Raw genomic sequence first — 56,792 nt, 5'->3', positions numbered from 1 at the left:
GCGTGAAGCAGCCATGTTGGTGGAGGAATGAGGGCGTGGCCGTGCCGCAGGCTGCCCGTGACGTCAATGTGCACGAGAAGGTGCTGAAGGCGGCGACCCAATGCGAAGCATCGTCTCGATGGCGAACGGCGGGCGGCCAGTCTTTGCCCTCGGGCTGAGTGGCTCGACGATCTGCACCAACGCGCGCCAGGGCGCCACCCGATCCATCTCGTCGAGGATTCGCGCTTGCGCGTCTTCTTCGTCGACATATTCAAGCCCTGACCGAGCTGCGTCCGGCGCCTCACGCGTTTGGAACTCATGGCTCCAGATCACGCAAGGCCCGGGCTTGTTTGCAGACCATCCTAGTCCCCCTGCGACAATGGACGCCTGCAACTCTTCGACAGAAGGCCCCGACATGCAATTCGCTTCCCGTCTCGACAATGTTGAAACCTCCGCCATCCGCGAACTCTTCAAGCTGCTCGGCACGCCCGGCATCATCAGCTTTGCAGGCGGCTTTCCGGACAGCGCGATGTTCGATGTCGAAGGGCTGAGGGAAGCCAGCTCCAGGGCCCTGGCCGAAGAGGCCGGCGGTGCATTGCAATATGGCGCGACCGAAGGCTACGAGCCGTTGCGCACGCAACTCAGCGCCTTCATGAAGACCAAGGGCGTTGAAGTCGACCCGAGCGGTCTCATCGTCACCACCGGCAGCCAGCAGGCGCTAGATCTGCTCGGCAAGACGCTCATTTCCCCCGGCGACAAGGTCATCGTCGAAGGCCCGACTTTCCTGGCAACCATCCAGTGCTTTCGCCTCTATGGCGCGCAGTTGATCAGCGCGCCCATCGACGCCAACGGCGTGCGCACCGATGAACTCGAAAAGCTGATCGCCGAGCACAAGCCGAAGTTCGTCTACCTCATCCCGACTTTCGGCAATCCAAGCGGCGCGATGCTGAGCCTGGAGCGGCGCAAGAAGGTGCTGGAAATGGCGGTGAAGCACCAGACGCTGATCGTCGAGGACGACCCCTACGGCGATCTCTATTTCGACAAGGCACCACCGCCTTCGATCATGTCGCTGACCCGCGACGTGCCCGGCAGCCGTGAGCTGGTGGTGCACTGCGGCAGTCTCAGCAAGGTACTGAGCCCGGGTCTGCGCATTGGCTGGATGATTGGCCCGGCCGAACTCCTGGCAAAGGCCACGATGTGCAAGCAGTTCAGCGATGCGCACACCAGCACGTTCGCGCAGGCGACGGCGGCGCAGTATCTGAAAAGCGGCCGGATGCCGGCGACGCTCGCTAATGTGCGCAAGGTGTACGCCGAGCGTGCACAGGCCATGGGGGCGGCGCTGCAGAAGGAGCTCGGCGATGCGATCAGCTTCACGCAGCCCGGTGGCGGATTGTTCTTCTGGGCGCGCCTGACCGGCGCCAATGGCAAGGTCGCCGACGCCAATGTGCTCGCCAAGCGCGCCATCGAGAAGCTCGTGGCCTTCGTGCCGGGCGCTCCCTTCTTTGCGGAAAAGCCCGACCTCGCAACGCTGCGGCTGAGCTTTGCCACCGCGAACGTCGAGAAGATTCAGGAAGGCGTCGCGCGGCTTGGGGCGGCGCTCTGATAGCGGGCGCGCCGTCCTGGCCTACTGCGCCTTGATGCGCCTACTGGGCTTTAGGTAGCGCGTCGATCGAGAGCAGAACGCTTCGCGTGATGCTCTGCCGCTTCGGAAGGTCGGCGAGCCTCTTCGGAGTGTCCATGTTCATGGCGAAGAACACGGGGCCGGTCGGCCATTCGACCCAGCCGACCCACCAGCCGAGCTTGCCGGTCCACCCGGTCTTGCCCCGTAGGATCCAGTCCGGCCCCGCTTCATTGACGAGCACGTCCTTCACGAGCCTCTGGTGCTCGACCTTGAAGGGCAGCTGGTTTCGGTAAAGCCGCTGCAGGAAATCGATCTGCTCGAAGGATGAAATGGCGAGATCGCCTTCGACCCAGAACGGCTTGTCGCCAGTGGCAACCGCATTGCCGTAGCCGATCTTTCGCATGTAGGCAACCTCGCGTTCTTCGCCAAGTTCCTTGGCGAAGCGCTCGAAGACCCAGACCGTCGAGTTTCTGATCGCGGAGCGCAGGTTCTGGTCCTGGTTCCAGGCAGGCTGCGATCGCTTTACGCCGTCCCAGGGGATGACCTGGAATTCATCGTTCAGCAGGCCGGCGTCGAGCGCGAACAGGCTGTGCGGAATCTTGAAGGTCGACGCCGGCGAGTAGCGCCGCTCGGCGCGCGCCGGGTTGTAGACCAGGGCCTGCGGGGACTTGCCGCGGGCGTCGAGCACGACGATGCTGCCTTGAACATTCGCCTCGGCGAAGAAGCGGGACCATTCGGTCTTTTCCTGAAACTGCGGGGCGGCCAATGCGAATGGCGCAAACCCTGCAGTGAGGGCGGAGAGGGCGGAGAGCACGATGTTTCTGCGATTCATGGCGGCAAGTCTAAAGAGCAAGTGCGCGCCCGAATCTGCAAAGACCCCCATCAGTGAAAAGGATGAAGCCCCGAATCGCTTCGAGCGCAGAATGTCCCGCGCGCGATTTCCCTTCAACAAACTGGAGATGATCATGGCATTCGACGGTTCGGCCATTGCGGCGTTGCTGGATGGCTCTGTATCGAAAGGCGCTCTGCATGGCATTGCGGCGGTGGTGGTCGACCGCAACGGTCAGCTGTTCCATCACGCGGCCGGCGAGGCCACCGAGCACACCTTGTTCCGCAATGCGTCCATGACCAAGGCGGTTGCCACCACCGCCGCGCTGCAGCTTGTGGAGCAGGGGCGGCTGAGCCTCGACGCCGCGGTCGAATCGATCCTGCCGGAGTTCGGGGAGTTGGCCGTTCTGGACGGCTTCGACGGCGACAAGCCGCGCCTGCGCCCGCCCGCCACCAAAGCCACTGTGCGTCAGCTCATGACGCACTCGGCCGGGCTCGGGTACTTCTTCCTCAATGAAAAGCTGGTCCAGTACCACTCGCTGACGGGAGAGCCGAACGCGCTGTCGGGGCTCAAGCGCAGCCTCTCGGTGCCAATGGTCAACGACCCGGGCACTGCGTGGGAATACGGCGTCAACAGCGACTGGCTCGGGCTCATCGTGGAAAAGCTTTCGGGTCAGAGCCTCGGCAGCTATTTGCAGCAGCACGTCTATGGGCCGCTGGGAATGACTGATTCGACCTTCGAGCCCAGCACCGAGCAGCGGGCTCGATTGCTCCGCGTGATGCAGCGCCAGCCGGACGGCAAGCTCGTGCCGTCACCCTATGACTTGCCGCCCACCTCGGAGTGGGACGCCGCCGGCCACGGCTCTTACGGATCGGTACAGGACTATGGCCGCTTCGTGCAGGCCTGGCTGAACGACGGCGCCGGCATTCTCAAGCCAGCGACCGTGGAGTTGGCGCTGCAAAACCACCTTGGCGACATCCAACTGCCCGCACTGATCAAGTCGGCGATGCCGGATTTGTCGAACGATGTTCCTTCACTTCCGGTTCCGCAGTCCTGGGGGTTGGGCTTCCATCTCACGCTGGCCGACCTGCCGGGCATGCGCAGCAAAGGAACCGGAGACTGGGCGGGCGTCTTCAATTCGTACTACTGGATCGACCGCTCGAAAGGGATCGGCGGCGTGCTGATGACCCAGGTGCTTCCCTTCTTCGACATGCCGGTCGTCGAGACGCTCATCGCTTTCGAGATGGCGGTCTATCAGCAAGTGGGTGCAGCCGTGCCGGCAGCCTGAGCGAAGGCGCAGCCAGTCAGGCGCGAATGTCTGAACCCAGAGCGCGATCGAAATCCGCGATCAGTTCGTCCGCGGATTCCAGCCCGACGGAGACGCGCACGAGCCCATCGGCAATGCCCATCTCGGCGCGCACCTTGGCTCCGGCTTCCCAGTAGATCGTCGGCGCAACCGGAATCACCAGCGTGCGGTTGTCGCCCAGTCCGGTCGCCTTGATCGGAAGCCTGAGCCGGTCAAGCGCCGCGAGCATGTCGATGCCTTCGCGCAATTCGAATGCGAGCAGCCAAGAGCCCGCTTTGAAGTGCCGCAGTGCCAGCGCGTGCTTCGGATGGCTTTCCAGCATCGGATAGTGCACAGCGCCGACCGCCGGGTGGGTCTGCAGAAAGCGGGCGAGCGACAACGCGGTCGCGCTGGTCTGTGCCACGCGCAGCGCGAGGGTTTCGGCGCCGAGGCTGATGCGGTGGGCTTGCTCGGGCGACAGCGATGCCCCCATGTCGCGCAGCCCCTTCTTGCGAAGCTGCTGCAATCCCTGCTGACGCGCATCGAGATTGCGATAGCTCGCCGAGATGTTGGGGTACGCCGACCAGTCGAAAAGCCCCGTGTCGGTCACCGCTCCGCCCAGTGCGGCGCCATGTCCGCCGATGGTCTTGGTCAGAGAATTCACGACGAGCCCCGCGCCAACTGTCTTTGGCAGGAAGAGGGCAGGCGATGTGATCGTGTTGTCGACGACGTAGAGCAGCCCACGTTCGCGGCACAGCGCGCCGATCGCTTCGATGTCCGGAATCTGCGTGCCGGGATTGGCAACGGTTTCGACAAAGACCAGCCGCGTTTCCGGCCGCAGCGCGGCGCGCACGTTGTCCACCGAGCCCGCATCGACCTTGGTGACACCGACGCCCAGGTCGCCCAGCGTGCCGAAAAGGCTGTTGGTGTTGCCGAACACGAAATGGCTCGAGACCATGTGATCGCCGGCCCGCAGCAGCGTGAGAAAGACCGCACTGATGGCAGCCATGCCGGTGGAAAAACAGACGGTGCCGATGCCTTGTTCGAGCAACGTGATCTTGGCTTCGAGCGCCGCCGTGGTCGGCGTGCCCTGGCGTGCATAGCTGTAGCTGCCCTTGAGCGTGCCCTGGAACACGCCGATGAGGTCTTCCACCCGGTCGAAGCCGAACTGCACCGCCGTATGAATCGGCTTGTGAATGCTGCCGTGCTCGGTGCCAAAGCGCCGATCGGCATGCAAGATGTCCGAGGCTGCCGGCGGATTCTTGTCGCTGGCTTCGGTGGGGTGGGTCATGGTGTCACCTCAGTAGTTCGAGCAGACGGTCGAGACCGCCCTCGTTGATCGCGACCATGGCTTGTTCGCGCACCTTCGGCTTGGCGTGATAGGCCACCGAGAGACCGGCTTCGCCCATCATCGGCAAGTCGTTGGCGCCGTCGCCGACCGCAATCGTTTCGCCGGGGGAAATGCCGAGCAGCGACGCCACTTCCAGCAAGGTCCGCCGCTTCTCGGCTCCGTCGCAGATGTCGCCCCACGATTGCTGCACGACCTGCCCGGTGAGCCGGCCTTCGGCTTCGTCCAGCAGGTTCGAGCGCGCGAAGTCGATGTCCAGTCGATCCTTCACCCGATTGGCAAAGAACGTGAAGCCGCCAGAGACCAGCAGCACCTTCATGCCAGCCGCCTTGCAGGCCGAGACGAGCTTCTCCGCGCCGGGGTTCAGTCGCAGCCGCTCGTCATAGACCCTCTGCAACGCGTCGACGGGCACGCCCTTCAGCAGTGCCACGCGGCGGCGCAGGCTTTCCTTGAAGTCCTTGATCTCGCCACGCATGGTGGCCTCGGTGATCGCGGCCACCTCAGCCTTCTTGCCCACCGCATCGGCAATCTCGTCGATGCACTCGATGTTGATCAGCGTCGAATCCATGTCGAACGCGATCAGCTTGAAATCGGCGAGCGCCAGCGGCGGCGTGAAGCGCTGGACGACGAGCCCGGGCGAATGTTCTTTGGCGTTCATGCCGTTGCGGCTTCCTGTATTTTGGGTTGGCCCAGGCTGCGAAGCACGTCGCGCACCATCTGCGCGCGGTCCTTGGGCTCCTTCAACTCGCGTTCGATGCGCAGCTTTTCGTTGCCCGCGAGCTTGATGTGCTTGTTCTTCTGGATCAGGTTGATGATGTTCATCGAATCGATCGGCGGGTCCTTCTTGAAGGTGATGTTGATCACACCAGGCGCCGCATCGACCTTCGTCACGCCGTAGGGTCGCGCGAGCACGCGCAGTCGGTGCACGTCGATCAATGTCTGTGCCTGCGGCGGCAGCTTGCCGAAGCGATCGACGATTTCTTCCAGAAGCGTGTCGATCTGGTCTGGCGTCTTGGCCGTCGCGAGCTTCTTGTAGAACGACAGGCGCAGATGCACGTCACCACAGTAGTCGTCGGGCAGAAGGGCGGGTGCGTGCAGGTTGATCTCGGTCGTCACGCTGAGCGGCGACAGCAGATCGGGCTCCTTGCCGGCCTTGAGCGAGCGAACGGCCTCGGACAGCATCTCGTTGTAGAGCTGGAAGCCGATCTCCATCATGTTGCCGCTCTGGTTTTCGCCGAGAACTTCGCCGGCGCCGCGAATCTCCAGGTCGTGCATCGCAAGATAGAAGCCCGATCCCAGTTCTTCCATCTGCTGGATGGCGTCGAGCCGCTGCGCCGCTTGCTTGGTCAGACCATCGATGTCCGGCACCATCAGATAGGCATAGGCCTGATGGTGGCTGCGGCCAACGCGGCCACGCAATTGGTGCAACTGCGCCAGGCCGAATTTGTCGGCGCGGCTCATCACGATGGTGTTGGCGCTCGGCACGTCGATGCCGGTCTCGATGATGGTCGAGCACAGCAGCAGGTTGTAGCGCTGGGCCACGAAGTCGCGCATCACGCGCTCGAGTTCGCGCTCGGGCATCTGGCCATGGGCCACGGCGATGCGCGCTTCCGGCAGGATTTCTTCCAGCTTCTGGCGGCGGTTCTGGATCGTCTCGACCTCGTTGTGCAGAAAGTAGACCTGTCCGCCGCGCTTGAGTTCGCGCAGCACGGCTTCGCGGATCACGCCCGTGCCCTCATTGCGCACGAAGGTCTTGATCGCGAGTCGCCGCTGCGGCGCGGTGGCGATGACGCTCAGGTCGCGCAGGCCTTCGAGCGCCATGCCCAGCGTGCGCGGGATCGGCGTGGCGGTGAGCGTCAGCACGTCGACTTCCGCGCGCAGTGCCTTCATCGCTTCCTTGTGGCGCACCCCGAAGCGATGCTCCTCGTCGATGATCAGCAGGCCCAGGTTCTTGAACTTGACCGATTGCGAAAGCAGCTTGTGCGTGCCGACCACGATGTCGATGCTGCCATCGGCGAGGCCCTTGGATGCGGCGGTGATTTCCTTGGCCGAGCGGAAGCGGCTCATCTCGGCGACCTTGACTGGCCATTTCGCGAAACGGTCGACCAGTGTCTGATAGTGCTGTTCAGCCAGGAGCGTGGTGGGCGCGAGGAAGGCGACCTGCTTGCCGCCAGTCATCGCGATGAATGCGGCGCGCAACGCCACTTCGGTCTTGCCGAACCCCACGTCGCCGCAAACCAGGCGGTCCATCGGCTGCGGCGAAATCATGTCCTGGATGACCGCGTGAATGGCGGCCTTCTGGTCGGCCGTCTCGTCGAATCCGAAATCGTTGGCGAAGACCTCATAGTCGGCCGCGGAGAAGCGGAATGCGTGGCCTTCACGCGCGGCACGGCGCGCGTAGATGTTCAACAACTCGGCAGCCGAATCGCGCACTTGCTCCGCCGCCTTGCGCTTGGCCTTTTCCCACTGGCCGGAGCCGAGCTTGTGCAGGGGCGCCTCGTCGGCGCTGACGCCGGTATACCGGCTGATGAGATGCAGTTGGGACACTGGGACGTAGAGCGTGGCCTTGTCGGCATATTCCAGATGCAGCATTTCCTGCATCAGGGGCTTGCCGTCAGGTCCCGTGCCCTGGCCGAGATCCATGTTGATCAGCCCGCGATAGCGCCCGATGCCGTGAGCGGAATGGACCACTGGATCGCCGATGGCGAGCTCGCTCAGGTCCTTGATCAGAGCCTCGACATCGCTGACTTGCTCCTGTTTGCGGTTGCGGCGGCGCGTAGTCGGCGCGGCGGCGAAGAGTTCGGTTTCGGTGACGAGGTCGATGCCTTGTTCACGCCATGCAAAACCGGAGACCAGCGCGGCGGTGGCGATGCCGATCTTCTCGTCCGGCGACGCCTCGAATTCGGCGAGCGAATCGAAGGCCGGCGGACCGACGCCACTGGCGCGCAGGAAGTCGAGCAGGCTTTCGCGCCGGCCGTCGCTTTCGGCGATGAAAAGCACGCGGTGCGGCGTGACGCGGATGTGTTCCTTGAGCTTGACAAGCGGGTCGTCCGCGCCGCGAACCACGGCAAAGGCCGGAAGCACGTCGAATTCGGCGTAAGGCGCTTCGGTCGCCACATCGCCGCGGATGGCGAGTTGTGCGTAGGGCTTGGCGCGCTGGTAGAACTGCTCGGCATTCAGGAAAAGTGCTTCGGGCGGCAACGCCGGCCGTTCGGGATCACCACGCACCAGTCGGTAGCGCTCGCCGGTGTCCTGCCAGAAATGCTGGAAAGCGGGTTCGAGGTCACCGTGCAGCACGACGGTGGCTTCGCTGCCGAGGTAATCGAAGACGGTCGCGGTTTCTTCGAAGAAAAGTGGCAGGTAGTACTCGATGCCCGCCGTCGCGACGCCATTGCCCATGTCCTTGTAGATGCGGCTGCGGGTGGGGTCGCCTTCGAGAAGTTCGCGCCAGCGGCTGCGAAAGCGCGTGCGCGCATCGTCGTCCATCGGGAACTCGCGGCCCGGCAACAGGCGCACTTCGGGTACCGGATAGAGGCTGCGCTGCGTGTCCGGGTCGAAGGTGCGGATCGAATCGATCTCGTCATCGAACAGGTCGACACGGAAGGGCACTGGGGAGCCCATGGGAAACAGATCGATCAGCCCGCCGCGCACTGCGTATTCACCGGGACTCACGACTTGCGTGACGTGGCTGTAGCCAGCCAGTGTGAGTTGGGCCTTGAGCTTCGCCTCTTCAAGCTTCTGACCGCTCTTGAACTGGAAGGTGTAGCCCGCGAGGAACCCGGGCGGCGCGAGCCGGTAGAGCGCCGTGGTCGCCGGGACGAGCACCACGTCGGCCTCTTTCTGGCTGATGCGCCAGAGGGTTGCCAGACGCTCGCTGATCAGATCCTGGTGCGGCGAGAAGGCGTCGTAGGGGAGCGTCTCCCAGTCCGGAAAGAGCGCACAGCGCAGGTCGGGCGCAAAGAATGCGATCTCATCGATGAGGCGCTGTGCATCGGTCGCGTCCGCGGTGATCACGGCGGTTGCACGGCCGGCAGACTTTTCGCGTTGAGCCAATTGCGCCAGCAACAGTGCATCGGCCGACAGCGGTGGGCGCGGCAGCGTGAAACGCTTGCCGGCCGTGAGTTGAGGGAGGTCCATGAAGTGCCTGGAGAGCCTGGGAAGCCTGAAAATGCCCGGGGAATGCAGAACACCCCGCGCCGGGCGGCGAGGGGTGTGAAAGCGGATTCTAGAATGGCTGCTCTTTTGTCGCAGGCCAATGTCGCACCCATGTCAGCTTCCAGATTTTTCGTTCTGATCCCTTGCGCGGGGTCCGGAATTCGCGCCGGTGGACAGGGGCCGAAGCAGTATCAGCGCATCGCTGGCCGCCCGATGGTGGAGCACACGCTGGAGGTCTTCCGGTCTCTCAAGGGTCTGTTCGAGGGCATCGCGCTGGCGGTGGTGCCGGAAGACGCTGACGTGGGGATCGTTCTTCCTCGCTTCCCGGCGGCAGGTGAACACCTGCTGCGAGTCGGAGGCGCCACGCGCGCGGCCACGGTCCGCAATGGCCTGCGAGCACTGCGCCAGGCTGGGGCCGGGCCTCACGATTGGGTGTTGGTTCATGACGCAGCGCGCTGTCTGGTGACGCCGACGCAGATCGAAGCTCTGATCGCTGCTTGCGAACACGACGCCGTCGGCGGTTTGCTGGCGCATCGCCTGGCGGACACGCTCAAGGTCGCCTCGCCAGAAGGGCGCGTCGCCAGCACGGCAACCCGCGCCGACAAATGGCTTGCCCAGACGCCGCAGATGTTTCGCATCGGCATGCTGCTCGATGCGCTGGAGCGCGCCGGTGATGCAGTGACGGACGAGGCCAGTGCCATCGAGTCGGTCGGCCTCGCGCCACTGCTGGTTCCAGGAAGCGGCCAGAACTTCAAGCTCACGTTCCCGGAGGACTTTGCGCTCGCCGAAGCGATCCTGCGCAGCCGGCGGACGACGCACCATGATTGATTTCAACTTCCGCATCGGCGAGGGCTGGGATGTTCACCAGCTGGTCGCCGGCCGCAAGCTGGTGCTCGGCGGCGTCGAAGTGCCGCACATCACCGGCCTGCTGGGTCATTCGGACGCCGATGTGCTGCTGCATGCGATCACGGATGCATTGCTGGGTGCGGCGGGCCTCGGCGACATCGGGCGGCATTTTCCGGACACCGATCCGCAGTTTCTCGGCGCGGACTCGGCTGTCTTGCTGGCCGAGGCCGCACAACGGGTGCGTGCCGCGGGCTGGCAGATCGGCAATGTCGACAGCACCGTCATCGCGCAAGCGCCGAAGCTCGCGCCTCACATCCCGGCGATGTGCAAGCGCATCGCCGCGACGCTTGCCGTCGACATCGACCAAGTCAACGTGAAAGCAAAGACCGCCGAAAAACTCGGGCCAGTGGGCGAGGGCCTCGCCATGGAAGCGCGCGCCATCGTGCTGATTTACCGCTGAACGCCGAATTCCCTTTTTGCCTGGCCTTGTGCCTCCTTGTCCTTCGATGCTGAAGGATCAGGTTTGGCCGATGCCGCACGCGGCATGCGAATGTGCGCAGCCAGTCCGCGTCCTGGCGTGCTCGTGAGTGCAAAGGTGCCGCCCATGCGCTCGATGTTCTTCGTGACGATGGACAAACCCAGCCCGGCGCCGGCCGCGGAAGTTCGCGCCACGTCACCCCGGAAAAACGGCTTGCTCAGCTGCGAAAGCAGGGCAGGTGCGACGCCCGCGCCGTGGTCGCGCACCTTGATCAGCACCGCATCGTTGTGCGCCTGCGCCTGGATCGTGATATCGGCCACGCCCGTCGATGGCGTCTTGCCGTAGCGCCGTGCGTTCTCGACGAGGTTGGAGATCACGCGCTGCAACTCGACTTCGTCAGCCATCACCCGCAGATCGGACGCCACGTCGACCGTGATCTTGATGTCCTCATGATCCTGAACGGCATAGGTGCAGGCGTCGATCACGTCACGCAGCAGCACGGGCTTGAAGTCCACATGGTCCGGGCGCGCGTAGTCGAGGAACTTGTCGATGATCGCGTCGAGCTGCGCAATGTCGGCGGCCATGTGATCGCGCGCGTCCTCATCGGCCACGCTCATTTCGGTTTCGAGCCGCAATCGCGCCAGCGGAGTTCGCAGGTCGTGCGAAATGCCGGCGAGCATCACGGCGCGATCCTGCTCGATCTTGGCGAGCTGGTCGGCCATGCGGTTGAAGCCGACGTTCACCGCCCGGATTTCGTTGGTCCGGGCGCGCTCGTCCAGGCGGTGCGCCTCGTATTCGCCTTCGCGCACCTGCATCGTTGCCTGCGACAACTGCTTGAGCGGCCGGTTGATCAGCCGGGTGATCAGCGCCGCGCCCGCCAGCGACAGCGCCATGGTGGTCGCGAGCCAGATGAGCCAGGTTCGGCGATCGAGCCGGCTGAAGCGGGTGGGGTCGACCAGCAGCCAATAGGTATCGCTTTCGATGGTGAAGCCGATCCAGAGGCCGGGCTCGTCGTTGACGCGGCTCGCCACCGTCGTTCCCTCGCCGAGGCGGGCGATCAGCTCCTCGGTGACCCGCTGGTCCAGCGCGCCGCTGGTGTAGGGCAGGAAGCGATCGCCGGGTTCGCGCGGCAGGATGCGCACGCCTTCCTGGTCGGCCAGCGTCTTGATGAGCGAAACGCGGGTGATGGCGTCCGAATACACCAGCGCCGCGCGAGTGAGGTTCACGAGCGAGGCAATCTGGTGCGCGGTCTGGATGGCGCGCGGCTCGTATTCGAGCGCGCGAAAAGTCTGCAGCCAAGCGACCGTGCAGCCGACCAGCAGCAGCACGAGCAAGAAGAAGGTCCGCCAGAAAAGACTCAGCCCGAGCTGCAGCCGGGTCCGGCGCCGACGATGGCCGAGGGCGTCCAGCGGGCTCGGCAGCGTGCCCTGGGAGCTGTCCTCTGCGAGCGGGCTCGGCTGGGTGGTCTGGGGGCCGATCGTGGCGGCCACGGATCTCGACGCTTTCAGGTCGTGCCGTCCGGCACGAACACGTAGCCAACGCCCCAGACAGTCTGGATGTAGCGTGGCGCTGCGGCATCCGACTCGACCAGTTTGCGCAGGCGCGAGATCTGGACGTCGAGGCTGCGGTCGAAGGGCTCGAACTCGCGGCCGCGCGCCAGCTGCGCCAGCTTTTCGCGAGAAAGCGGCTGTCTGGGATGACGCACGAGCGCCTTCAACATCGCAAACTCGCCAGTGGTCAAGGACAACTCTTCACCATCCTTCTTGAGCGTGCGCGAGCCGAGGTCAAAGCTGAACGGCCCGAAGTTCACCGTTTCGTTGTCGGTCGATGGCGCGCCTGGTGCTTCGAGCGGCGGACGGCGGCGGAGCACCGCGTGCACGCGGGCCAGCAACTCGCGTGGATTGAAGGGCTTGCCGAGGTAGTCGTCGGCGCCAACCTCGAGGCCGACGATACGGTCCACGTCCTCACCCTTGGCCGTGAGCATGATGATGGGGGTGCGGTCGTTGGCTGCGCGCAGTCGTCGGCAGACCGAAAGGCCGTCCTCACCGGGCATCATGAGGTCGAGGACGATCAGGTCGACCGTGTCTCGCAGCAGGATGCGATTGAGAGCCTTGCCGTCTTCGGCCACGATCACCTCGAAACCTTCCTGAGTGAGGTAGCGGCGGAGTAGGTCGCGGATGCGTGCGTCGTCGTCGACGATCACGATCTTGTCTGTGCGTGCTGGAGCTTGATTCATTTTTACAACGCCAAATTTGTAACAGCACCAATTTTGAGGGTGTTGCGGAGTCGTTGAGCCGGTTTCCCGAAAGGTTTGACACTAAGTTACAAAACTTGCGGCCGCTAGCCTTCCGGACGTTCCCGCATTGCGCAGCGATGGCAAAGTGGGCTTGGAAGTCTCGCAATCCTTATGAAAACCAATAAATTCGCGGTACCTGTCTTGCTCACGACCTTCTGCCTCACCGGCTGGGCGGGGAGCTTCAGCTTCATGAACGTCAACGACCAGCGGCGGAGCGACGGCTCCGACGCGCAACGGCCCAGTATCGGTGTCAAGCGCAGCGAGATGGCTGGCGGCCGCCGCCTGACAGCTGCAGAGTTGGCGCAGCTGAGGCAGCAGGTGCGCCAGCAATGGTCTCCGGCTCCGCGGCAGGATATTGCCAGGTCGGCAGAAACCCAGACTGCTGACCGAATCGACCGTATGGACCGTATCGCACCGGTACCCGCTACCAAGGGCATCACGCTGGATTCGCCAGGACGGCCGCGTCGCTGAGTGGCGCCCCGTGCGGGCGCCGCCTACTTTCCACCACCTGACTTGAGGTTTCCTGAATTGATCAACATCAAACGACTCGCGGTATGCGCCGTCCTGATGAGTGCCACCGCTGCATGGTCCCAGAACGTGACGCTGCCATCACCGCAGAATGTGCTGCAACTGTCGGCCGACTCGTCGGTCGAGGTGCAGCAGGACCAACTCAGCATGACGCTTTCGACCACGCGCGACGGCTCCGACGCCGCCAGCGTCCAGAGCCAGCTGAAGACGGCCCTCGATGCAGCGCTCACCGAAGTGCGCAAGAACGCCCAGGCGGGCCAACTCGACGTTCACACCGGCAGTTTCAGCCTCTTTCCCCGACGCAGCCGCGACGGCAAGCTGACGGGCTGGCAAGGCACCGCCGAACTGGTTCTCGAAGGCCGGGACTTCCCGCGCATCGCCCAGACGGCGGCGAAGATCTCTACGCTGACCGTCAGCAACGTCGGCTTCAGCCTGAGCCGTGAGCAGCAGGCCAAGTCGCAAACTGAAGCACAGGCGCTTGCAATCGACAACTTCAAGCAACGCGCCGACGAACTCGCCAAGCGCTTCGGCTTCAGTGGCTATACGCTTCGCGAGGTGTCGGTCAACGCCCACATGGGCGGCCCGATCCGCCCGCGCATGATGGCAATGGATGCAGGCGCAAAGATGGCTTCGGCCGACGCGCCGGTGCCGATCGAAGCCGGCACCACGACCGTCATCGTCAACGTCTCGGGCTCTGTGCAGCTCAAGTAAGACCGCCTGCTGCAGGCTGGGGCTGGACGTCGCCTACTGCGCGGTCCAGCCGCCGTCGACCTGCCAGGCGACGCCCCGCACCTGATCGGCCGCCGGCGAGCACAGGAACACCGCGAGCCCGCCTAACTGATCGACTGTGGTGAATTGCAGCGACGGCTGCTTTTCACCCAGCAGGTCGTTCTGCGCCTGGGCGACTGAAATACCTTCGCGCGCCGAGCGGTCATCGATCTGCTTTTGCACCAGCGGCGTCAAGACCCATCCCGGACAGATCGCATTGCAGGTGACGCCGGTGGTGGCCGTTTCGAGTGCCACCGATTTCGTGAATCCGACAATGCCGTGCTTGGCTGCCACGTAGGCCGACTTCTGCGCCGACGCGACAAGGCCATGCGCCGATGCGATATTGATGACACGGCCCCAGTTGGCCTCCCGCATTGCCGGTACGGCCAGCCGGGTCGTGTGGAAGGCACTGGAAAGATTGATGGCGATGATGGCGTCCCACCTTTCCGGCGGAAAGTCCTCGACCTTGGCAACGTGCTGGATTCCGGCGTTGTTGACCAGGACGTCGATGCGGCCGAAGTGGGCGGCAGCGAACTTCATCATGTCCTCGATCTGCGCTGGCTTGCTCATGTCCGCGCCGTGGTATTCCACCTTGACGCCCATAGCGGCGATCTCGGCCCGCGGGCCATCCGCGTCGCCGAAACCATTGAGCACGATGTTCGCGCCTTGCTGCGCAAGCGCCTTCGCAATAGCAAGGCCGATGCCACTGGTGGACCCCGTGACAAGCGCGGTTTTGCCTTTGAGCATGATGACGATCTCCGAATGAATTAGGATGCAACGAGACCATTATCTTCACCGCGAATTCGCTTCTTCCATGACCGCGCTCGCTTCTCATCACGTCCTCCGTGAGGCTTGCTGGCAGGCACCGCGGGCAATCCTTCTGCATTCGACAAAGTGAAGCGCGAACAGACCAATTTGCACGTCCCGCCCGCTTCGGATTCGCAGGTGGTCGACTATCCGCTGTCGGCGGCAACCGCCGAGCGCGCGCCGGTGATGGAGAACATGCTCGCGCGGGCGCGGGCTTTCGCCGAGCCCCTGATCGCGGACGAAACGCTGGACACTGGCGAGAACACGCTCTCCCATGCCGATGCGGTTGCGGCCATCGTCTCGTCGATGGGCGGGTCGGAGGCCATGCAGGCCGCCAGCTATCTTGTCTATTCTTGCCAGCACCTCAATCGGCCGCAGGAAGTCATCGCCAAGGTTTTCGGCGACAACTTCGCGGCGCTGGCCGTGGAGACAACGAAACTCGTGCACGTGCAGAAGCAGGCGCGCTCGGCCACTGCCAGCGTTCATGCGGCGGATGGCGTCGGCGCCCAGACCGAGAACGTGCGCAAGATGCTCCTTGCGTTCTCGCGCGATCTGCGCGTGGTGATGCTCCGTCTCGCGTCGCGACTGCAGACGCTGCGCTACGCCGCCGCGAGCAAGCGCCCGCCGCCCGAGAACGTGGCGCGCGAATCGCTGCAAGTGTTCGCGCCGCTGGCCAATCGCCTGGGTATCTGGCAGGTCAAATGGGAAATCGAGGACCTCTCGTTCCGTTTCCTCGAGCCGGAGACCTACAAGCTCATAGCACGACTGCTCGACGAAAAGCGCGTCGAGCGCGAAGGCTATGTCGAGCAATTGAGGACACGTCTCGAAAGAGACCTGGCTGCCGAAGGAGTCAGGGCCAAGGTGCAGGGGCGGCCGAAAAACATCTACAGCATCGTCAAGAAGATGCGCGGCAAGTCGCTCGACTTCGCACAGGTCTTCGACATCATGGCGCTGCGCGTGGTTGTCGCGGACGTCAAGGATTGCTATGCGGCACTGGCGTGGGTGCATTCTCATTTCCAGCCGATCGACGAGGAGTTCGACGACTACATCGCGCGCCCGAAGCCGAACGGCTATCAGTCGCTGCATACGGTCGTTCGCGAAGTCGTCGATGGGCATGCGGGCAAGCCGATCGAGATCCAGATCCGCACGGAGGAAATGCACGACCACGCGGAGCACGGCGTGGCCGCGCACTGGGCCTACAAGGAAGCGGGGCACAAGGGATATGCGGGCGTCTGGGCGAGCGGCGAATACGACGCCAAGATCGCAGTGCTCAGGCAACTGCTCGCGTGGGAGCGGGACCTGTCCGGCGGCCAGCAAGGGCAGGGCCTTTTCGACGACCGCATCTATGTGCTGACACCCGATGCGGCAATCGTCGAACTGCCGCAGGGTTCGACGGCGGTCGACTTTGCCTACACCGTTCATACGAGCCTTGGGCATCGCTGTCGCGGTGCGCGCGTCGACGGCGCAATGGTGCCGCTCAACACGCCGCTACAAAACGGGCAGACCGTCGAAATCATTGCAGCCAAGGAAGGTGGCCCATCGCGAGACTGGCTCAACGCCGAGTTGGGCTATCTGGCGAGTCATCGTGCGCGCGCGAAGGTGAGGGCATGGTTCAACGCACAGATCACCCACGAGACCGTCGCGCGTGGCCGGGAAGCCGTCGAACGGCTCCTTCAGCGCGAAGGAAAGACCGCGCTGAAGCTCGACGACCTTGCGTCGCAACTGGGTTTCAAGTCCGCTGACAACCTCTTCGAAGTGGTGGGAAAGGACGAGTTCTCGCTGCGCAACATCGAGGTGCTGCTGCGGCCGCCCGAGCCAGCGCCCGGGCCGGACGATGGGGTCATCATCAAGAAGGCGCGCGGCAGCGACCAGGCAGGGCGCGGCGGCGTGCTGGTCGTCGGCGTTTCGTCGTTGATGACGCAACTCGCCAAGTGCTGCAAGCCTGCGCCGCCCGATGCGATTCGCGGCTTCGTGACCAAGGGCCATGGCGTGAGCATCCATCGCGCCAACTGCAGCAACTTCCGCTCGATGGCCAGTCAGAACGCCGAGCGCGTCATCGATGTCGAATGGGGCGTGCAGAAAGGCGATGCCGGCTCCGTCTATGCAGTGGACGTGGCCGTCGAAGCGGCCGACCGGCAGGGCCTTCTGCGCGACATCTCCGACGTCTTCGCGCGCGAGAAGATGAACGTCATCGGCGTGCAGACGCAGTCGGTGAAGGGCACCGCGTGGATGACGTTCACCATCGAAATCAGCGATGCCGCACGCCTCACTCAGGTGTTGGGTGTGGTGTCGGGAGTGACAGGTGTGCGTTCTGCACGACGCCGTTAAAAAGTGCTCTCGGAGCCTGCTACAATTCGGCCTCTCGAATACAACCTAGGCGCGTAGCTCAGCTGGTTAGAGCACCACCTTGACATGGTGGGGGTCGTTGGTTCGAGTCCAATCGCGCCTACCAATTTTTGGTCACAGCATCTGATTAACCACCAGATGCGCAGCTGATCAAAGTCTTCTTCCTCTCTCCTCTTCCCTCTGTTTTTCGGCATAGCTCAGCCATCGTTCTATGGCGTTCGGGCGACTGGCGACTGACGCGGCAGTTGTGTTACCTTGACTGCATTCACCTCAATGCACCAGGTTTAGGAACCGATGAATACTGCCGCCGAGATCGATCCTTCGCAGGAAGAACTCCGAATCGCGGCGCTGGTGCGCCAGGCGCCGCTCGAATTCGCTCGCGTGGTCTACGGCCTCAACGATCGCGCCAACGGGCGCGCTGGAACCATGGCCGCTGAAGACGTCGCCCGAACTGTCCGCCACGGGACGCCCGTCACACGGGAACGCGCCGAGCAGCGGGCCCGCGGCTACCTGCCACTCGCAGGCCAGGAACACTGCCCTCGCTGCTGGGTGTTCAACGGCACGAAGAACCCACTGCAATATCGCGAAGCGACCGACACCCGTCCCGAGACTGGAATTTGCAAGACATGTGGCGCCGAATACGCGACATCGGTGGACTGAAGCTTCTTCCTCTTTGGCTTCTCCCGCTCCTTCTTCTCCGGTCAGGGTAAACCTTGGCGCAGTGCAATATGAGCGCTCCCTAGAATTGTTCGCGCACCAATTGTTGCGAAACCGAAGGAGTTCCTAGTGCAGAGCAAGAAGTCCGGTGTGAAGCCGGTCCAGCGGGTGATCAAGAAGTATCCGAACCGAAGGCTCTACGACACGGAAACCTCCAGCTACATCACCCTTGCGGAGGTGAAGCAGCTCGTCATGAACAAGGCATTGTTCGTGGTGCGCGACGCCAAGACGGGCGACGACCTCACGCGGAGCATCCTCTTGCAGGTCATCCTCGAGGAAGAGGCGGGCGGGGCGCCCATGTTCACCGAGCAGGTTCTCGCCAGCATCATCCGGTTCTATGGCCAGGCGATGCAAAGCTACATGGGGCCGTATCTCGAAAAGAATATTCAGGCGATGGCAGAGGTGCAGGCCCAGCTTGCCGAAAAGTCCGAAGGGCTGACGCCGGAGATGTGGTCGAGATTCATGGCCTTGCAGTCTCCGGTGCTTCAAGGACTGATGGGGAATTACGTCGAGCAGTCCAAGAATGTTTTCCTGCAGATGCAGGAGCAGATGCAGAAGAACACTGAACAGGTCCTGGGCGCCTTTGGCATCAAGCGTCCCTGAAAGAGGCAGGACGGTCGATAGCTGGGACAATACGGGGATATGAGCGAAGTTGCCTCCCCCGAACGAATTGCCGCGCCAACTGCGCCGAAAGTTGGTTTCGTGAGCCTTGGTTGCCCAAAGGCCCTTACCGACTCCGAATTGATCCTTACCCAACTGAGTGCCGAGGGCTACCAGACTTCGAAGACCTTCGAAGGTGCCGACCTGGTGATCGTCAACACTTGCGGCTTCATTGACGACGCCGTCAAGGAGAGCCTCGACACGATCGGTGAAGCTCTGGCCGAGAACGGTCGCGTGATCGTCACTGGTTGCCTGGGCGCAAAAACTGGTGACGGGGGCGGCAACCTCGTACGCCAGATGCACCCGAGCGTGCTGGCAGTCACCGGTCCGCATGCGACGCAGGAAGTGATGGATGCGGTGCATGCGAACCTGCCCAAGCCGCACGATCCGTTCATCGATCTGGTGCCGCAGGCGTTCGGGGTTGCCGGGCTGAAGCTCACGCCGCGCCATTACGCGTATCTGAAGATCAGCGAGGGATGCAATCACCGCTGCACGTTCTGCATCATTCCTTCGATGCGAGGAGACCTCGTATCGCGGCCGGTCGGCGACGTGCTTTCCGAAGCCAAGGCTTTGTTCGAGGGTGGCGTCAAGGAACTGCTCGTGATCAGCCAGGACACGTCTGCCTATGGCGTAGACGTGAAGTACCGCACCGGATTCTGGGACGGAAAGCCGGTCAAGACGCGAATGCTCGAGCTTGTTCGGACGCTGGGTGAAATCGCAGCGCCCTATGGGGCGTGGGTGCGCCTGCACTATGTTTATCCTTATCCGAGCGTCGACGAGATCATTCCATTGATGGCCAGCGGACAAGTGTTGCCCTACCTCGATGTGCCGTTGCAGCACAGCCATCCCGACGTTCTGCGCCGCATGAAGCGGCCAGCAAGCGGCGAAAAGAATCTGGAACGCATCGCGCGCTGGCGGGAGGTCTGTCCCGAATTGGTGATTCGGAGCACCTTCATTGCCGGGTTCCCCGGTGAGACGGAGGAAGAGTTCGAGCACTTGCTCGATTTCATCCGCGAGGCGGAGATCGACCGCGCAGGCTGTTTCGCCTATAGCCCTGTGGCGGGCGCCGCTGCGAACGACATTGCAGGGATGCTGCCGGAGGGAGAGCGCGAAGCACGGCGTGCGCGCTTCATGGAAGTCGCGGAGGCCGTGTCGATTGCCAAGCTGCGCAAGCGAATCGGCGCCACGATGCAGGTGTTGGTGGATTCGGCACCCGGGTTGGGACGCAAGGGCGGCGTCGGTCGCAGCTACGCCGATGCGCCCGAGATCGATGGCATCGTGCGGCTGCTGCCGCCGGAAAAGATCAGCAAGACATTGAAGGTCGGTGAGTTCACTCGCGCACGCGTCGTCGGCGCTGAGGGACACGACCTGATTGCGCTGCCCATTTGATGTTGGTGATGTTGGGCAGCCCCAACGAAAAAGCCACCGGAGACCGGTGGCTTGAATCGAAAAACCCGGAAAGGGTGAACTTAAACTTGGTGCCCAGAAGAGGACTCGAACCTCCACGATGTTACTCGCTAGTACCTGAAACTAGTGCGTCTACCAATTCCGCCATCTGGGCCCACATACCTGCAAAAGCAGTTATGTTTTGAATTTCAGGAAAGAAGGAGATCATATCAAAAATATTGGCCATCCCAGCGGCTTGCTGGATGAAGTTGAAGGCACAGTCCAAGGACATCGCGATGGTCACGGCTTCGTGCAACGCGATGACGGTGAGGCCGACATCTATCTGCCCCCGAACGAAATGCGTGCCGTGTTGCACAAGGACCGCGTCAAGGCGCGCGTCGTGCGGCAGGACAGGCGCGGTCGCCCCGAGGGCCGCGTGGTCGAGATCATCGAACGCTCCGGGCAGCCCATCATCGGCCGCTTGCTTCATGAGGGCGGAGTCTGGCTCGTGGCGCCGGAAGACAAGCGCTACGGACAGGATGTTCTGATTCCCAAGGGCGCAACAGGCACGGCAAAGGTCGGGCAGGTCGTCGTCGTTCAGTTGACAGAGCCGCCCGCGCTGTTCGGGCAGCCTGTGGGGCGCGTGAAGGAAGTGCTCGGCGAGATTGACGACCCGGGCATGGAGATCGAGATTGCCGTGCGCAAATACGGCGTGCCTCACGAGTTCTCGGAGGCTTGTCTTGCGGAAGCGAAAGCCTTGCCCGACAAGGTCCGCCCAACCGACAAGAAGGGGCGCATCGACCTGACGGACATTCCGTTGGTCACGATCGACGGCGAAGACGCGAGAGACTTCGACGACGCGGTGTATTGCGAACCGGCGAAGGTCGGCCGAGGCAAGGGTTGGCGTCTGCTGGTTGCCATTGCGGACGTGAGCGCCTATGTGCAGACAGGCTCTGCGATCGACATCGATGCATACGACCGAGCGACGAGCGTGTACTTTCCGCGCCGTGTCATTCCGATGCTGCCCGAGAAACTGTCGAACGGGCTGTGCTCACTGAACCCCGAAGTCGAACGGCTGTGCATGGTCTGCGACATGTTGGTTGCGGCCGATGGTGAAATCTACGCATACCAGTTCTATCCCGCGGTCATGTTCAGTCATGCGCGGTTCACGTACACCGAAGTGGCGGCGATTCTCGGCAACACGCGCGGACCGGAAGCTCAGAAGCGCAAGGACCGAGTCAAGGATCTGCTGAATCTGCACGACGCGTACCGTGCTCTGCTCTCGCAACGTTCAAAGCGCGGTGCTGTCGACTTCGAAACCACCGAGACGCAGATCATTTGCGACGACGCTGGCCGCATCGAGAAGATCGTGCCGCGCACGCGCAACGAAGCGCACCGCCTGATCGAGGAGGCGATGCTCGCGGCCAACGTCTGCAGCGCCGACTTCATCGCAGAGGGCAAGCACCCCGGTCTCTACCGTGTGCACGAAGGCCCGACGCCCGAGAAGAAGGAGATCTTGCGCGGCTATCTCAAGGCCATGGGCGTGGGGCTTTCCATCACGGACGATCCGAAGCCGGGCGAGTTCCAGGCGATTGCCAATGCAACTAAGGAGCGCCCCGACGCGCAGCAGATCCACACGATGCTGCTGCGTTCGATGCAGCAGGCGATCTACACGCCGATCAACAGCGGGCACTTCGGGCTGGCCTATGAGGCCTATACGCATTTCACGAGCCCGATTCGCCGCTATCCGGATTTGCTGGTGCATCGCGTCATCAAGGCGATCCTTGGAAAAACCAAGTACCAGTTGCCGATGTTGCCGACACCCGGCGAGGCACATGCCAAGCTCGCCAAACGGCTGGCTTCGCGCGTGAAGTCGCCCACTGCGAAGCCGCAGAAGGCCACCGTGGCACCGAGCAAGGAGGTGCAAGCCTGGGAAGCCGCCGGCCTGCATTGCAGTGCCAACGAGCGCCGGGCCGACGAAGCCAGCCGCGATGTCGAGGCCTGGCTGAAATGCAAGTACATGCGCGAGCATCTCGGGGAGGAATACGGCGGCGTCGTCACGGCGGCCACGACGTTCGGCATCTTCGTCACGCTCGATGCGATGTACGTTGAAGGGCTGGTGCACATCACGGAACTCGGAGGCGAGTACTTCAAGTTCGATGAGCAGCGACAAGAATTGCGGGGCGAACGCACGGGGATCCGCTATGCCATCGGAACCCGCGTCCGCGTGCAGGTGAGCCGGGTCGACCTGGACGGCCGCAAGATTGACTTCAGGCTGGTGCGCGAAGGCGAGGAATTGGGCACTCGCGCCATGAAGGACAAGGGCGTCGCGCCGAGCGGCGTGCCTGTCAAGGCATCGGCCAAGCGAAGTGCGCGCAAGAAACCCGAAGCATTTGCGGAGCGCGATGACCGAGCGGTCGAGCGAGCGCCACAATCGGCGATGCAGGCTTTCAAGACAGCCGTCAAGAAGGCGACCAACAAGATGAAGGGGCGCAAGGCGCGCCGCTGACCCAAGGAGTCATGAATGAGCATGGAGAACAAGAGCCGCATCGCAATCGTCACCGGTGCCGGAACCGGCATCGGCCGCTCTGCCGCGCTGGCATTGCTCGCGGACGGCTGGAGCGTTGCGTTGGCGGGTCGCCGTCTTGAACCGTTGCAGCAGGTGGCGAACGAGTCGGGCGCTGGGGCGCGAGCTTTCGCGGTGTCGACCGATGTGGGCAATCCCGAATCGGTGCAGGCGCTGTTCGCCGGGACGGTCAAACAGTTTGGACGCGTGGATCTGCTTTTCAACAATGCCGGCGTCGGCAATCCGCCAGGGCCATTCGAGGATTGGACACCTGAACAATGGCGGGGTGTGGTCGACATCAACCTGAGCGGCATGTTCTATTGCATCCAGCAGGCGTTTCGGACGATGAGATCGCAGACGCCGAAGGGCGGGCGAATCATCAACAACGGGTCGATTTCTGCGACCGCCCCCCGGCCGAATTCAATCGCCTATACGGCGACGAAGCACGCGGTCGAAGGGTTGACCAAGACGGCATCGCTCGATGGCCGCAAGTACGACATCGCAGTCGGTCAGATCGACGTCGGCAACGCCCTGACTGAACTGGCGGCCCGTATGACGAAGGGTGTTCCGCAGGCGAATGGCGAAGTCGCGATCGAGCCCGTGATGGATGTGTCCATCGTGGGTCAGTCGGTGCTTTACATGGCAAACCTGCCGCTGGAAGCAAACGTGCTTTTCCACACGGTAATGGCGACCAAGATGCCCTTTGTCGGGCGCGGCTGAAAGTCAGATCAACGGGCGCCGGCAGGGACGCTGCCGGAGGCGAGAGCCCCCGCTGTGAGCGGAATGTCGGCTGGCCAGCGATCGGCCAGATCGCCGTGGTGCCAGACGGCTTCCAGGGCTGCGGCAAACGCGGATCGGCCGGCCGCCAGCGCAGCGCCGGTCATCCCTGCAAGTACGTCGCCGGTCCCGGCGGTCGCCAGCCGCGCGTTGCCGCTGGGATTGATCACCGGCACTTCATCGGGCGCGGCGATCACAGTACCTGAGCCCTTGAGCACAACAGTGGCGCCGAATTGCGCTGCAAGCCGAGTGGCGGCTGCGATACGGTTGTTCTGGATGTCGGCGGTGGCCGCTCCGAGCAAGCGAGCCGCTTCGAGTGGATGCGGTGTGAGGATCGTCGGCCGTCTGGAGCGTGTACGCGCAATCAGCAGACCCTGCAGGGCGCTATCGCCAGCGATCGCGTTGAGCGCATCCGCGTCGACCACGAGTCCCGCAGCAGTCTCCAGAACGTGCGGCAACACGTCGGCCACGAGCGCCCCCCCGCCGCATCCGCAGACGACAGTCATCCCTGCAAGGTCCAGGGTATCGGGGCGGCGGAACATCAGCTCCGGTCGCAGGACGTCCAGTGGAACGATGCCCGCGTCAAGTGGCGCGACGAATACGCGCCCCACGCCGGCGTTGACCGCGGCGGAGGCCGCCAGGAGTGCGGCTCCCGCCATGCCCGGGGCGCCACCAATCACTGCGAGGTCGCCGTAACTTCCCTTATGGGATGCCTGCACACGGGGCAGGTGTACCGGAATGCCAGGAAGGCGGGCGACGGGCTTTTCGGAAGCTCCAGAGACACCGAGGTCGTCAAACCAAACATCCCCTGCTGCATCGCGACCCTGCGCAGTGAAAAGGCCCGGCTTGAGTGTCAGAAGGCTCAGGCATGCACGGCGCGAGGCGCTTCTGCCGGGCCGCGGAGGAGCAAGGTAGTTCAAAGAGAGGGTGCCGGTGTCCGCATCCAGGCCCGAAGGTGTGTCGATGCTCAGCACCGGTGCATGACTGCCGCCCATGAGTCGCAGCCAGTCCAGCATCAAACCGCCGGGTGGTCTTGCAGCGCCGATCCCCAGCAGTGCGTCAATGGCCAGGTCATAGTTCGACGGCGGAGCTTCTGAAAAAAGCACGCCGGCCTTCTGCGCGCGCTCAAGGGAGGCCTTGGCGTCCGCGGTTAGCCGGTGGTCGTGGCCGATGCGCGTGACGATGGTGGCGAAGCCGCGTGTCTGCAAATGGCAGGCAGCCTCGAAGCCGTCGCCGCCGTTGTTGCCGGGGCCGCAAGCAATCCAAATGTGCCGAGCGTGCGGCGCGATGGCCATCGCCAGGCGGGCGACCGCGAGTCCTGCGCGCTGCATCAACTCATGAGGCGGCAACGCGGCAGCAGCAGCCTCTTCGATCCGGCGCACCGCCGAAATGTTGAAGAGGTCGGCTGAGGTGGAGGAAGCAATGCGATGCACGTCTGGATGCCTCGAACGTCAACGTTGCAGCAGGCGCTCGACTCCCAACCCCTCGAGATCGATGCCAGGATCCCGGCCTGACATGAGATCTGCAAGCACGCGCGCGCTGCCGCAGGAGAGAGCCCAGCCGCTTGATCCGTGGCCCAGATTCAGCCAAACGCCGGGTACCCCGCTCGGGCCGATCACGGGAGGTCCGTCTGGCAGCATCGGCCGTGCACCTTTCCATTGCTGGACGCCTGAGCGGAGCGTTACCGCGCCGGGGAACCAGTCCTGCAGCACCTTGTAGAGCGTCTGCAGGGACGCAGGATTGAGGGTGTCGAGCGAGCCGCCCAGCTCGGCGCTCCCCGCCACTCGCACGCGCTGGCCCAATCTTGAAATGGCAACTTTGTAGCGCTCGTCCATGACTGCACTACGCGGCGCATTGAGCGACTCGCGGATGCTGGCGCTGATGGAGTGCCCGTAGACCGGTGCGAGCGGAACACGCAAGCCCAGCGGCCTCAGCAGGTTGGCCGAGGCAACGCCGGCGCACACCACCACCGCATCGAAGCGGTGGCCCTCGGAGCCGCTCGCCAGCGCGAGTTCGGTGGGAGCCGAGCGCTTCATGGGCGCGAGGTCGCAATTGAAATGAAACTGAACGCCCAAGGCCTCGGCTTCCCACTTGAGAAGCAGCGCGAACTGCCTGCAATTGGCCACTTCGTCGTCAGGCAGGTGGATGGCGCCGGCGAGAGCGGTCTCATGGCTGAGCGCGGGTTCGATCTTGCGTGCTTCGTCGGCATCGATTTCGCGGAACGCAGCTCCGGCATCGCGCAGCACCTCAAGACCCGCCTGAACCAGTTTCTTCTCGCGCTTTGAGCGCAAGAGCACCAGATAGCCGTCGCTGCGTTCGTATTCCAGTTCGCACGCGGCGGTGATGGCGTGCAGGCGCGTGCGGCTGTAGAACGCCAGGCGCTGCATGCGTGCGCGATTGGCCAAGTAGGTTTCGAGCTTGCAAGCTCGCTGCCAATGCCCCATCCAGCGCACATCTCGAGCCGAAAGAGGCCAACGCAGCTTGATGGCGCCGTGCGTCGAAAAAAGCGACCGGAGGACCTTTCCGCGCATCCCCGGACCGGCCCATGGCGTCACGTATCCTGGCGCCACGACACCGGCATTTGCGAAACTAGACTCCTCGGCGGCGGCGCCGCGGCGCTCAAAGACAACGACGTCATGGCCGTCGCAGGCCAACTCCCATGCAGTGGTGACGCCGATGATGCCGGCTCCCACGATCGCTACTTTCATTCGGTACTTTGCGTCATTGATTTTTTGTTGAGAAGGCACGCTCGGCCTGCAGCGCGGCCGCCAGCACCGTGTCGTCGCGCAGGGCGGCGTGCCAGAGCATGAGGCCCACGGGCAGTTCCCCCGCCGCATGACAGGGAATGGAAATCGCGCAGCCGTCGAGCATGTTGACGACCGAAGGATTGCGCAGCAGCAACGCGTTGATCTTGAAAAATGCCGCATCGCGCTCCTCTCCCGGGGCGACGCTCGCGATGGGAGGGGCCACCATCGGGACCGTGGGTGAAAGGACCGCGTCGAAGGGCGCGAGAGCGGTTTCCATGCGAGAGATCCACGAGCGGCGGGCGTTGACCAACTCGATGTACTCGTACGCCTTCATCGTCGCACCCTTCAGGATGCGCTGCGCCACGCGAGGGTCATAGCCAGCTCCGCTGCGCTCCAGCAGCAGCCGATGCCACGCATAGGATTCGGCCGCTGAAAACCCGCCGGTTGCGTTGATCGCAGGGAGGTCTGCCAGCGCTGGCAGGCTGACTTCTTCGATGTGCGCGCCGGCTTTCCGCAATATTCGGAGCGTTCGTTCGAAGGCGCCAGCTACAACTTGCTCGAGATCGTCCTGAAACAGCTCCTTGGCGACGGCGAAGCGGTAGTTCGCCAGCGGTGCATTTCCGGGCGTGGCTCGACGGGCCGCCAGGATTTCGTGGACGGTGACAGCATCGCGCACCGACCTTGTCATCGCGCAGACGGTGTCGAGGGTGGTCGAAAGCGGCAGCGCGCCATCGGCCGGGACGAGCCGCGCCGTGCTCTTGAAGCCGACGATTCCGTTCAGGGCCGCTGGAATCCGGATCGATCCGCCTGTATCTGAGCCGAGCCCCACGAAGGCCGCGCCCGTGGACACGGAGATCGCCGCGCCGGAGGACGATCCTCCAGGGATCCGCGGCGTTGTCGGGTCGCTCGGGTTCACCGGGGTTCCTAAATGCGGATTGACACCGACACCCGAGAAGGCGAATTCGGTCATGTTTGTGCGCGCCAACAATGCGCCCCCGGCGTGCCGGAGGCGTGCGACAGCGACGGCGTCAGCCTTGGCTGGTGGCGCGTGGGAAAGTACAACGGACCCCGCGGGGGTCGGCTGGTCAGCGACGTCGAACAGGTCTTTGATGGAAAAGGCCAGGCCGGCTAAAGGCGTATGCGCGGCCGCATTGGTGGCTTCCCTGCGTGCCTCGGCGAAGAATGTGCGTGTGAACGCGTTCTTGCAGGCGGGTGACTCCGCGGCAGCCACGGAATGCTCCATTTCAGTGCGCGCGTCGGAGGCGCCCGTCATCAGGGTGATGCGGGTGGCGTGCAAGTCAGGTCGCATGGTGATTTGGGGCCGAAAAAGGGGAGAGGTGGGTGCTATACTCTTTGGGTTTCGCTCCGGGTACTTTTACTCACTTTCCCGGGTATTTTTCCAGGGCGAAGCACATCCGCAAACCAGCCCACTCAAGGTGTTGTGAGTCTTCGAATTTCATCGAAAGAAGGCGCACAAAACGGGCTGGATTTTAGACCCAACCTTTGGAGTTATTGCTATGTCGACGACCATGCGCGAAATGCTCGAAGCCGGTGTCCATTTCGGTCACCAAACGCGCTTCTGGAACCCCAAGATGGCCCCGTACATCTTCGGCCATCGCAACAAGATTCACATCATCAACCTGGAAAAGTCGCTTCCGATGTTCCAGGACGCGATGAAGTACGCCAAGCAGCTCACGGCCAATCGCGGCACCATCCTGATGGTGGGCACCAAGCGCCAAGCTCGTGAAATTGTCTCCGCCGAGGCGCGCCGCGCCGGCGTGCCTTACGTCGAAACCCGCTGGCTCGGCGGCATGCTGACCAACTTCAAGACCGTGAAGACCTCGATCAAGCGTCTGAAGGACATGAAGGCTCAACTCGAAGCCGGCCTCGATAGCCTGAGCAAGAAAGAGCAGCTCACCTTCACGCGCGAAATTGAAAAGCTCGAAAAAGACATCGGCGGCATCCAGGACATGACCGCTTTGCCGGACGCTATCTTCGTGATCGACGTCGGCTTCCACAAGATTGCAGTTGCCGAAGCCAAGAAGCTCGGCATCCCGCTGATCGGTGTGGTTGACTCGAACCATTCGCCTGAAGGCATCGACTACGTGATCCCCGGCAACGACGACTCGTCGAAGGCTGTCACGCTGTACGCCCGCGGCATCGCGGATGCGATCATCGAAGGGCGTTCGAGCGCGGTCAGCGACGTTGTCAAGGCTGTGTCCGAAGGCAACTCCGACGAGTTCGTCGAGGTCGAAGAGGGCGCTTCCGCCTGATTCAAGCTCGTTCGAGCCTGAAGAAGGGGCCTCGAAGCCCCTTTTTTTTAATCTGATTTTCGCGGCGCCCGGTGTGGGCGGCTGCAATGACAAACCGAACGGAGAGTACACATGGCAACAATCACCGCAAGCATGGTCGGCGAACTGCGCGCGAAGACTGACGCACCCATGATGGAATGCAAGAAGGCCTTGACCGAGGCTGAAGGCAATATGGAAAAGGCAGAAGAGCTTCTGCGCATCAAGCTGGGCAACAAGGCCGGCAAGGCATCCGGTCGAATCACTGCCGAAGGCGTGGTCACGGCATTCGTCGAAGGCGACGCTGGCGCGATGATCGAAATTAACTGCGAAACCGACTTCGTGACGAAGAACGACAGCTTCCTCGCGATGGCCAATGCTGCCGCAATGCTGGTCGCCAAGCACAACCCTGCTGATCTGGCGGCCCTCGGCGCTCTGCCGTACGAGCAAGACGGTTTCGGCCCCACGCTTGAAGACGTGCGCAAGGGTCTCGTCGGCAAGATCGGCGAGAACATGAGCTTCCGTCGGTTCAAGCGCTTTGCTGGCAATGGCAAGGTGGCGTCATACCTGCATGGCACGCGCATAGGCGTCATGGTCGAGTTCGAAGGCGATGACACTGCCGCCAAGGACGTGGCAATGCACGTGGCGGCCATGAAGCCGGTCGCAATTTCGGCAGCTGACGTTCCGGGCGAACTGATCGAAAAGGAACGTGCCGTCGCTGCCGGCAAGGCCGAGGAAGATCGCAAGGCAGCTGAAGCCGCCGGCAAGCAACCTCAGCCTGCGGATATCGTTGCCAAGCGCATCGAAGGTGGCGTGCAGAAGTACCTCAAGGAGGTTTCGCTGCACAACCAAGCGTTCGTCAAGAACGACAAGCAGACCGTCGAGCAGATGCTCAAGGCAGCTGGCACGTCGATCAAGGCCTTCACGCTCTATGTGGTGGGCGAAGGCATCGAAAAGAAGGTCGACGATTTCGCAGCCGAGGTCGCCGCCCAAGTCGCAGCGGCCAAGGCTGCGGCTTAAGCCGATATCAGGCAATGGTGCGCATTGCTCCATTGCCTGCTCGCTACCACGTCTTACACTCGCACCCGCCAACCTCAAAGGAAATCCTCCATGCCTGAAGCCCGCCCAGCCCACAAGCGAATCTTGTTGAAGCTGTCGGGAGAGGCATTGATGGGCGACGACGCCTTTGGCATCAATCGCGCAACGATCGTCCGTATGGTTGGCGAGGTGGCAGAGGTGGTGAACATGGGCGTCGAAGTCGCAGTTGTGATCGGCGGCGGAAACATCTTTCGTGGCGTTGCCGGCGGTTCCGTCGGAATGGACCGCGCCACGGCCGACTACATGGGCATGCTGGCGACTGTCATGAACGCACTTGCCTTGGCCGACGCTATGAACAAGCAAGGCCTCATTGCGCGCGTGATGTCCGCCATCGCCATCGAGCAGGTCGTCGAGCCTTATGTGCGCCCCAAGGCCCTCCAGTATCTGGAAGAAGGCAAAGTGGTGATTTTTGCTGCCGGCACCGGCAACCCGTTCTTCACGACGGACACTGCCGCGGCGCTGCGCGGCGCCGAAATCGGGGCCGAGCTGGTCCTCAAGGCGACCAAGGTCGATGGCGTGTATACCGCCGATCCCAAGAAAGACCTGAGCGCAACCCGCTATTCGATGTTGAGCTTCGACCAAGCTATCGCTCAAAACCTCGGCATTATGGATGCCACGGCTTTTGCGCTGTGCCGGGACCAGAATCTGCCGATCAAGGTGTTCTCGATTTTCAAGAATGGCGCGTTGAAGCGCGTCGTTATGGGCGAGGACGAAGGCACGCTGGTGCATGCCTGAGCGGAGAAAGTATCTATGACCATTGCAGACATTCGAAACGCAACAGACGCCAAGATGAACCAATCGCTGGCGGCGTTCCAAAACAACCTCACCAAGATTCGGACAGGTCGGGCAAGTCCCGCTCTGCTGGACTCCATCCACGTCGAGTACTACGGTTCGTCGGTGCCGCTGTCCCAAGTTGCCAACGTTGCACTGCTCGATTCGCGGACCATCAGCGTTCAGCCTTGGGAAAAGGGTATGGGCGCCAAGATTGAAAAGGCGATTCGCGAAAGCGACCTCGGCCTCAACCCCGCTTCGATGGGGGACTTGATCCGCGTTCCGATGCCTCCCATGAGCGAGGAGCGGCGCAAGGAAATGACCAAGCTGGTCCGCAACGAAGGCGAAAGCGCGAAGGTCGCCACGCGGAATCTGCGGCGCGATGCAAACGACGCAATCAAGAAACTGGTCAAGGACAAGCTGGCATCCGAAGACGATCAGAAGCGCGCAGAGGCTGAAATCCAAAAGGTCACCGACCGACACATTGCTGAGATCGACCGGCTGGTGACAGCCAAGGAAGCCGAGATCATGGCGGTCTGACATGAAGAGTCCGCGCGCGATTCCTCATCACATTGCCATCGTCATGGACGGGAATGGGCGCTGGGCAACGCGTCGTTTCCTGCCGCGGGTGGCGGGGCACAAGCAGGGCGTCGAATCCTTGAGGCGATGCGTCAAGGCTTGCGTGGCGCGTAGTGTCGCTGTGCTGACGGTCTTCGCCTTCTCGTCGGAGAACTGGAATCGACCCATCGAGGAAGTGTCCGGACTAATGGACTTGATGGTTGGTGCGCTTGCTCGTGAGGTTCCGAAGTTGAGCCACGATGGCGTCCGCCTTCATTTCGTGGGTGAGCGGGGGGGGCTGTCCGAGAAGATCGCGGCCGGGCTGATCCAGGCGGAAACTGCGACGGCTCACAATAGTCGACTAGTTCTCAACGTTTGTTTTAACTACGGCGGCCGCTGGGACATTGCCAGGGCCGCGGCGCAACTGGTGGCTCGAGGCGAAGCGCTGACGGAAGCCAATCTCGATGCCGCCATGGCGCTCTCGCACGTACCGGACCCCGATCTATTCATCCGCACCGGTGGCGAACAACGGCTTTCCAATTTTCTTCTCTGGCAGAGCGCCTATTCCGAGTTGTTCTTCAGTGACAGGCTTTGGCCCGATTTCGATGAAGCCGCACTGGACGAGGCTATTGATGCGTACCAGCTTCGCGAGCGTCGATACGGAAAAACGTCGGCGCAGGTCCGGTTGCCGGCTCGGCCTGATCAGCAAGTAGCCTGAGCGCATGCTCAAACAACGCATCATCACAGCGGCCGTCTTGCTGGCGATCCTTCTCCCAGCGCTTTTCTATCCGTCCTACGTTCCCTTCGGCTGCGTCATGCTCGCCTTGATCGGCGCCGCTGGCTGGGAATGGGGCCGCCTCAATGGCTACGGTCAAGCCGTATCGCTGTTCCTCGGGGTCGAAATCGTCTTGCTTTGCTCGCTGTCCTGGTGGCTGGGACTGCTCGATGCGCCCCTGCTTCTCGTCTGGATCGTCGCCAGTGCTGCCTGGGTATTGGGTGGCGCCGCACTGCTCCGGGTTGCAGTGCCAGGATGGCCGCGAGTCCCCAAGGGATTGCGGTTGGTAGGAGGCTTGTTGGCACTGTGGGTCGCGTGGCTTGCCGCAGTGCAAGCGCGGATGATCGGGATCAACTTCCTGTTGTCGATCCTTGTATTGGTGTGGGTCGCCGACGTGTTTGCCTATTTCGCGGGCAGGGCGTTCGGGCTCAAATTTACTCATAACAAGCTTGCGCCCAGCATCAGCCCCGGCAAGAGCTGGGAGGGCGTATGGGGAGGCATGGCTGGCGTGATCATTTTGGCCATCGCCTGGACCTGGAGCGACGCGGCGCTGCAGGCCACGGTCGTCAGCCTCTATACGCGGCTGGCTGATCGTGGCTGGTGGCTCCTGTTGATAGGCGTAATATTCCTCGCGGCAATGAGCGTGGTGGGTGATCTGGTCGAATCCTTGATCAAGCGAAGTGCGGGTGCGAAGGACAGCAGTTCCCTGCTGCCGGGGCATGGCGGCGTTCTTGATCGGGTTGATGCTTTGCTTCCGACGCTGCCTATCGCAATGATGTTGGCCTCCCTGTGAACTCAATCAGACAGCGCGTCACTGTGCTCGGCTCGACGGGGTCCGTCGGCGTGAGCACCTTGGACGTGATCGCTCGACATCCCGACCGGTTTGAAGTCTTTGCCTTGTCCGCGGCAACGAAGGTCGACGAGATGCTGGCGCAATGCGCGCGCTTCTCACCGAAGTTCGCCGCCATGGCCAGCGCGGCGCACGCGGATCTTCTTGCTGAAAAACTAAGGCAAAACGGAATACCTACACGCGTATTGCAGGGTAGGAATTCGATCGAGACGATTGCGTCCCACGACGAAGCGGATGTCGTCATGGCGGCCATCGTCGGCGCCGCAGGACTGGGGCCTTGCCTGGCCGCCGCTCAAGCAGGCAAACGGCTATTGCTGGCAAACAAGGAAGCCTTGGTCGTTGGCGGCGAACTGTTCATGAGCACTGTGCGGCAGGGCGGAGCGACCCTGCTGCCGATAGACAGCGAACACTCGGCGATTTTCCAGTCGCTTCCGGAAGACCCGTCGACGTGGGCGCGGCGGATCGACAAGATCATCTTGACTGCTTCCGGCGGGCCGTTTCGAACGCGTGAACCCGCATCGCTGATCAACGTCACGCCAGAAGAGGCTTGCGCTCATCCGAACTGGGTGATGGGCCGCAAGATTTCGGTGGACTCCGCGACCATGATGAACAAGGCGCTCGAAGTGATCGAGGCACGTCACTTGTTCGGAGTGCGGCCGGATCAAATCGAGGTCGTCATTCATCCTCAGAGCGTGGTGCACTCGATGGTTCAGTTTGCGGATTCATCTGTGATTGCCCAACTCGGAACGCCTGATATGCGTGTACCCATCGCCGTGGGGCTTGCCTGGCCTGAGCGGATCGAAAGCGGCGCGGGCAGACTTGATTTTCGTCAAATGTCGGCCTTGACCTTCGATCCACCCGACGCGGCGCTCTTTCCCGGCCTCGAACTGGCCTGGCATGCACTTCGCGCCGCTCCGGGGACGACGGCGATTCTGAACGCTGCCAACGAAGTGGCCGTTGAAGCCTTCCTGGACCGGCGACTTCGCTTCGACCGCATTCACGCAGTCAACATGGAAACTTTGGAGGCGGTGCTTCCCTCCAAGCCGGAGTCGCTTGGCGACTTGCTCGCACTCGATGCCAGCGCCCGTGCCGCAGCCAACGCAGCCGCATTGCGCTTCGCTGCCTAACCACCCACGATCGGAAATCCGATGCTCACAGTCGTTGCCTTCATCGTCGCGCTCGGCTTGCTGATCGCAGTTCACGAGTACGGTCACTACCGAGTGGCGGTGGCCTGTGGCGTGAAGGTCCTGCGCTTCTCGGTCGGATTTGGGGCGGCGCTCTATCGCTGGCAGCCGAAGCGCCAGCATCCTGGGCAGACCACCGAGTTCGTGATCGGCATGTTTCCGATCGGCGGATACGTGAAGATGCTGGACGAGCGCGAAGGCCCGGTGCTCCCTGAAGAGCGGCATCGCGCATTCAACACACAACCCTTGCGGTCGCGCGCTGCGATAGTCGCTGCGGGGCCCATTGCAAATCTGCTCTTGGCAGTGCTGCTCTATAGCGTCGTGAGTTGGGTTGGCGTCGAGGAGCCTTCCGCGAAGCTTGCGCGCCCCGTGGCGGCGTCGTTGGCCGAAGGCGCGGGGCTGCGCGGCGGAGAGCACATCACGCGGGCGGGCTTCGACGGTGCGCTGGAGCCGGTGCGGTCTTTCGAAGATCTGCGCTGGCGCATGACTCGTGGCGCCCTTGACGGGCGCGACCTTACGCTTGAGATTGCAGGTGAGGGCGGGCGCCCATCGCGCGAACTCATATTGCCGTTGAGCCGTATAGAGGCCAAGGACGCCGATGCGCAGATGTTCCGAAAGATCGGCATCGTTGCTCCATTGACGCGTCCGGAGATTGGCGAGGTGATGGCGAACAGTGCTGCGGAGCGGGCCGGTCTGCACGCGGGCGACGTCGTTCGGGAGGTGGGTGCGACCACGATCGTCGATGGCCAACAACTGCGTGAGGTGATCCGCGCTTCGATCGACGGCGACCAGCCGAGGGTCCAGCCATGGAGAGTCGAACGTGCCGGCCAGGTGCTGAAGCTCGATGTGGCCCCCGACGTTCGCGATGAGGCAGGCGTCAAGATCGGCCGCGTCGGTGCTTACGTCGGGGCTCCTCCTGAGATGGTTCTCGTGAGGCAAGGGGCCATTGACGGGCTCTTGCATGGGTTCGTTCGGACATGGGAAGTGTCCGCCCTCACGGTGCGCATGATGGCCAAGATGGTCGTCGGCGAAGCATCGCTCAAGAATCTGAGCGGCCCCCTGACGATCGCCGACTATGCGGGCAAGTCCGCAAGCCTTGGCATTACCCAATACCTGGTGTTCCTCGCACTCATCAGCGTCAGTCTCGGCGTGCTGAACCTCATGCCGTTGCCGGTCCTCGATGGAGGACACCTGATGTATTATCTTTGGGAGGGCCTGACCGGCAGGAGTGTCTCAGACGCATGGATGGAACGGCTTCAGCGCGGCGGTGTTGCGTTGTTGCTTGTCATGATGTCGATCGCACTTTTCAACGACGTCACGCGGCTCTTTGGTTAACTATCTGCCGGCCCATTCCGCGCCGGCGCAAATTCACAGATGAACAAAACATTCAGTCGCTTTCGCCTGCGCAGCGTCGCCGTAATGGTGGCCAGCGCAATTGCCGCCACTGCGGCCTGGGCGGTCGAACCATTCACGGTTCGCGACATCCGCGTCGAAGGCCTCCAGCGTGTGGAGCCGGGTACGATTTTCGCCTCGCTGCCCTTTCGCGTAGGCGACACGTACAACGACGAACGTGGCTCGGCAGCGATCCGTGCTTTGTTCGATCTGGGCTTGTTCAAGGACGTGCGAATCGACGTCAATGGCAATGTGCTCGTCGTCGTCGTCGAAGAGCGGCCGACCATTGCCGAGGTCGACTTCGTCGGCACCAAGGAATTCGACAAGGCCGCACTCGTGAAATCGTTGCGCGAAGTGGGTCTGGCCGACGGACGCCCTTACGACAAGGCACTGGCCGATCGTGCGGAGCAGGAGCTGAAGCGCCAATACGTGAGCCGGAGCCTGTACAACGCCCAGGTCGTCACGACTGTGACTCCGATCGAGCGCAATCGCGTCAATCTCACCTTTACCGTGACCGAAGGCGAGCCCGCACGCATTCGCGAAGTGCACATCGTCGGAAACAAGGATTTCAGCGAATCCACGCTGCTCAGCCTCTTCGACCAGGACAGTGGTGGCTGGTTGAGCTGGTACACCAAGTCCAACCAGTACTCTCGCACCAAGCTCAATGCCGACCTGGAGACGCTGCGCTCCTACTATCTGTCACGCGGCTACCTGGAGTTTCACATCGACTCGACCCAGGTTGCAATTTCTCCGGATCGTCAGGATCTGGCAGTTACCGTCAACATCAGCGAAGGCGAAAAATTCATCGTCTCCGGCGTCAAGCTGTCTGGCAATTTCCTGGGACGCGAAGACGCATTCAAGTCGCTGGTGACCATTCGACCCGGCGAGCCCTACAACGGCGAACAACTCAACGAGACAATCAGGGCGTTTACCGATTATTTCGGCTCTTTCGGCTATGCGTTCGCGCGAGTGCAGGCCGAGCCCGAGATCGACCGCACCAACAATCGTGTCGCATTGACCCTGAACGCCGATCCAGGTCGGCGCGTGTATGTGCGCCGTGTGTCGATCGGCGGTAACAATCGCACGCGCGACGAAGTCATCCGACGCGAATTCCGGCAGTACGAGGCCTCCTGGTATGACGGCGACAAGATCAAGCTGTCGCGCGATCGTGTGGACCGTCTGGGATTCTTCACCGACGTCAACGTCGACACCCAGGAAGTGCCGGGCTCGCCCGACCAGGTGGACCTGACTATCAACGTGGTTGAAAAGCCCACTGGCTCATTGCAGTTGGGCGCCGGCTTCTCCACCGCGGACAAAGTTTCGTTGACCTTTGGTATTTCGCAGGAGAACGTGTTCGGTTCCGGCAACTACCTGGGCGTGCAGGTCAACACGAGCAAGTACAACCGCACGATCTCGTTGACCACCACCGATCCTTACTTCACTAAGGATGGCATCTCACGCACTTTCAGTCTCTACACCACGACGACCCGGCCGTATTACAACGTGGATGGCGACTACAAACTGGTGAACGAGGGCGGGAGCATCCGCTTCGGCGTGCCGTTCAGCGAGGTGGACACGGTCTATTTTGGCGCAGGCCTCGAGCGTTACCGTTTCGACCCCGGCACTTACATCTCCGCGGCAACGCCGCAGTCGTACCGCGACTACTTCGGATGTACGACGGGACCGGATGGCCTTGTTTCATTCTGTGCAAACAACTCGGTCTGGGGCATCCCTCTGACCGTTGGCTGGGCGCGCGACGATCGCGATAGCGCGCTAGTCCCGACGCGTGGTCGTCTGCAGCGTGCCAATCTCGAAATTGGCTCCGGCGGAGACATGAAGTACTACAAGACCAGCTACCAATACCAGCAGTGGTTCCCGCTCAACAAGCAGTACACATTCGCAGTGAACGGCGATTTCGGGTACGCCAAGGCCTTTGGTGACAATCCTTATCCGATCTTCAAGAATTTCTATGCTGGCGGGTTGGGCTCCGTTCGCGGCTTCGAACAGAACTCCCTGGGGCCGACGGACGTGCCAGTCTATGGCCAGGTCGAGGGTGCGGCGCTGGGTGGCACTAAAAAGGCTATCTTCAATGCCGAGTTGAGCACTCCGTTCCCGGGTGCGGGCAACGATCGGACTCTGCGTCTCTACGGATTCTTCGATGCCGGCAACGTCTGGGCAGAGCGCAATACGTTCTCCACCGATGCTCAGTGGGATGCGATCACCAAGATCCGCGCGTCCGTCGGCCTTGGAATCAGCTGGATATCCCCCCTTGGCCCGCTGCGCCTGGCGTATGCCATTCCGGTCGTGTACCAGAAGGCGGACGTCTTGAACAACATCCCGGAGGATAGAATTCAACGCCTGCAATTCCAGATCGGAACTTCCTTCTAATGACCCCATTGCTCCGTGTCGCAGGTGCGCTGCTGATCCCCGCCTTTCTGGCGGTGGGGACACCCGCCCACGCGCAGGAAACATTCCGCATCGGTTTTGTGAATCCTGACCGCGTTCTGCGCGAAGCGCTGCCCGCCAAGGCAGCTCAGGCAAAACTGGAGGCCGAATTCCTCAAGCGCGAGAAGGATTTGACCGCACAGGGCGAGGCGCTCAAGGCGGCGTCCGAGAAGTTCGAAAAGGAGGCTCCGACGCTTCCAGAGGCACAGCGCATCACACGGCAACGTGCCTTGATCGATCAGGACCGGGATTTCCAGCGTCGCCGCCGTGAGTTCCAGGAAGATCTGAACGCCCGCAAGAACGAAGAACTGCAGCAGGTCTACGAGCGGGCCAATCGCGTGGTCAAGCAGGTGGCCGAAGCTGAAAAGTACGATGCGATCCTGCAGGAAGCGATCTATATCAATCCCAAGCACGACATCACCGAGAAGGTGATCAAGGCGCTGAACGCGTCGTCCTCGAACGGCGGCAAGTAGCGCCGAAGAACGGCGTGGCACTGCGGTTAGGCGCGATCGTCGATGCTCTCGGGGGCGAGCTTAAGGGCGATCCGGCATTGTCCATCGAGCGGCTGGCACCGCTTTCGGTGGCAAGACCCGATGCCATCAGCTTTCTGAGCCATCCCAAATATCGCAAAGAGCTGGCCGCCTCGAAGGCGGGCTGTGTCATCGTCGCACCTGCCATGCGAGAAGCCGCCGCAGAGCGCGGCGCATTCATTTCTACACCGGACCCATACCTGTACTTCGCCCGGTTGACTCAGCTCTGGAAGAAGGCACACGCACGACCGGAGACCGTGCGCATTCATCCGAGCGCCGTCATCGATCCAGATGCTGCGGTCCATCCCACGGCCAGGATTGGCGCGCTGTGCGTCGTGGAGCGGGGCGTGCGCATCGGTGCCGATACCGTGCTGAAGTCCCGAGTCACGGTGAGCGAGGATTGCGTCATTGGAGACAGGTGTCTTCTGCATCCGGGCGTCGTCATCGGCGCGGATGGATTCGGGCTTGCCCCGCACGAAGGCGCATGGGTCAAGATCGAGCAACTTGGCGCCGTGCGAATCGGCGACGACGTCGAGATCGGTGCCAACACCTGTATCGATCGAGGTGCGCTGGAAGACACCGTGATTGAAGACGGCGTCAAGCTCGACAACCTGATCCAGATCGGCCACAACGTGCGAGTGGGCAAGCACACGGCAATGGCCGGCTGCACGGCGGTGGCCGGCAGCGCGACCATCGGCGCGTACTGCACGTTCGGCGGCCGCGCTGGCGTCCTGGGCCATCTCACGATCGCCGATCACGTGCATATCTCGTCCAACTCGCTCGTGACGCGATCCATTCTCAAGCCGGGCCAATACACTGGCGTGTTTCCCATCGACGACAATGCCGCCTGGGAAAAGAATGCAGCCACGCTCAAGCAACTGCACAGTCTGCGCGAGCGCCTCAAGGCGCTGGAAAAACTGACGATGCAGGACAAGAAATCATGACGCTCGATATCCATCAAATCCTCAAGCTGCTACCTCACCGCTATCCGTTTTTGCTTGTGGATCGCGTGCTCGAAATGGAAAAGGGCAAGCGAATCAAGGCTTTGAAGAACGTGACCATGAACGAGCCTTTTTTCAACGGACACTTTCCGCATCGCCCGGTAATGCCGGGTGTGTTGATGCTCGAAGCCATGGCGCAGGCAGCCGCGCTGCTCTCCTTTCATTCGCTGGACATCATTCCGGACGACAACACCGTCTACTACTTTGCGGCCATCGATGGCGCCCGTTTCAAGCGGCCCGTCGAACCTGGGGATCAACTCACGCTCGAAGTGGAAATCGAACGAATGAAGGCTGGCATCTCCAAGTTCAAAGGTCGAGCGTTGGTCGGGGCAGAGCTGGCATGCGAGGCCTCGCTGATGTGCGCAATGCGCCAGATCAATTGAAACTGCGGTGGGCATGACGCTGATTCACTCGACGGCCATCGTCGATCCCGGTGCTGAACTGGATCCGACTGTGAGCGTGGGGCCTTATGCCGTGATCGGGCCGCACGTTCGTGTGGGGGCTCGCACGACCATCGGCGCGCACTGCGTGATCGAAGGCCGGACCACTATAGGCGACGACAACCGCATCTTCCAGTTCGCATCGCTCGGCGCGGTACCGCAAGACAAGAAATATGCTGGGGAGCCGACAGAACTGGTGATCGGCAATCGCAACACCATTCGCGAATTCTGCACATTCAACCTGGGTACGGTACAGGACGTCGGCACCACGCGAGTTGGCGACGACAACTGGATCATGGCTTACGTGCACATTGCGCACGATTGCCAACTCGGCAGCCAGATCACCATGGCCAATAACGTGACGTTGGCCGGGCACGTGCGAATCGGCGACTGGGCCACAGTCGGCGGCCTCGTCGGCATCCTCCAGCGGATGCGCATCGGCGCCCATTCGATGATCGGCTTTGCAAGCCACGTGGGCAAGGACGTTCCGCCTTTCATGGTGGTCGACGGCAATCCGCTCGCTGTCCGCGGCGTCAATCTTGTAGGCTTGCGTCGGCGCGATTTTTCCGCTGAACGGATCGCCGCGATCCGAGAGATGCACAGGATGCTCTATCGCCAGGGCAAGACGCTCGACCAAGCCCGGGAAGGCATCGCCGAGTTGGCCACTGAGATGCCCGGCGCAGCGGCGGACGTGGCGCAAATGCGCGCGTTCCTCGGCAGCGCAGCAAGCGGCATCGCGCGCTGAAGGCAATGACGGCGGAAGTTGCAGGGCGGCGGTTTTCGCTGGTCGCGGGCGAGGCCTCTGGCGACCTGCTGGCCAGCCTTCTCATTGATGGGCTTCAGGCGCGTTGGCCGGACGTGAAGGCTGTGGGCATTGGCGGCCCGCGGATGCTTGCCCGCGGATTCGAGACCTGGTGGCCTCAGGAGAAGCTCGCTGTCAGCGGGTACGTCGAGGTCCTGCGCCACTATCCGGAAATAGCCGGCATCCGGCGGCAATTGCGAGCTCGCCTGCTTCGCGAACGGCCGGACATCTTCATCGGTGTCGACGCGCCTGACTTCAATCTGGATCTCGAAGTGGCGCTGCGAAACAGGGGCATGAAGACGGCGCATTTTGTCTGTCCCTCGATCTGGGCGTGGCGACCGGAGCGGGTGGAAAAGCTGCGGGCCGCTGCCGACCACGTTCTTTGTATTTTCCCTTTCGAGCCGAAACTGCTCGCAAAGCATGGAATTGCCGCGAGTTATGTAGGCCACCCGTTGGCAAACGTCATTCCGATGACGCCTGACCAAGCGGCCGCCCGCCTGTCTCTTGGACTGGATGCAGAGGCGACCGTTGTCGCGCTGCTGCCCGGAAGTCGAGGCTCGGAGATCCGGCGCCTTGCACCGCTATTCTTCGCCGCTGCCGCGGTCATGCGCGAATCGCGTCCGGCGCTCCAGTTCATCCTGCCCGTACTGCCGAACCTGCGAGCCGAAATGGAGCAACTGCTGCGAGACAGCGTTATGGACGGCCGTGTGAAGCTCCTGGACGGTCAGTCACACGCGGCGCTGGCTGCCTGCGATGTGACCTTGATCGCCAGCGGGACCGCAACGCTCGAAGCCGCCCTGTTCAAGCGGCCGATGGTGATCTCGTACCGGGTCAATACGTTGACGTGGAACCTGGTCATGAAGCACAAGCAGCTTCAACCATGGGTCGGACTGCCGAACATTCTTTCCGGCGAGTTCGTCGTCCCTGAACTGCTGCAGGACAACGCGACCCCGCAGGCTCTCGCCGAAGCGACTCTTGGGTGGCTCGCTGCGCCCGAGAAGGTTCACGCTTTGCAACAACGTTTTAGCGCGCTGCATACTGAATTGCTCCGCGATACGCCGACACTGTGCGCCAATGCAATCCAGAAAGTTCTTGAAGGCTGAACAGGCCACCCTGGTGTGGGATGCGCCGGGCTTGCTCGCCGGTGTCGACGAGGCAGGCAGGGGCCCGCTGGCCGGGCCGGTTGTCGCCGCTGCCGTCATATTGGACGAAAAACGTCCGATCCGTGGCCTCGCCGACTCCAAGACGTTGACGGCGCTGCAGCGCGAGCGCCTCAACGAACAGATCCTTGCGAAAGCTCTGTGCTGCTCGGTCGCGCAGGCGAGCGTCGAGGAAATCGATACGCACAACATCCTCCAAGCCACTATGCTTGCTATGCGCCGCGCCGTGGAGGGCTTGCGACTGAAGCCGGGCAAGGTGTTGGTTGACGGCAATCGGCTCCCCACGCTCGGTGTGCTTGCCGAAGCGGTGATCAAGGGCGATGCCCGCGTCAAAGCCATTTCGGCGGCGTCGATCCTGGCGAAGGTGTATCGCGATCGACTTTGTGAGCAACTGCATGCCGAATATCCCCAATATGGCTTTGCCGGTCACAAAGGCTACGGCACGCCCGAACACCTGGAGGCGTTGATGCGCCACGGTGCTTGCGTGCATCACCGCAGGTCGTTCAGCCCGGTTGCCGCCGCACTCGTGCGCACTTCCGGGTCTCTCGAGGCTGTTGGCGCCGCTGGCGACGCGACGGTGACGCGGGTCACCAGCATCGAAATACAGATCTCGCCATGACATCCGACGTCGGGCACATCACTTCGCGAGACAACCCGCTGCTCAAAGAACTCCGCAAGCTTGCGCACGAGCCCGGCGCCTACCGGAAGACGGGGCGCGTATGGCTGGAGGGGGATCATCTGTGCCGGGCAGCTCGAGAACGTGGCGTTCGTGCGTCGATTGCGGTTATTGCGGAGTCGCTTTGGCCGACGTCAGCGCGCGAATGGACGAACGCCGCCGAAAAAACGGTGGTGGTCGCCGATGCCCTGCTGGCGGGAGTCAGCGGCCTTGAATCGCCCGCTCCGATGGGGTTTGTGCTCGATTTGCCTCTCACGCCGGATCTCGAGGCATCCGCTCCCACTGTGGTGCTCGATCGCCTGCAGGACGCGGGCAATGTCGGCTCAATCTTGCGAAGCGCCGCCGCATTCGGATTCACCCAGATCATCGCGCTCAAGGGGACTGCTGCGCTCTGGGCGCCAAAGGTGCTCCGCGCCGGCATGGGCGCGCACTTCGGACTGAGACTGATCGAGTCTGCGGAAATCGACGCGCTGGACGCCTTGGCCGTGCCGTGCGTTGCCACCAGTTCGCACCGTGGCGATTGGCTTCATCGGGCCCGATTGCCTCATCCCTGTGCATGGCTGATGGGACACGAAGGGCAGGGCGTTTCGGCCGCACTGGAGGCGCGGGCTGCCCAACATATCCGGATAGCGCAGCCGGGCGGCGAGGAGTCGCTCAACGTAGCCGCGGCCGCCGCGATCTGCCTGCATGCGAGCGCGGCGGGAGCCATTTCCTGAGCCGCCCACGGCTATAATCAAGGGCTTTCCCGCTCACACCCCGCCCTCAGCGCACGCAAGCCAACTCCTCGACGAAAGTCGCAGCCCAAATTCAGTTCTTGGGTTCGCTTTGGGCGTCATCCATCCGGAGATCCCAGTGCTTTTGTCTCTCAAGGGAAAATTCCCGCCCGCCATCCTGGCGCTTGCAGACGGCACGATTTTTCTCGGCAATTCGATCGGCGCCACGGGCGTCACGACTGGCGAAGTGGTGTTCAACACCGCCATGACCGGTTACCAGGAAATCCTGACCGATCCGAGTTACTGCCAGCAGATCGTGACGCTCACGTACCCGCACATCGGCAACTATGGCACCAACGAGGAAGATGTCGAGGCCGACAAGATTCATGCATCGGGCCTGATCATCAAGGACCTGCCGCTCGTCGCGTCGAACTTCCGCAAATCGGCGACGCTGAACGAATACCTCGTGCGAGGCAACACAGTCGCCATTGCAAACATCGACACCCGAAAGCTGACACGCCATTTGCGCACGCAAGGCGCCCAGAACGGCTGCATTCTCGGGTTGCCAGAGGGCGAAACGGTCTCCCAGAAATTGATCGACAAGGCCGTTGCCGCAGCCAAGGCTGCGCCGAGCATGGCAGGCCTCGATCTTGCCAAGGTGGTTTCGGTCAAGGAAACGTACGAATGGACGCAGACCGAGTGGAAGCTCGGTTCCGGCTATGGCGTGCAGATCACGCCCAAGTTTCACGTCGTCGCGTTCGACTACGGGGTCAAGAAGAACATCCTGCGCATGATCGCCCAGCGCGGCGCGCGTATCACCGTCGTGCCGGCGGAGACCCCTGCTGCCGACGTGCTCAAACTGCGCCCGGACGGCATTTTCCTGGCCAACGGCCCCGGCGACCCGGAGCCCTGCGACTACGCCATCGATTCGACGCGTGAACTCATCGAAACCGGCATCCCGGTTTTCGGAATCTGCCTCGGCCACCAGATCATGGCGTTGGCTTCCGGCGCGAAGACCTTCAAGATGAAGTTCGGCCACCACGGCGCCAATCATCCGGTGAAGGACCTCGACAACGGTCGGGTGAGCATCACCAGCCAGAACCATGGCTTTGCGGTCGACGAGAAGACGCTGCCCGCCAACTTGCGCCCCACGCACGTCAGCCTGTTCGACAACACGCTGCAAGGTTTGGCACGAACCGACAAGCCCGCCTTCTGCTTCCAGGGCCATCCTGAAGCTTCGCCGGGACCACATGACATCGGCTACCTGTTCGACCGCTTCACGGCACTCATGCAAAGTCACAAAGAAGGACAGAAGAATGCCTAAGCGCACAGATCTCAAGAGCATCCTCATCATCGGCGCTGGCCCGATCATCATCGGCCAAGCCTGCGAGTTCGACTACTCCGGCGTGCAAGCCTGCAAGGCGCTGCGCGAAGAGGGCTACAAGGTCATCCTCATCAACAGCAATCCGGCGACGATCATGACGGACCCGGCCACCGCCGACGTGACCTACATCGAGCCGATCACCTGGCAGACGGTCGAGAAGATCATCGCCAAGGAGCGCCCGGACGCAATCCTCCCGACGATGGGCGGACAAACTGCGCTCAATTGCGCGCTGGACCTTTGGCGCAACGGCGTGCTCGAGAAGTACAAGGTCGAGCTGATCGGCGCCACGCCCGAAGCCATCGACAAGGCCGAGGACCGCCTGAAGTTCAAGGACGCAATGACGAAGATCGGCCTGGGCTCTGCACGCTCGGGCATCGCGCATTCGCTCGACGAAGCCTGGGCTGTGCAGAAGACGGTCGGGTTCCCGGTCGTAATTCGTCCGAGCTTTACGCTCGGCGGCACGGGTGGCGGCATTGCCTACAACCCCGAAGAGTTCGAAACCATCTGCAAGCGCGGCCTCGAAGCCTCGCCGACAAACGAGTTGCTGATCGAAGAATCGCTGCTCGGCTGGAAAGAGTACGAGATGGAAGTCGTCCGCGACAAGGCCGACAACTGCATCATCGTGTGCTCAATCGAGAACCTGGATCCCATGGGCGTGCATACCGGCGATTCGATCACCGTTGCACCCGCACAGACGCTATCGGACAAGGAATACCAGATCCTTCGCAACGCCTCGCTGGCCGTGCTGCGCGAGATCGGTGTCGACACGGGCGGCTCCAACGTCCAGTTTTCGATCAACCCGATGGACGGCCGCATGGTCGTCATCGAGATGAATCCGCGTGTGTCGCGTTCGTCCGCTCTGGCCTCCAAGGCGACGGGTTTCCCGATTGCGAAAGTGGCCGCCAAGCTGGCGGTAGGCTACACGCTCGACGAATTGCGCAACGAGATCACGGGCGGCGCCACGCCTGCGAGCTTTGAGCCGAGCATCGACTACGTGGTCACCAAGATTCCGCGTTTCGCTTTCGAGAAATTCCCGCAGGCCGATTCGCGCCTGACGACACAGATGAAGTCCGTCGGCGAGGTGATGGCGATGGGCCGCACCTTCCAGGAATCGTTCCAGAAAGCCCTGCGTGGCCTCGAAGTCGGCGTCGATGGGCTGAACGAGAAGACGCAAGACCGCGAAGTGCTTGAAAAGGAACTCGGTGAGCCGGGGCCCGACCGGATCTGGTACGTCGGCGATGCCTTTGCAATGGGCTTGAGCGTGGATGAAGTCTTCGCCTTGACCAAGATCGACCCCTGGTTCCTTGTACAGATCGAGGAAATCGTCAAGATCGAACTCGAACTGGAAACCAAGTCCCTCGACGAGATCGATCGGGACACTCTGCTCGCGCTCAAGAAAAAGGGCTTCTCCGACCGCCGCCTCGCGCGCCAGCTGAAGACCACCGATACCGCAATCCGCGAAAAGCGTCGTGCGCTGGGCGTGCGTCCCGTCTATAAGCGTGTCGACACTTGCGCGGCCGAATTCGCCACCAACACCGCCTACATGTATTCGACCTACGACGACGAGTGCGAGGCCGAACCCACCAGCAAGAAGAAGATCATGGTCCTGGGCGGAGGCCCCAACCGCATCGGGCAGGGCATCGAATTCGACTACTGCTGCGTGCATGCCGCACTGGCAATGCGCGAGGACGGCTACGAGACCATCATGGTCAACTGCAATCCTGAGACGGTGTCGACGGACTACGACACGAGCGACCGACTGTATTTCGAGCCACTCACGCTTGAAGACGTGCTGGAAATCGTCGACAAGGAAAAGCCGACGGGTGTCATCGTGCAGTACGGCGGTCAGACCCCCCTCAAGCTCGCGCTCGACCTCGAAGCCAATGGTGTGCCGATCATCGGCACTTCGCCGGACATGATCGACGCCGCCGAAGACCGTGAGCGCTTTCAGAAGCTGCTGCATGAGCTCAAGCTACGTCAGCCGCCGAACGCCACCGCCCGCACCGAACCCGAAGCGCTCGAGAAGGCTGCTGCGCTTGGTTATCCGCTTGTCGTGCGTCCGAGCTACGTGCTCGGTGGTCGCGCCATGGAAATCGTGCACGAGCAGCGCGACCTCGAGCGCTACATGCGCGAGGCGGTCAAGGTAAGCAACGATTCGCCGGTGCTGCTTGATCGCTTCCTGAATGATGCGGTCGAGTGCGATGTCGATTGCCTTCGCGATGCGGAGGGCAACACGCTTATCGGCGGTGTGATGGAACACATCGAGCAGGCGGGCGTGCATTCCGGCGATTCCGCTTGTTCTTTGCCTCCCTACAGCCTGAAAGCGGAAACCATTGCCGAGCTCAAGCGCCAAAGCGCCGCCATGGCGAAGGCGCTGAACGTGGTGGGCCTGATGAACGTGCAGTTCGCGATCCAGGAAAAGGACGGCGAAGATGTGATCTACGTGCTGGAGGTGAATCCGCGCGCGTCCCGCACGGTGCCTTACGTGAGCAAGGCGACGGGGATTCAGTTGGCCAAGGTGGCCGCTCGTTGCATGGCCGGCCAGTCGCTGACGTCGCAGGGCGTCACGCGCGAGGTCACGCCGCCGTACTTCAGCGTCAAGGAGGCCGTGTTCCCGTTCGTCAAGTTCCCTGGCGTGGACACCATTCTCGGCCCGGAGATGAAGTCGACCGGCGAAGTGATGGGCGTGGGCAAGACCTTCGGCGAAGCCTTCGTCAAATCGCAATTGGGCGCCGGCACGCACCTGCCGAAGTCCGGCCGAGTCTTCATCTCGGTGAAGAACAACGACAAGCCGCGCGCCGTGGAAGTCGCTCGCGGGCTGGCTGCGCTGGGATTCGACCTCATCGCCACCAAAGGAACCGCTGCGGCAATCAATGCGGCGGGTGTGGGTTGCGCGGTAGTCAACAAGGTCACCGAAGGGCGTCCGCATATCGTGGACATGATCAAGAACAATGAGATCGCCTTGGTCATCAACACGGTGGAAGAGCGGCGAAACGCTATCGCTGATTCGCGTCAGATTCGTACGTCCGCGCTCCTGGCGCGCGTGACGACGTTCACGACCATCTTCGGCGCCGAAGCGGCCGTCGAAGGCATGCAGCACATGGACGACCTCGGCGTCATTTCGGTCCAGGAGATGCACGCTCAGCTTGCCTGATCCGTCGCTGAGTGGAAGGAGCCCTTTTCCAATGGACACCCAACTCGTAGAACTTGACCTGTCCGACTGGAACGCAGCGACGGCGAACGAGGCGTGGATTGCCGAGCTAGAGGCGGGAAAGGTTCTGTACTTCCCTCGGCTCGGATTCGACATACTGCCTGACGAGCGCGCCTTGCTGACACCGGCAGTCTTGTCGCCCGACGTGCGCAACATCAGCCTGGATGCTAACGGGCGCCTGAAAGGCGTGGCAGGAGACGAGGAGCGCCAGCGCGCGGTGTCGACCATGATCGGACGCTTTCGCGCACAGGCCCAGCAATTGATTCACGGCCTCTTGCCGCACTACACGCCGGCCTTGCGGCTGGCGCCGACCAGCTATCGTCCGGCGCAGGTTGAGACGCGGGTGCAGTCATGGCGGGCAGATGACCGTCGGCTGCACGTCGACGCCTTTCCTTCGCGCCCCAACTACGGCGAGAGAATCTTGCGTGTGTTCACAAATGCCAACCCGGACGGCGCGCCGCGTGTATGGCGCGTTGGCGAGCCGTTCGAGAAGGTTGCCGAACGCTTCCTTCCGCGCGCAAAGCCGTATTCACGTTGGGAGGCGAAGATGCTCCGGGCTCTTCGCGTGACGAAGTCGCTGCGCAGCGAATACGACCACCTCATGCTCCAACTGCACGACGGCATGAAGTCTGACCTTCAATATCAAAAGAATGCCGAGCAGGAAACGGTGCCGTTTCCGGCAGGATCGGTCTGGGTGTGCTTCTCGGACCAGACTTCTCACGCGGTCATGTCGGGGCAGTACATGCTTGAACAGACGCTGCATCTGCCCGCAGCAAGGCAATACAATCCTGAATCGAGCCCGCTCGCCATTCTGAGCCGGCTGACTGGACGCAAGCTCGTCTGAATTTTTCTCTCCCTTCAACCGCCGAACGGCAGCGTTCGGCGGTTTCGCTTTCTGGAGCAACCCAATGGCAACCATCCCCATCACCAAGCGCGGCGCCGAGAAGCTGCGCGAAGAGCTGCAAAGGCTCAAGACCGTCGATCGCCCCGGTGTGATCAACTCGATCGCGGAGGCGCGCGCGCAAGGAGACATCAGCGAAAACGCTGAATACGAAGCCGCCAAAGACCGTCAGGGCTTCATCGAAGGCCGCATCCAGGACATCGAAGGCAAGCTGTCCGCAGCACAAATCATCGACCCGTCCGAACTCGACGCGGGGGGCAAGGTCGTCTTCGGCTCAACGGTGGAACTCGAAGAAGAAAAGACCGGCGAAGCCGTCAAGTACCAGATCGTGGGCGAAGACGAAGCCGACCTGAAGCTCGGTCTCATCAACGTCTCCAGTCCAATCGCGCGCGCGTTGATCGGCAAGGAAGAGGGCGACACCGCGGAGGTGCAAGCGCCGGGCGGCCTGAAGCGGTACGAAATCGTCGCCGTCAGCTACCTCTGAACGCAGGATGAAAGACCGCATCGCCCTCATGCTCGCCGCCCTCTGGTGGGGCAGCCTGTCGGCGGTCGGATTTATTGTCGTGCCGATGTTGTTCGCACGGCTGGGCAGCCCATCTGTTGCGGGTAACTTCGCGGCGCAACTGTTCGCCGCCCAGACATGGCTGGCGCTTTCTTGCGGGCTGATCCTGCTGATCTACTTTCGCGCCCAGGCCGATGAACGCGTCACTGCTGCTGCGCGAACCGCCGTCTTTCTCGTGATCACAGCGCTGTTGCTGGCTCTACTGCAGCAATATGCAGTCGCGCCGCGCATCGTGGCGCGCGAAAACCTCAGGTTTTGGCATTCACTGGGAAGCGTCATGTACCTGGGGCAGTGGGCTTGCGCCGGTGCGCTACTCTGGCGAATGGGCCCGCGCCGAGGTTGATCAGGCCTTCCAGAACTGGGTGATCCAGCGGGCCGGCCGGATGAAACGAAAGCGGCGGTTGCGCCTCCCCGCCAGCGCATCGGGCGGATTGCATTCGCCGTGGAACACCATGATCCTGGCGCCCTCCGGCACGAAAGGTTCTCGCCAGTAATTGCTGGGCCAGCTCGGAATCCCGTGGTACTTGAAGCTCGGACACCAAGCTTCCGGCCAGTAAGCAAGCTTGCCTTTCCGGTACATGAAGTCGGACAGGTAAGTCTGCTCATTGCGAAACTCCGCCTGCACCGCGTCCATGTTCTCGCGAAAGTGGGCGAGGACGTCTGGATGCGCTCCCAGTTCAAAGCGGTACACGGACGAATTGCCGGTGATTCGCCGCCGGCGCCAAGGGCGTTCGTAGTCGTGAATGATCAGGAACTCGCCCGGATACTCAAAGAACTCGTCCAGGCTGCCAACCACGACAACGTCCAGGTCGACGAACAGTGCCGTCCCGCGCAAGCCGTGTAGGTCTTTCTCGAAGGTGGTGAGCTTCTTCCAGGCCCGATCGACCTGGCCGGGCGCCAGTTCGAGATTCAGCGGCGGAATCGGAAAACACTGGACCTCACTCCGGATACCTTCGCTGTTGTCGGTAAGGCACACGAAATTGAAGTCGCCGGTCAGATGTCGCCGCACCATGGCGTACAGGCGATTGACGTATTCGGGCCCGTACTTGGTGCCCCATTTCATGCACAGGATGTGGCGCTGCGGTCGTCCCGCGGTCTGCGTCGGCATCCTCAATCCGCCTGGCGGCGCTTCTTGTCCGACAGCGGCTTCTTCGCCTTGGCTCGCTTGATGTTGCCGCCGGGGGTCAGGCGTTGGTTGCCAAGCACGCGCAGCGTCTTGATTTCAGGACGTTGGCCGGCGCGCTTGCTGTACTTGATCACCTTGACATCGCGCGGGCCTGGCATGCGGTCTTCGTCGATCGCTTTCTCCTTTGGGGGAATAGGCCGCCAGAGGACGAGCAGCTTGCCGATGTGCTGGATGGGTGCTGCGTCCAGTTCGTCGGCCAGGGTCTGAAGCATGGCTTCGCGAGCGGTTCGGTCGTCAGAGAAGACGCGCACCTTGATCAGGCCATGCGCCTTGAGGGCGGCGTCGGTTTCCTTCTTCACGGCTGGCGTCAGCCCGTCACCGCCGATCATCACGATCGGATCCAGATGGTGCGCTTCGGAGCGGTGCACCTTGCGCTGCGCAGGGGTAAGTTGAATGGCGGGCATCCCCGTATTATCGATGTCAATGAATCCCAAACCGAAAGCCAAGAAGGTCAACAAGGCGTGGCTGCACGACCACGTGAATGACCCATACGTCAAACTCGCTTCTCGAGAGGGCTACAGGGCTCGCGCCGCCTACAAGTTGAAGGAAATCGACGAAAGCCTCGGTCTTATCAAGCCGGGGCATATGGTGGTCGACCTGGGCTCCACGCCTGGTGCCTGGAGCCAGTACGTGCGGCGACGGCTCTCACCCGGCGGAGCGGCCGCGGGAGAACTCGCGGGAACCATCATTGCGCTAGACATCCTTCCCATGGAGCCGATCGAAGGGGTGACCTTCCTTCAGGGCGATTTTCGTGAGGCCGAAGTGCTTGGGCGCCTGTCTGAGGCGATGTCCGGCCGCTTGGCGGATGTGGTCGTCTCCGACATGGCCCCGAACCTCTCAGGGATCGCGTCTGCCGACACCGCCCGTGTTGCGCACCTGATCGAGCTTGCAATCGACTTCGCACGGCATCACATGAAGCCCGAGGGCACCCTCGTTGCCAAGCTGTTTCATGGAAGTGGCTATAGCGAGCTGACCCAGCTTTTCAAGGACAACTTTCGCGTCGTAAAGCCCTTCAAACCGAAGGCTTCGCGCGATAAATCCTCGGAGACCTTCATGGTGGGCATCGGAATCAAGAGTCCGGATACAAAGTGATACGGCGGCCGTCCGGCATACGACTGTCTTAAAACCGTTTGCCCTATGGCTGCTATGGGGAAATTAGGGCTTTTCGCAGATTGAAAAGCCTAAAATGGTCGCCAATTGCGTCCCCACAGCGCGTTTTTAGTTTTTCATGGCACGCGCTTTCGACTGGAGCTTCGTTTGAACAATCAGTGGTTTTCCAAAGTTGCCGTATGGCTCGTCATTGCGATGGTGTTGTTCACTGTGTTCAAGCAGTTCGACACCCGCGGCGTAGCCGGCGCAGGCAACATCGGGTATTCGGACTTCCTCGAGGAGGTCCGCAGTAACCGCATCAAGAGCGCCACGATCCAGGAAGGCCAGGGCGGCAGCGAGATCGTCGCGATCACCAACGACGACCGCAAGATCCGCACGACGGCCACCTATCTCGACCGCGGCCTCGTCGGCGACCTGATCGCCAACAACGTCAAGTTCGACGTCAAGCCGCGTGAAGAAGGGTCCCTCCTCATGACGCTGCTGGTAAGTTGGGGGCCGATGCTGCTCCTGATCGGCGTGTGGGTCTACTTCATGCGACAGATGCAGGGGGGCGGCAAAGGCGGCGCCTTCAGCTTCGGCAAGAGCAAGGCTCGGATGCTCGACGAGAACAACAACCAGGTCACTTTCGCGGATGTCGCAGGTTGCGACGAGGCGAAGGAGGAGGTCAAGGAAGTCGTCGATTTCCTTAAGGACCCGGCGAAGTTCCAGAAACTGGGTGGCCGCATCCCGCGGGGCCTGTTGCTCGTCGGCCCTCCAGGCACCGGCAAGACGCTCCTGGCCAAGAGCATCGCAGGAGAAGCCAAGGTCCCGTTCTTCTCGATTTCGGGTTCGGATTTCGTCGAAATGTTCGTCGGTGTGGGTGCTGCGCGCGTCCGCGACATGTTCGAGAACGCCAAGAAGAACGCGCCTTGCATCATCTTCATCGATGAAATCGACGCTGTCGGCCGCCAGCGCGGCGCCGGCCTCGGCGGTGGCAACGACGAGCGGGAACAGACCCTCAATCAGATGCTGGTCGAGATGGATGGCTTCGAGACCAATCTTGGCGTGATCGTCGTCGCTGCAACCAATCGGCCGGACATTCTCGATGCGGCGCTGCTGCGTCCAGGTCGCTTCGACCGCCAGGTCTATGTGACTCTGCCGGACATTCGGGGCCGCGAACAGATCCTCAACGTCCACATGCGAAAGGTGCCCTTGGGGCAGGACGTCAACGCGAGCATCATTGCGCGCGGCACTCCAGGCATGTCGGGCGCGGATCTCGCCAACCTGTGCAACGAAGCCGCGCTAATGGCCGCGCGCCGCAATGCGCGCGTCGTCGAAATGCAGGACTTCGAGAAGGCCAAGGACAAGATCTTCATGGGCCCCGAGCGCAAGAGCATGGTCATGCCCGAGGAAGAGCGACGCAACACTGCCTATCACGAGTCGGGCCATGCGCTCATCGGCAAGCTGTTGCCCAAGTGCGACCCGGTGCACAAGGTCACCATCATTCCGCGCGGCCGTGCCCTTGGCGTGACGATGAGCCTGCCTGCGCAGGACCGCTACAGCTACGACCGCGAATACATGCTGAACCAGATCAGCATGCTCTTTGGTGGACGTATTGCTGAAGAAGTCTTCATGCACCAGATGACGACCGGCGCGAGCAACGACTTCGAACGCGCGACCCAGATCGCTCGCGACATGGTGATGCGCTATGGCATGACCGAATCGCTGGGCCCAATGGTGTACGCTGAAAACGAGGGCGAAGTATTCCTCGGACGCTCGGTCACCAAGACCACGAACATGAGCGAGTCGACCATGCAGAAGGTGGATGCCGAAGTTCGCCGCATCATCGATGAGCAGTACGCCCTGGCGCGCCGCCTGATCGAGGAAAACAGCGACAAGATGCATGCGATGGCCAAGGCGCTGCTCGAATGGGAAACCATCGACACCGAGCAACTCGACGACATCATGGCGGGCCGTGCGCCGCGTCCTCCGAAAGACTGGACGCCGCGTATTCCGCCTTCGGGCAGCGGCGGCGGCAGTGGCGGAACGCCGGCGGTGAACCCCGACCCGACGCCGACTGCAGCCTGAGCATGACGCTTTGGCGATCAACGGGGCCTCTGGCCCCGTTTTTTCATGGAGCCGGGGAATGACGGCGATCTGGCGCACCTCGCGCTTCGCGATCGATTTGGCCCAGCCCAAGGTGATGGGCATCGTCAACGTCACGCCTGACTCGTTCTCCGACGGCGGCGCCCATGCGTCCACTGAAGCCGCTGTGCGTCATTGCGCCGAGTTGGTCATACAGGGTGCGGACATTCTCGACATCGGCGGTGAGTCGACCCGCCCCGGAAGTCCCGCCGTACTTCTCGATGCGGAACTGGCGCGCGTGGTGCCTGTCGTTCGCGAAGCGGTGAAACTTGGAGTGCCAATCTCCGTCGACACCTACAAACCCGAGGTCATGCGTGCAGTGCTGGAATTCGGCGCTGACATCATCAATGATGTGTGGGCGCTACGGCGGCCGGGTGCGCTGGAAGCCATTGCGGCGCATCCGCTCTGCGGCGTTTGCCTGATGCACATGCATCGCGATCCGCAGACCATGCAAGTCGCACCGATGATCGGCGACGTTGTTCCTGCCGTTCACACCTTCCTGGTGGAGCGCGCATCGGCGCTGACGACTCTGGGCGTCAAGCCGGACAGGATCGTGATCGATCCGGGCATCGGCTTCGGCAAGACTGTGGTGCAGAATTTCGCTCTGCTGGGCCGTCAACGCGAGCTGCTCGCGTCGGGTTGGCCGTTGCTCGCAGGATGGTCTCGCAAGTCTTCACTGGGCGCGGTCGCAGGCATCGAATCGGCGCAGGATCGCATGGTGCCCAGCGTCGCGGCCGCCGTGCTGGCCGTGGAGCAGGGCGCATCGATCGTGCGCGTGCACGATGTGCGTGAGACAGTGGCGGCGCTCTCCGTTTGGTGCGCCATGAAGCAAGAACAACGAGGACAGGAAACATAACGATGACAAGGCAGTATTTCGGAACCGATGGCATTCGCGGAACGGTCGGGCAAGCGCCGATCACGCCTGACTTTGTATTGCGCCTTGCCCACGCCGTCGGCCGTGTGCTCAAGAAGTCGGAAGCGCGGCCGACCGTGCTGATTGGCAAGGACACCCGCATCTCCGGGTACATGCTGGAGTCGGCGCTCGAGTCCGGGTTCAATTCCGCGGGTGTCGATGTCGTTCTGCTCGGGCCGCTGCCCACTCCGGGCGTGGCCTACCTGACGCGGGCGCAACGCGCGAGTCTCGGCGTCGTCATTAGCGCCAGTCACAACGCCTACCCAGATAACGGCATCAAGTTCTTCAGCGCGCAGGGCACCAAGCTCAGCGACGAATGGGAGCTGGCGGTCGAAGCCGTGTTGAAGGAGCCACCAGTCTGGGTCGATTCAAAGAATCTCGGCAAGGCGCGACGCCTGAACGACGCGCCCGGGCGCTACATCGAATTCTGCAAGAGCACCTTCGCCACCGACCTGACGCTGCGAAATCACAAGCTCGTCGTTGACGCAGCGCACGGCGCCGCCTACCAAGTGGCGCCTTCCGTCTTTCACGAGTTGGGCGCGGAAGTGACGAGCATCGGATGCGCACCGGACGGTCTCAACATCAACAAGGATTTCGGGGCGACGCATCCGCAAGCCTTGATCGATGCCGTGAAGACGCAAGGTGCCGACTACGGCATCGCGCTCGATGGCGACGCCGATCGTTTGCAACTGGTCGATGCCAGCGGGCGGCTTTTCAATGGCGATGAGCTGCTGTACCTGATGGCGATGGAGCGCATCGCGCGCGGCGAAAAGCCCGCTGGTGTCGTCGGCACGCTGATGACCAACAAGGCGGTCGAGATGGGCCTGAGGGCTCACGGGATCGAATTCGTGCGGGCCCGGGTCGGTGACCGCTATGTTCTGGAAGAACTCGACAAGCGCAATTGGCTGCTCGGCGGCGAAGGCTCGGGCCACCTGCTGGCCTTAGATCGCCACACCACGGGCGACGGCATCGTCAGCGCGCTGCAGGTGCTTCAAGCATGCGTGCGAAGCGGCCGCAGCGTGGCTGAACTGCTCGCGGGCGTGACGCTCTTTCCGCAAACACTCATCAATATTCGGTTGAGCGAGGGCCAGGATTGGAAGGCCAACCGGGTGCTCGCGGCCGAAACGGAGCGCGCCGAGGCTGAACTGGGCGACTCAGGCCGCGTGCTGATTCGCGCCAGCGGCACCGAGCCGCTTCTTCGCGTGATGGTCGAGGCCAAGGATGCCGCGCAAGCCGAGGCGTGCGCGCGGCGGTTGGTCGCAGCAGTCGAAGCCGGTTGAAGTGGGGCGGCCATGATCAACGTCTTGACGGCGGACTACCGCAATCCCGCGCATGCACGCGCACTGGTCGACTTGCTTGACACCTATGCGCGGGATCCTGCTGGCGGTGGAACTCCGCTTGCCCCCAGCGTGCTGGCCGGCTTGCCCGAAGCCTTGGCAGCACGCCCGCAAGCCTTCAGCGTGCTGGCCTATGACGGTGAGCAGGCTGTGGGCCTCATCAACTGCATCGAGGGCTTTTCTACCTTTGCGTGTCAGCCGCTCGTGAACGTCCACGACGTCGTGGTGTTGGCCACTCATCGCGGGCAGCGGGTCACGCAGCGCATGTTCGCGCACGTCGAGGCGGAGGCACGAACGCGCGGCGCGTGCAAGCTCACATTGGAGGTGCTTTCCGGAAATCGGAGCGCGCTGCGAGCGTATGAGCGCGAAGGCTTCGCCAGCTTCCAGCTCGACCCTGCCTTCGGCAGCGCCATATTCCTGGAGAAAAAGCTCGCCCCCAGGTTGGCTCACTTCGTGTAGCCGCCCACCCCCTCTGACCGGGGGCAACACCAGCGGCCTGGCAAAGCCAGTTCCGCGGTGTTTCTGGATTAGAAGCGAGTGACGGGCATTCCTTCGTCGCCCTTGCTCGGCGCGTACTTGCCGAGTTCCCACTTTGCGATGGCGTTGCGATGGACCTCGTCCGGACCATCCGCAAAGCGCAGCGTGCGCGCGCCGGCGTAGGCGTAGGCGAGCGGGAAGTCGTCGCACATGCCGCCGCCGCCGTGGACCTGCATGGCCCAATCAATGACCTGGCAGGCCATGCTGGGCGCCACGACCTTGATCATTGCGATTTCAGTCTTTGCGACCTTATTGCCGGCGACGTCCATGAGCCACGCGGCCTTGAGGGTCAACAGCCGCGCCATGTCGATCTTGCAACGCGCTTCGGCGATGCGTTCCTGCGTTACGGTCTGCGATGCAACCGTCTTGCCGAAAGCCACCCGCGACGAGGCGCGCTTGCACATCAGTTCGAGGGCGCGCTCCGCCAGCCCGATCAAGCGCATGCAGTGGTGAATGCGTCCAGGGCCAAGCCGGCCTTGTGCGATTTCGAAGCCGCGGCCCTCGCCCAGCAGGATGTTGCCCACTGGCACGCGAACATTCTCGAAATACATTTCGACGTGCCCGTGTGGCGCATCGTCGTAGCCCATGACATTGAGTGGCCGCACGATGCGAATGCCTTTGGTATCGGCCGGCACGATCACCATGCTCTGCTGTGAATGCCTGGGCGCGTCAGGTTCCGACTTGCCCATCGTGATGAAGACCGCA

The 56,792-nt window shown here is 62.4% G+C and carries 51 protein-coding genes, 2 tRNA genes and 1 pseudogene (1 of these 54 only partly in view); 39 read left to right on the top strand and 15 right to left on the bottom strand.

The window, feature by feature from the left end; genetic code table 11:
* Positions 1-99 precede the first annotated feature (99 nt).
* Positions 100-299 (bottom strand): annotated as a pseudogene (locus AC1DEK_RS01600) (transposase); the annotation flags it as partial.
* Between the two features lie 95 nt (positions 300-394).
* On the opposite strand from AC1DEK_RS01600, the gene AC1DEK_RS01595 reads away from it, so the two are divergent.
* Positions 395-1,582 (top strand): aminotransferase-like domain-containing protein, encoded by a 1,188-nt coding sequence (locus AC1DEK_RS01595; RefSeq protein WP_478123440.1) that lies wholly within the window; start codon positions 395-397, stop codon positions 1,580-1,582.
* A 40-nt stretch (positions 1,583-1,622) separates the two neighbouring features.
* Here AC1DEK_RS01595 and blaOXA read toward each other — a convergent pair whose 3' ends face one another.
* Positions 1,623-2,432 (bottom strand): class D beta-lactamase, encoded by an 810-nt coding sequence (blaOXA, locus tag AC1DEK_RS01590; RefSeq protein WP_478123439.1) that lies wholly within the window; start codon positions 2,430-2,432, stop codon positions 1,623-1,625.
* Between the two features lie 133 nt (positions 2,433-2,565).
* On the opposite strand from blaOXA, the gene AC1DEK_RS01585 reads away from it, so the two are divergent.
* A complete protein-coding gene (locus AC1DEK_RS01585) occupies positions 2,566-3,717 on the top strand; it encodes a serine hydrolase domain-containing protein (protein WP_478123438.1) in 1,152 nt (383 codons plus the stop codon).
* Positions 3,718-3,733: 16 nt separating this feature from the next.
* On the opposite strand, the gene AC1DEK_RS01580 is transcribed toward AC1DEK_RS01585, so the two are convergent.
* Genes AC1DEK_RS01580 through mfd form a run of 3 tightly spaced genes read right to left on the bottom strand, consistent with a single transcriptional unit; the run spans position 3,734 to position 9,199 of the window.
* A complete protein-coding gene (locus AC1DEK_RS01580; RefSeq protein ID WP_478123437.1) occupies positions 3,734-5,005 on the bottom strand; it encodes a cystathionine gamma-synthase family protein in 1,272 nt (423 codons plus the stop codon).
* Between the two features lie 4 nt (positions 5,006-5,009).
* Positions 5,010-5,720, bottom strand: coding sequence for a phosphoserine phosphatase SerB (serB, locus tag AC1DEK_RS01575; RefSeq protein WP_478123436.1), 711 nt, complete (start codon positions 5,718-5,720; stop codon positions 5,010-5,012).
* On the bottom strand, positions 5,717-9,199 hold the full coding sequence (gene mfd / locus AC1DEK_RS01570; RefSeq protein ID WP_478123435.1) for a transcription-repair coupling factor: 3,483 nt from the start codon (positions 9,197-9,199) through the stop codon (positions 5,717-5,719). The genes serB and mfd overlap by 4 nt, the downstream gene beginning before the upstream one ends.
* Positions 9,200-9,328: 129 nt before the next feature.
* On the opposite strand from mfd, the gene ispD reads away from it, so the two are divergent.
* Together ispD and ispF are read left to right on the top strand one after the other, a co-directional pair.
* Positions 9,329-10,045, top strand: a complete 717-nt coding sequence (gene ispD, locus AC1DEK_RS01565; protein ID WP_478123434.1) for a 2-C-methyl-D-erythritol 4-phosphate cytidylyltransferase — start codon at positions 9,329-9,331, stop codon at positions 10,043-10,045.
* Positions 10,038-10,523, top strand: coding sequence for a 2-C-methyl-D-erythritol 2,4-cyclodiphosphate synthase (ispF, locus tag AC1DEK_RS01560; RefSeq protein WP_478123433.1), 486 nt, complete (start codon positions 10,038-10,040; stop codon positions 10,521-10,523). Before ispD ends, ispF begins: the two co-directional genes overlap by 8 nt.
* On the opposite strand, the gene AC1DEK_RS01555 is transcribed toward ispF, so the two are convergent.
* Both AC1DEK_RS01555 and ompR read right to left on the bottom strand, forming a co-directional pair.
* Entirely contained in the window at positions 10,514-11,962 is a 1,449-nt protein-coding gene (locus AC1DEK_RS01555; RefSeq protein WP_478123972.1) for a sensor histidine kinase, read from the bottom strand. The genes ispF and AC1DEK_RS01555 overlap by 10 nt on opposite strands.
* A gap of 83 nt (positions 11,963-12,045) precedes the next feature.
* The gene (gene ompR, locus AC1DEK_RS01550) at positions 12,046-12,777 is read right to left on the bottom strand and encodes an osmolarity response regulator transcription factor OmpR (protein ID WP_028250078.1); all 732 of its coding nucleotides are present in this window, start codon (positions 12,775-12,777) and stop codon (positions 12,046-12,048) included.
* A gap of 171 nt (positions 12,778-12,948) precedes the next feature.
* Between ompR and AC1DEK_RS01545 the strand changes: the two genes are divergently transcribed.
* The gene (locus AC1DEK_RS01545; RefSeq protein WP_478123432.1) at positions 12,949-13,308 is read left to right on the top strand and encodes a hypothetical protein; all 360 of its coding nucleotides are present in this window, start codon (positions 12,949-12,951) and stop codon (positions 13,306-13,308) included.
* Between the two features lie 96 nt (positions 13,309-13,404).
* The gene (locus AC1DEK_RS01540; protein WP_478123431.1) at positions 13,405-14,076 is read left to right on the top strand and encodes an SIMPL domain-containing protein; all 672 of its coding nucleotides are present in this window, start codon (positions 13,405-13,407) and stop codon (positions 14,074-14,076) included.
* 33 nt (positions 14,077-14,109) lie between these two features.
* On the opposite strand, the gene AC1DEK_RS01535 is transcribed toward AC1DEK_RS01540, so the two are convergent.
* Positions 14,110-14,880 carry a 3-hydroxybutyrate dehydrogenase gene (locus AC1DEK_RS01535; RefSeq protein ID WP_478123430.1) on the bottom strand — a complete coding sequence of 257 codons (771 nt, stop codon included), beginning with the start codon at positions 14,878-14,880 and terminating at the stop codon, positions 14,110-14,112.
* A 246-nt stretch (positions 14,881-15,126) separates the two neighbouring features.
* On the opposite strand from AC1DEK_RS01535, the gene AC1DEK_RS01530 reads away from it, so the two are divergent.
* From AC1DEK_RS01530 to rimO, 5 genes are all read left to right on the top strand, one after another.
* Positions 15,127-17,268 (top strand): RelA/SpoT family protein, encoded by a 2,142-nt coding sequence (locus AC1DEK_RS01530; protein ID WP_478123971.1) that lies wholly within the window; start codon positions 15,127-15,129, stop codon positions 17,266-17,268.
* A gap of 47 nt (positions 17,269-17,315) precedes the next feature.
* Positions 17,316-17,392, top strand: a tRNA-Val gene (locus AC1DEK_RS01525).
* A 188-nt stretch (positions 17,393-17,580) separates the two neighbouring features.
* A complete protein-coding gene (locus AC1DEK_RS01520; RefSeq protein WP_478123429.1) occupies positions 17,581-17,946 on the top strand; it encodes a hypothetical protein in 366 nt (121 codons plus the stop codon).
* Between the two features lie 126 nt (positions 17,947-18,072).
* Complete coding sequence (gene phaR / locus AC1DEK_RS01515) at positions 18,073-18,606, top strand: polyhydroxyalkanoate synthesis repressor PhaR (protein WP_478123428.1); 534 nt, start codon at positions 18,073-18,075, stop codon at positions 18,604-18,606.
* A 39-nt stretch (positions 18,607-18,645) separates the two neighbouring features.
* The gene (gene rimO, locus AC1DEK_RS01510) at positions 18,646-20,052 is read left to right on the top strand and encodes a 30S ribosomal protein S12 methylthiotransferase RimO (RefSeq protein ID WP_478123427.1); all 1,407 of its coding nucleotides are present in this window, start codon (positions 18,646-18,648) and stop codon (positions 20,050-20,052) included.
* A gap of 87 nt (positions 20,053-20,139) precedes the next feature.
* On the opposite strand, the gene AC1DEK_RS01505 is transcribed toward rimO, so the two are convergent.
* Positions 20,140-20,224: transfer RNA gene (locus AC1DEK_RS01505), tRNA-Leu, on the bottom strand.
* A gap of 81 nt (positions 20,225-20,305) precedes the next feature.
* On the opposite strand from AC1DEK_RS01505, the gene rnr reads away from it, so the two are divergent.
* Positions 20,306-22,558, top strand: coding sequence for a ribonuclease R (gene rnr / locus AC1DEK_RS01500; protein ID WP_478123426.1), 2,253 nt, complete (start codon positions 20,306-20,308; stop codon positions 22,556-22,558).
* Positions 22,559-22,573: 15 nt separating this feature from the next.
* Positions 22,574-23,335, top strand: a complete 762-nt coding sequence (locus AC1DEK_RS01495) for an SDR family oxidoreductase (protein WP_478123425.1) — start codon at positions 22,574-22,576, stop codon at positions 23,333-23,335.
* 8 nt (positions 23,336-23,343) lie between these two features.
* Here AC1DEK_RS01495 and AC1DEK_RS01490 read toward each other — a convergent pair whose 3' ends face one another.
* Genes AC1DEK_RS01490 through AC1DEK_RS01480 form a run of 3 tightly spaced genes read right to left on the bottom strand, consistent with a single transcriptional unit; the run spans position 23,344 to position 27,448 of the window.
* A complete protein-coding gene (locus AC1DEK_RS01490; protein ID WP_478123424.1) occupies positions 23,344-24,825 on the bottom strand; it encodes an NAD(P)H-hydrate dehydratase in 1,482 nt (493 codons plus the stop codon).
* Positions 24,826-24,843: 18 nt separating this feature from the next.
* Positions 24,844-26,100: a D-amino acid dehydrogenase gene (locus AC1DEK_RS01485; RefSeq protein ID WP_478123423.1), complete on the bottom strand. Its 1,257-nt coding sequence runs from the start codon at positions 26,098-26,100 to the stop codon at positions 24,844-24,846.
* A gap of 13 nt (positions 26,101-26,113) precedes the next feature.
* Positions 26,114-27,448, bottom strand: a complete 1,335-nt coding sequence (locus AC1DEK_RS01480) for an amidase (RefSeq protein ID WP_478123422.1) — start codon at positions 27,446-27,448, stop codon at positions 26,114-26,116.
* Between the two features lie 208 nt (positions 27,449-27,656).
* On the opposite strand from AC1DEK_RS01480, the gene rpsB reads away from it, so the two are divergent.
* From rpsB to AC1DEK_RS01375, 21 genes are all read left to right on the top strand, one after another.
* Positions 27,657-28,412, top strand: a complete 756-nt coding sequence (gene rpsB / locus AC1DEK_RS01475) for a 30S ribosomal protein S2 (RefSeq protein WP_478123421.1) — start codon at positions 27,657-27,659, stop codon at positions 28,410-28,412.
* Between the two features lie 111 nt (positions 28,413-28,523).
* Positions 28,524-29,447: a translation elongation factor Ts gene (gene tsf, locus AC1DEK_RS01470; RefSeq protein WP_478123420.1), complete on the top strand. Its 924-nt coding sequence runs from the start codon at positions 28,524-28,526 to the stop codon at positions 29,445-29,447.
* A 90-nt stretch (positions 29,448-29,537) separates the two neighbouring features.
* Positions 29,538-30,260, top strand: a complete 723-nt coding sequence (gene pyrH, locus AC1DEK_RS01465; RefSeq protein WP_478123970.1) for a UMP kinase — start codon at positions 29,538-29,540, stop codon at positions 30,258-30,260.
* Between the two features lie 15 nt (positions 30,261-30,275).
* Positions 30,276-30,836 carry a ribosome recycling factor gene (gene frr, locus AC1DEK_RS01460; RefSeq protein ID WP_478123419.1) on the top strand — a complete coding sequence of 187 codons (561 nt, stop codon included), beginning with the start codon at positions 30,276-30,278 and terminating at the stop codon, positions 30,834-30,836.
* 1 nt (position 30,837) lies between these two features.
* Complete coding sequence (gene uppS, locus AC1DEK_RS01455) at positions 30,838-31,572, top strand: polyprenyl diphosphate synthase (protein WP_478123418.1); 735 nt, start codon at positions 30,838-30,840, stop codon at positions 31,570-31,572.
* 4 nt (positions 31,573-31,576) lie between these two features.
* Positions 31,577-32,422, top strand: a complete 846-nt coding sequence (locus AC1DEK_RS01450) for a phosphatidate cytidylyltransferase (protein WP_478123417.1) — start codon at positions 31,577-31,579, stop codon at positions 32,420-32,422.
* Between the two features lie 5 nt (positions 32,423-32,427).
* The gene (gene ispC, locus AC1DEK_RS01445) at positions 32,428-33,606 is read left to right on the top strand and encodes a 1-deoxy-D-xylulose-5-phosphate reductoisomerase (RefSeq protein WP_478123969.1); all 1,179 of its coding nucleotides are present in this window, start codon (positions 32,428-32,430) and stop codon (positions 33,604-33,606) included.
* Positions 33,607-33,627: 21 nt separating this feature from the next.
* A complete protein-coding gene (rseP, locus tag AC1DEK_RS01440; RefSeq protein WP_478123416.1) occupies positions 33,628-34,998 on the top strand; it encodes an RIP metalloprotease RseP in 1,371 nt (456 codons plus the stop codon).
* Positions 34,999-35,037: 39 nt separating this feature from the next.
* Positions 35,038-37,443, top strand: a complete 2,406-nt coding sequence (bamA, locus tag AC1DEK_RS01435; RefSeq protein WP_478123415.1) for an outer membrane protein assembly factor BamA — start codon at positions 35,038-35,040, stop codon at positions 37,441-37,443.
* A complete protein-coding gene (locus tag AC1DEK_RS01430; protein WP_478123414.1) occupies positions 37,443-37,973 on the top strand; it encodes an OmpH/Skp family outer membrane protein in 531 nt (176 codons plus the stop codon). Before bamA ends, AC1DEK_RS01430 begins: the two co-directional genes overlap by 1 nt.
* A gap of 14 nt (positions 37,974-37,987) precedes the next feature.
* Complete coding sequence (gene lpxD / locus AC1DEK_RS01425; RefSeq protein ID WP_478123413.1) at positions 37,988-38,974, top strand: UDP-3-O-(3-hydroxymyristoyl)glucosamine N-acyltransferase; 987 nt, start codon at positions 37,988-37,990, stop codon at positions 38,972-38,974.
* Positions 38,971-39,414 (top strand): 3-hydroxyacyl-ACP dehydratase FabZ, encoded by a 444-nt coding sequence (gene fabZ, locus AC1DEK_RS01420; protein WP_478123412.1) that lies wholly within the window; start codon positions 38,971-38,973, stop codon positions 39,412-39,414. The genes lpxD and fabZ overlap by 4 nt, the downstream gene beginning before the upstream one ends.
* Positions 39,415-39,427: 13 nt before the next feature.
* Positions 39,428-40,216 carry an acyl-ACP--UDP-N-acetylglucosamine O-acyltransferase gene (lpxA, locus tag AC1DEK_RS01415; protein ID WP_478123411.1) on the top strand — a complete coding sequence of 263 codons (789 nt, stop codon included), beginning with the start codon at positions 39,428-39,430 and terminating at the stop codon, positions 40,214-40,216.
* 5 nt (positions 40,217-40,221) lie between these two features.
* Positions 40,222-41,376 (top strand): lipid-A-disaccharide synthase, encoded by a 1,155-nt coding sequence (lpxB, locus tag AC1DEK_RS01410; RefSeq protein WP_478123410.1) that lies wholly within the window; start codon positions 40,222-40,224, stop codon positions 41,374-41,376.
* Positions 41,348-42,052, top strand: coding sequence for a ribonuclease HII (gene rnhB / locus AC1DEK_RS01405; protein ID WP_478123409.1), 705 nt, complete (start codon positions 41,348-41,350; stop codon positions 42,050-42,052). Before lpxB ends, rnhB begins: the two co-directional genes overlap by 29 nt.
* Positions 42,049-42,825 (top strand): TrmH family RNA methyltransferase, encoded by a 777-nt coding sequence (locus tag AC1DEK_RS01400; protein ID WP_478123408.1) that lies wholly within the window; start codon positions 42,049-42,051, stop codon positions 42,823-42,825. The genes rnhB and AC1DEK_RS01400 overlap by 4 nt, the downstream gene beginning before the upstream one ends.
* Before the next feature lie 136 nt (positions 42,826-42,961).
* Positions 42,962-44,146, top strand: a complete 1,185-nt coding sequence (gene carA, locus AC1DEK_RS01395) for a glutamine-hydrolyzing carbamoyl-phosphate synthase small subunit (protein ID WP_478123407.1) — start codon at positions 42,962-42,964, stop codon at positions 44,144-44,146.
* Positions 44,139-47,360, top strand: a complete 3,222-nt coding sequence (gene carB, locus AC1DEK_RS01390) for a carbamoyl-phosphate synthase large subunit (protein ID WP_478123406.1) — start codon at positions 44,139-44,141, stop codon at positions 47,358-47,360. The genes carA and carB overlap by 8 nt, the downstream gene beginning before the upstream one ends.
* A 31-nt stretch (positions 47,361-47,391) precedes the next feature.
* Positions 47,392-48,261, top strand: coding sequence for a Kdo hydroxylase family protein (locus AC1DEK_RS01385; RefSeq protein ID WP_478123405.1), 870 nt, complete (start codon positions 47,392-47,394; stop codon positions 48,259-48,261).
* A gap of 64 nt (positions 48,262-48,325) precedes the next feature.
* Positions 48,326-48,802 (top strand): transcription elongation factor GreA, encoded by a 477-nt coding sequence (gene greA, locus AC1DEK_RS01380; RefSeq protein ID WP_478123404.1) that lies wholly within the window; start codon positions 48,326-48,328, stop codon positions 48,800-48,802.
* A 7-nt stretch (positions 48,803-48,809) separates the two neighbouring features.
* On the top strand, positions 48,810-49,223 hold the full coding sequence (locus AC1DEK_RS01375) for a DUF4149 domain-containing protein (protein ID WP_478123403.1): 414 nt from the start codon (positions 48,810-48,812) through the stop codon (positions 49,221-49,223).
* On the opposite strand, the gene AC1DEK_RS01370 is transcribed toward AC1DEK_RS01375, so the two are convergent.
* Positions 49,224-49,988 carry a glycosyltransferase gene (locus AC1DEK_RS01370; RefSeq protein WP_478123402.1) on the bottom strand — a complete coding sequence of 255 codons (765 nt, stop codon included), beginning with the start codon at positions 49,986-49,988 and terminating at the stop codon, positions 49,224-49,226.
* 2 nt (positions 49,989-49,990) lie between these two features.
* Entirely contained in the window at positions 49,991-50,470 is a 480-nt protein-coding gene (locus tag AC1DEK_RS01365; protein ID WP_478123401.1) for a YhbY family RNA-binding protein, read from the bottom strand.
* Between the two features lie 19 nt (positions 50,471-50,489).
* Here AC1DEK_RS01365 and AC1DEK_RS01360 point away from each other — a divergent pair, with 19 nt between their 5' ends.
* The 5 genes from AC1DEK_RS01360 to AC1DEK_RS01340 all read left to right on the top strand — a co-directional run bounded on the left by AC1DEK_RS01360 (position 50,490) and on the right by AC1DEK_RS01340 (position 56,009).
* Complete coding sequence (locus tag AC1DEK_RS01360; RefSeq protein WP_478123400.1) at positions 50,490-51,158, top strand: RlmE family RNA methyltransferase; 669 nt, start codon at positions 50,490-50,492, stop codon at positions 51,156-51,158.
* A 165-nt stretch (positions 51,159-51,323) separates the two neighbouring features.
* The gene (ftsH, locus tag AC1DEK_RS01355) at positions 51,324-53,243 is read left to right on the top strand and encodes an ATP-dependent zinc metalloprotease FtsH (protein ID WP_478123399.1); all 1,920 of its coding nucleotides are present in this window, start codon (positions 51,324-51,326) and stop codon (positions 53,241-53,243) included.
* 58 nt (positions 53,244-53,301) lie between these two features.
* The gene (folP, locus tag AC1DEK_RS01350; RefSeq protein ID WP_478123398.1) at positions 53,302-54,156 is read left to right on the top strand and encodes a dihydropteroate synthase; all 855 of its coding nucleotides are present in this window, start codon (positions 53,302-53,304) and stop codon (positions 54,154-54,156) included.
* A 2-nt stretch (positions 54,157-54,158) separates the two neighbouring features.
* Complete coding sequence (gene glmM / locus AC1DEK_RS01345) at positions 54,159-55,493, top strand: phosphoglucosamine mutase (RefSeq protein ID WP_478123397.1); 1,335 nt, start codon at positions 54,159-54,161, stop codon at positions 55,491-55,493.
* Positions 55,494-55,505: 12 nt separating this feature from the next.
* Positions 55,506-56,009 (top strand): GNAT family N-acetyltransferase, encoded by a 504-nt coding sequence (locus AC1DEK_RS01340; RefSeq protein WP_478123396.1) that lies wholly within the window; start codon positions 55,506-55,508, stop codon positions 56,007-56,009.
* A gap of 68 nt (positions 56,010-56,077) precedes the next feature.
* Here the strand turns inward: AC1DEK_RS01340 and AC1DEK_RS01335 are convergent, their stop codons facing one another.
* A protein-coding gene (locus AC1DEK_RS01335; protein ID WP_478123395.1) for an acyl-CoA dehydrogenase family protein crosses the window boundary here: on the bottom strand, positions 56,078-56,792 show its 3' portion. 557 nt of this gene lie beyond the right edge of the window; the window shows 715 of its 1,272 coding nt (coding positions 558-1,272); its start codon lies beyond the right edge, outside the window; its stop codon occupies positions 56,078-56,080.

Source organism: Variovorax sp. 10N420 (assembly GCF_056394705.1).
The sequence above is the reverse complement of the archived record's forward strand: the minus strand, read 5'-3'. Positions and strand labels throughout refer to the sequence as shown.

Excerpts from the sequence above, each read along its gene's own strand:
- AC1DEK_RS01400 (WP_478123408.1), top strand. The coding sequence starts at position 42,049 with ATGACATCCGACGTCGGGCACATCACTTCGCGAGACAACCCGCTGCTC.
- serB (WP_478123436.1), bottom strand. The coding sequence starts at position 5,720 with ATGAACGCCAAAGAACATTCGCCCGGGCTCGTCGTCCAGCGCTTCACG.
- rimO (WP_478123427.1), top strand. The coding sequence starts at position 18,646 with ATGAGCGAAGTTGCCTCCCCCGAACGAATTGCCGCGCCAACTGCGCCG.
- uppS (WP_478123418.1), top strand. The coding sequence starts at position 30,838 with ATGAAGAGTCCGCGCGCGATTCCTCATCACATTGCCATCGTCATGGAC.
- greA (WP_478123404.1), top strand. The coding sequence starts at position 48,326 with ATGGCAACCATCCCCATCACCAAGCGCGGCGCCGAGAAGCTGCGCGAA.
- ispD (WP_478123434.1), top strand. The coding sequence starts at position 9,329 with ATGTCAGCTTCCAGATTTTTCGTTCTGATCCCTTGCGCGGGGTCCGGA.
- bamA (WP_478123415.1), top strand. The coding sequence starts at position 35,038 with ATGAACAAAACATTCAGTCGCTTTCGCCTGCGCAGCGTCGCCGTAATG.
- rpsB (WP_478123421.1), top strand. The coding sequence starts at position 27,657 with ATGTCGACGACCATGCGCGAAATGCTCGAAGCCGGTGTCCATTTCGGT.
- AC1DEK_RS01485 (WP_478123423.1), bottom strand. The coding sequence starts at position 26,100 with ATGAAAGTAGCGATCGTGGGAGCCGGCATCATCGGCGTCACCACTGCA.
- AC1DEK_RS01360 (WP_478123400.1), top strand. The coding sequence starts at position 50,490 with ATGAATCCCAAACCGAAAGCCAAGAAGGTCAACAAGGCGTGGCTGCAC.
- tsf (WP_478123420.1), top strand. The coding sequence starts at position 28,524 with ATGGCAACAATCACCGCAAGCATGGTCGGCGAACTGCGCGCGAAGACT.
- pyrH (WP_478123970.1), top strand. The coding sequence starts at position 29,538 with ATGCCTGAAGCCCGCCCAGCCCACAAGCGAATCTTGTTGAAGCTGTCG.
- mfd (WP_478123435.1), bottom strand. The coding sequence starts at position 9,199 with ATGGACCTCCCTCAACTCACGGCCGGCAAGCGTTTCACGCTGCCGCGC.
- frr (WP_478123419.1), top strand. The coding sequence starts at position 30,276 with ATGACCATTGCAGACATTCGAAACGCAACAGACGCCAAGATGAACCAA.
- lpxB (WP_478123410.1), top strand. The coding sequence starts at position 40,222 with ATGACGGCGGAAGTTGCAGGGCGGCGGTTTTCGCTGGTCGCGGGCGAG.
- AC1DEK_RS01495 (WP_478123425.1), top strand. The coding sequence starts at position 22,574 with ATGAGCATGGAGAACAAGAGCCGCATCGCAATCGTCACCGGTGCCGGA.
- fabZ (WP_478123412.1), top strand. The coding sequence starts at position 38,971 with ATGACGCTCGATATCCATCAAATCCTCAAGCTGCTACCTCACCGCTAT.
- AC1DEK_RS01585 (WP_478123438.1), top strand. The coding sequence starts at position 2,566 with ATGGCATTCGACGGTTCGGCCATTGCGGCGTTGCTGGATGGCTCTGTA.
- AC1DEK_RS01365 (WP_478123401.1), bottom strand. The coding sequence starts at position 50,470 with ATGCCCGCCATTCAACTTACCCCTGCGCAGCGCAAGGTGCACCGCTCC.
- AC1DEK_RS01530 (WP_478123971.1), top strand. The coding sequence starts at position 15,127 with ATGGAGAACATGCTCGCGCGGGCGCGGGCTTTCGCCGAGCCCCTGATC.
- AC1DEK_RS01545 (WP_478123432.1), top strand. The coding sequence starts at position 12,949 with ATGAAAACCAATAAATTCGCGGTACCTGTCTTGCTCACGACCTTCTGC.
- lpxA (WP_478123411.1), top strand. The coding sequence starts at position 39,428 with ATGACGCTGATTCACTCGACGGCCATCGTCGATCCCGGTGCTGAACTG.
- AC1DEK_RS01540 (WP_478123431.1), top strand. The coding sequence starts at position 13,405 with ATGAGTGCCACCGCTGCATGGTCCCAGAACGTGACGCTGCCATCACCG.
- glmM (WP_478123397.1), top strand. The coding sequence starts at position 54,159 with ATGACAAGGCAGTATTTCGGAACCGATGGCATTCGCGGAACGGTCGGG.
- rseP (WP_478123416.1), top strand. The coding sequence starts at position 33,628 with ATGCTCACAGTCGTTGCCTTCATCGTCGCGCTCGGCTTGCTGATCGCA.
- AC1DEK_RS01580 (WP_478123437.1), bottom strand. The coding sequence starts at position 5,005 with ATGACCCACCCCACCGAAGCCAGCGACAAGAATCCGCCGGCAGCCTCG.
- AC1DEK_RS01385 (WP_478123405.1), top strand. The coding sequence starts at position 47,392 with ATGGACACCCAACTCGTAGAACTTGACCTGTCCGACTGGAACGCAGCG.
- AC1DEK_RS01520 (WP_478123429.1), top strand. The coding sequence starts at position 17,581 with ATGAATACTGCCGCCGAGATCGATCCTTCGCAGGAAGAACTCCGAATC.
- ompR (WP_028250078.1), bottom strand. The coding sequence starts at position 12,777 with ATGAATCAAGCTCCAGCACGCACAGACAAGATCGTGATCGTCGACGAC.
- folP (WP_478123398.1), top strand. The coding sequence starts at position 53,302 with ATGACGGCGATCTGGCGCACCTCGCGCTTCGCGATCGATTTGGCCCAG.
- AC1DEK_RS01450 (WP_478123417.1), top strand. The coding sequence starts at position 31,577 with ATGCTCAAACAACGCATCATCACAGCGGCCGTCTTGCTGGCGATCCTT.
- AC1DEK_RS01480 (WP_478123422.1), bottom strand. The coding sequence starts at position 27,448 with ATGCGACCTGACTTGCACGCCACCCGCATCACCCTGATGACGGGCGCC.
- AC1DEK_RS01370 (WP_478123402.1), bottom strand. The coding sequence starts at position 49,988 with ATGCCGACGCAGACCGCGGGACGACCGCAGCGCCACATCCTGTGCATG.
- AC1DEK_RS01375 (WP_478123403.1), top strand. The coding sequence starts at position 48,810 with ATGAAAGACCGCATCGCCCTCATGCTCGCCGCCCTCTGGTGGGGCAGC.
- AC1DEK_RS01535 (WP_478123430.1), bottom strand. The coding sequence starts at position 14,880 with ATGCTCAAAGGCAAAACCGCGCTTGTCACGGGGTCCACCAGTGGCATC.
- rnhB (WP_478123409.1), top strand. The coding sequence starts at position 41,348 with ATGCAATCCAGAAAGTTCTTGAAGGCTGAACAGGCCACCCTGGTGTGG.
- AC1DEK_RS01595 (WP_478123440.1), top strand. The coding sequence starts at position 395 with ATGCAATTCGCTTCCCGTCTCGACAATGTTGAAACCTCCGCCATCCGC.
- AC1DEK_RS01430 (WP_478123414.1), top strand. The coding sequence starts at position 37,443 with ATGACCCCATTGCTCCGTGTCGCAGGTGCGCTGCTGATCCCCGCCTTT.
- blaOXA (WP_478123439.1), bottom strand. The coding sequence starts at position 2,432 with ATGAATCGCAGAAACATCGTGCTCTCCGCCCTCTCCGCCCTCACTGCA.
- AC1DEK_RS01340 (WP_478123396.1), top strand. The coding sequence starts at position 55,506 with ATGATCAACGTCTTGACGGCGGACTACCGCAATCCCGCGCATGCACGC.
- ispF (WP_478123433.1), top strand. The coding sequence starts at position 10,038 with ATGATTGATTTCAACTTCCGCATCGGCGAGGGCTGGGATGTTCACCAG.
- carB (WP_478123406.1), top strand. The coding sequence starts at position 44,139 with ATGCCTAAGCGCACAGATCTCAAGAGCATCCTCATCATCGGCGCTGGC.